At 44.4% G+C, this 57,671-nt stretch carries 46 protein-coding genes and 1 pseudogene (1 of these 47 running past the window's edge); 12 read left to right on the top strand and 35 right to left on the bottom strand.

The window, feature by feature from the left end; translation table 11 throughout:
• Together FTT63_RS07230 and FTT63_RS07225 are read left to right on the top strand one after the other, a co-directional pair.
• On the top strand, positions 1–1,323 hold the 3' portion of the coding sequence (locus FTT63_RS07230) for a Tn7-like element transposition protein TnsE (protein ID WP_180192135.1). 267 nt of this gene lie to the left of the window's left edge; 1,323 of the gene's 1,590 nt are visible here — the last part of the coding sequence; the start codon falls outside the window, past its left edge; it ends in the stop codon at positions 1,321–1,323.
• Between the two features lie 197 nt (positions 1,324–1,520).
• Positions 1,521–2,891, top strand: a complete 1,371-nt coding sequence (locus FTT63_RS07225; protein WP_180192134.1) for a phosphomannomutase CpsG — start codon at positions 1,521–1,523, stop codon at positions 2,889–2,891.
• 55 nt (positions 2,892–2,946) lie between these two features.
• Here the strand turns inward: FTT63_RS07225 and galE are convergent, their stop codons facing one another.
• The 21 genes and pseudogenes from galE to tviB form a co-directional block, all read right to left on the bottom strand.
• On the bottom strand, positions 2,947–3,963 hold the full coding sequence (galE, locus tag FTT63_RS07220) for a UDP-glucose 4-epimerase GalE (protein WP_180192133.1): 1,017 nt from the start codon (positions 3,961–3,963) through the stop codon (positions 2,947–2,949).
• Entirely contained in the window at positions 3,956–5,620 is a 1,665-nt protein-coding gene (gene pgi / locus FTT63_RS07215; RefSeq protein ID WP_180192132.1) for a glucose-6-phosphate isomerase, read from the bottom strand. The genes galE and pgi overlap by 8 nt, the downstream gene beginning before the upstream one ends.
• Complete coding sequence (locus FTT63_RS07210; protein ID WP_168400393.1) at positions 5,620–6,876, bottom strand: nucleotide sugar dehydrogenase; 1,257 nt, start codon at positions 6,874–6,876, stop codon at positions 5,620–5,622. The genes pgi and FTT63_RS07210 overlap by 1 nt, the downstream gene beginning before the upstream one ends.
• An 18-nt stretch (positions 6,877–6,894) precedes the next feature.
• Positions 6,895–7,770: a UTP--glucose-1-phosphate uridylyltransferase GalU gene (galU, locus tag FTT63_RS07205; protein ID WP_180192131.1), complete on the bottom strand. Its 876-nt coding sequence runs from the start codon at positions 7,768–7,770 to the stop codon at positions 6,895–6,897.
• Positions 7,771–7,794: 24 nt separating this feature from the next.
• The gene (locus FTT63_RS07200) at positions 7,795–9,669 is read right to left on the bottom strand and encodes a nucleoside-diphosphate sugar epimerase/dehydratase (RefSeq protein ID WP_180192130.1); all 1,875 of its coding nucleotides are present in this window, start codon (positions 9,667–9,669) and stop codon (positions 7,795–7,797) included.
• 140 nt (positions 9,670–9,809) lie between these two features.
• Positions 9,810–10,979 carry a DegT/DnrJ/EryC1/StrS aminotransferase family protein gene (locus FTT63_RS07195; RefSeq protein WP_180192129.1) on the bottom strand — a complete coding sequence of 390 codons (1,170 nt, stop codon included), beginning with the start codon at positions 10,977–10,979 and terminating at the stop codon, positions 9,810–9,812.
• A gap of 41 nt (positions 10,980–11,020) precedes the next feature.
• Positions 11,021–11,677 (bottom strand): NeuD/PglB/VioB family sugar acetyltransferase, encoded by a 657-nt coding sequence (locus FTT63_RS07190; RefSeq protein ID WP_180192128.1) that lies wholly within the window; start codon positions 11,675–11,677, stop codon positions 11,021–11,023.
• Positions 11,670–12,281, bottom strand: a complete 612-nt coding sequence (locus FTT63_RS07185; protein ID WP_180192127.1) for a sugar transferase — start codon at positions 12,279–12,281, stop codon at positions 11,670–11,672. The genes FTT63_RS07190 and FTT63_RS07185 overlap by 8 nt, the downstream gene beginning before the upstream one ends.
• Entirely contained in the window at positions 12,282–13,424 is a 1,143-nt protein-coding gene (locus tag FTT63_RS07180; RefSeq protein WP_180192126.1) for a glycosyltransferase family 4 protein, read from the bottom strand.
• Positions 13,424–14,551, bottom strand: coding sequence for a glycosyltransferase (locus tag FTT63_RS07175; RefSeq protein ID WP_180192125.1), 1,128 nt, complete (start codon positions 14,549–14,551; stop codon positions 13,424–13,426). Before FTT63_RS07175 ends, FTT63_RS07180 begins: the two co-directional genes overlap by 1 nt.
• A 23-nt stretch (positions 14,552–14,574) precedes the next feature.
• Entirely contained in the window at positions 14,575–16,470 is a 1,896-nt protein-coding gene (gene asnB, locus FTT63_RS07170) for an asparagine synthase (glutamine-hydrolyzing) (protein WP_180192124.1), read from the bottom strand.
• Between the two features lie 117 nt (positions 16,471–16,587).
• Positions 16,588–16,686: pseudogene (locus tag FTT63_RS07165) on the bottom strand (IS5/IS1182 family transposase); the annotation flags it as partial.
• A 296-nt stretch (positions 16,687–16,982) separates the two neighbouring features.
• On the bottom strand, positions 16,983–17,945 hold the full coding sequence (locus tag FTT63_RS07160; RefSeq protein ID WP_180192123.1) for a hypothetical protein: 963 nt from the start codon (positions 17,943–17,945) through the stop codon (positions 16,983–16,985).
• A 242-nt stretch (positions 17,946–18,187) separates the two neighbouring features.
• A complete protein-coding gene (locus FTT63_RS07155; protein ID WP_180192122.1) occupies positions 18,188–19,396 on the bottom strand; it encodes a glycosyltransferase in 1,209 nt (402 codons plus the stop codon).
• A gap of 171 nt (positions 19,397–19,567) precedes the next feature.
• Positions 19,568–20,629, bottom strand: coding sequence for a non-hydrolyzing UDP-N-acetylglucosamine 2-epimerase (gene wecB, locus FTT63_RS07150; protein WP_180192121.1), 1,062 nt, complete (start codon positions 20,627–20,629; stop codon positions 19,568–19,570).
• Positions 20,626–21,930: a lipopolysaccharide biosynthesis protein gene (locus FTT63_RS07145; protein WP_180192120.1), complete on the bottom strand. Its 1,305-nt coding sequence runs from the start codon at positions 21,928–21,930 to the stop codon at positions 20,626–20,628. Before FTT63_RS07145 ends, wecB begins: the two co-directional genes overlap by 4 nt.
• A gap of 3 nt (positions 21,931–21,933) precedes the next feature.
• Positions 21,934–23,019, bottom strand: a complete 1,086-nt coding sequence (locus FTT63_RS07140; protein ID WP_180192119.1) for a DegT/DnrJ/EryC1/StrS aminotransferase family protein — start codon at positions 23,017–23,019, stop codon at positions 21,934–21,936.
• On the bottom strand, positions 23,016–23,603 hold the full coding sequence (wbpD, locus tag FTT63_RS07135) for a UDP-2-acetamido-3-amino-2,3-dideoxy-D-glucuronate N-acetyltransferase (protein WP_180192118.1): 588 nt from the start codon (positions 23,601–23,603) through the stop codon (positions 23,016–23,018). The genes FTT63_RS07140 and wbpD overlap by 4 nt, the downstream gene beginning before the upstream one ends.
• Positions 23,604–23,618: 15 nt before the next feature.
• Positions 23,619–24,566: a Gfo/Idh/MocA family protein gene (locus FTT63_RS07130; protein WP_180192140.1), complete on the bottom strand. Its 948-nt coding sequence runs from the start codon at positions 24,564–24,566 to the stop codon at positions 23,619–23,621.
• A 12-nt stretch (positions 24,567–24,578) separates the two neighbouring features.
• Positions 24,579–25,598: an NAD-dependent epimerase/dehydratase family protein gene (locus FTT63_RS07125; protein WP_180192117.1), complete on the bottom strand. Its 1,020-nt coding sequence runs from the start codon at positions 25,596–25,598 to the stop codon at positions 24,579–24,581.
• A 21-nt stretch (positions 25,599–25,619) separates the two neighbouring features.
• Positions 25,620–26,897 carry a Vi polysaccharide biosynthesis UDP-N-acetylglucosamine C-6 dehydrogenase TviB gene (gene tviB / locus FTT63_RS07120; protein ID WP_180192116.1) on the bottom strand — a complete coding sequence of 426 codons (1,278 nt, stop codon included), beginning with the start codon at positions 26,895–26,897 and terminating at the stop codon, positions 25,620–25,622.
• A gap of 317 nt (positions 26,898–27,214) precedes the next feature.
• Here tviB and FTT63_RS07115 point away from each other — a divergent pair, with 317 nt between their 5' ends.
• The 4 genes from FTT63_RS07115 to FTT63_RS07100 all read left to right on the top strand — a co-directional run bounded on the left by FTT63_RS07115 (position 27,215) and on the right by FTT63_RS07100 (position 32,538).
• Positions 27,215–28,318 carry a polysaccharide biosynthesis/export family protein gene (locus tag FTT63_RS07115; protein WP_180192115.1) on the top strand — a complete coding sequence of 368 codons (1,104 nt, stop codon included), beginning with the start codon at positions 27,215–27,217 and terminating at the stop codon, positions 28,316–28,318.
• Positions 28,318–28,746 carry a low molecular weight protein-tyrosine-phosphatase gene (locus FTT63_RS07110; RefSeq protein WP_005181218.1) on the top strand — a complete coding sequence of 143 codons (429 nt, stop codon included), beginning with the start codon at positions 28,318–28,320 and terminating at the stop codon, positions 28,744–28,746. The genes FTT63_RS07115 and FTT63_RS07110 overlap by 1 nt, the downstream gene beginning before the upstream one ends.
• Positions 28,747–28,763: 17 nt before the next feature.
• Entirely contained in the window at positions 28,764–30,950 is a 2,187-nt protein-coding gene (locus tag FTT63_RS07105) for a polysaccharide biosynthesis tyrosine autokinase (RefSeq protein ID WP_180192114.1), read from the top strand.
• 145 nt (positions 30,951–31,095) lie between these two features.
• Positions 31,096–32,538 (top strand): capsule assembly Wzi family protein, encoded by a 1,443-nt coding sequence (locus FTT63_RS07100; RefSeq protein ID WP_180192113.1) that lies wholly within the window; start codon positions 31,096–31,098, stop codon positions 32,536–32,538.
• A gap of 98 nt (positions 32,539–32,636) precedes the next feature.
• On the opposite strand, the gene FTT63_RS07095 is transcribed toward FTT63_RS07100, so the two are convergent.
• Together FTT63_RS07095 and dapB are read right to left on the bottom strand one after the other, a co-directional pair.
• A complete protein-coding gene (locus FTT63_RS07095) occupies positions 32,637–33,281 on the bottom strand; it encodes an START domain-containing protein (RefSeq protein ID WP_016658891.1) in 645 nt (214 codons plus the stop codon).
• 56 nt (positions 33,282–33,337) lie between these two features.
• Complete coding sequence (gene dapB, locus FTT63_RS07090; RefSeq protein WP_016658892.1) at positions 33,338–34,159, bottom strand: 4-hydroxy-tetrahydrodipicolinate reductase; 822 nt, start codon at positions 34,157–34,159, stop codon at positions 33,338–33,340.
• A gap of 248 nt (positions 34,160–34,407) precedes the next feature.
• On the opposite strand from dapB, the gene FTT63_RS07085 reads away from it, so the two are divergent.
• Entirely contained in the window at positions 34,408–34,680 is a 273-nt protein-coding gene (locus tag FTT63_RS07085) for a hypothetical protein (protein ID WP_180192112.1), read from the top strand.
• An 85-nt stretch (positions 34,681–34,765) separates the two neighbouring features.
• Here the strand turns inward: FTT63_RS07085 and dnaJ are convergent, their stop codons facing one another.
• The 4 genes from dnaJ to FTT63_RS07065 all read right to left on the bottom strand — a co-directional run bounded on the left by dnaJ (position 34,766) and on the right by FTT63_RS07065 (position 40,740).
• Positions 34,766–35,875 (bottom strand): molecular chaperone DnaJ, encoded by a 1,110-nt coding sequence (gene dnaJ / locus FTT63_RS07080; RefSeq protein WP_075167668.1) that lies wholly within the window; start codon positions 35,873–35,875, stop codon positions 34,766–34,768.
• A 106-nt stretch (positions 35,876–35,981) separates the two neighbouring features.
• Positions 35,982–36,359: a hypothetical protein gene (locus tag FTT63_RS07075; RefSeq protein WP_180192111.1), complete on the bottom strand. Its 378-nt coding sequence runs from the start codon at positions 36,357–36,359 to the stop codon at positions 35,982–35,984.
• A gap of 131 nt (positions 36,360–36,490) precedes the next feature.
• Positions 36,491–39,637, bottom strand: a complete 3,147-nt coding sequence (locus FTT63_RS07070) for an efflux RND transporter permease subunit (RefSeq protein WP_180192110.1) — start codon at positions 39,635–39,637, stop codon at positions 36,491–36,493.
• Between the two features lie 2 nt (positions 39,638–39,639).
• Positions 39,640–40,740, bottom strand: a complete 1,101-nt coding sequence (locus tag FTT63_RS07065) for an efflux RND transporter periplasmic adaptor subunit (protein WP_180192109.1) — start codon at positions 40,738–40,740, stop codon at positions 39,640–39,642.
• Between the two features lie 153 nt (positions 40,741–40,893).
• Here FTT63_RS07065 and FTT63_RS07060 point away from each other — a divergent pair, with 153 nt between their 5' ends.
• The 3 genes from FTT63_RS07060 (at position 40,894) to FTT63_RS07050 (ending at position 45,939) form a co-directional block, all read left to right on the top strand.
• The gene (locus FTT63_RS07060; protein ID WP_180192108.1) at positions 40,894–41,505 is read left to right on the top strand and encodes a TetR/AcrR family transcriptional regulator; all 612 of its coding nucleotides are present in this window, start codon (positions 40,894–40,896) and stop codon (positions 41,503–41,505) included.
• Positions 41,506–41,644: 139 nt separating this feature from the next.
• Positions 41,645–44,329 carry a phosphoenolpyruvate carboxylase gene (gene ppc, locus FTT63_RS07055; protein WP_104490027.1) on the top strand — a complete coding sequence of 895 codons (2,685 nt, stop codon included), beginning with the start codon at positions 41,645–41,647 and terminating at the stop codon, positions 44,327–44,329.
• A gap of 299 nt (positions 44,330–44,628) precedes the next feature.
• Positions 44,629–45,939, top strand: coding sequence for a solute carrier family 23 protein (locus FTT63_RS07050; RefSeq protein WP_005181189.1), 1,311 nt, complete (start codon positions 44,629–44,631; stop codon positions 45,937–45,939).
• Between the two features lie 242 nt (positions 45,940–46,181).
• Here FTT63_RS07050 and FTT63_RS07045 read toward each other — a convergent pair whose 3' ends face one another.
• The 6 genes from FTT63_RS07045 to ilvD (FTT63_RS07020) all read right to left on the bottom strand — a co-directional run bounded on the left by FTT63_RS07045 (position 46,182) and on the right by ilvD (FTT63_RS07020) (position 52,650).
• Positions 46,182–46,358, bottom strand: coding sequence for a hypothetical protein (locus FTT63_RS07045; protein ID WP_005181183.1), 177 nt, complete (start codon positions 46,356–46,358; stop codon positions 46,182–46,184).
• A 410-nt stretch (positions 46,359–46,768) separates the two neighbouring features.
• The gene (locus FTT63_RS07040; protein WP_180192107.1) at positions 46,769–47,056 is read right to left on the bottom strand and encodes a chorismate mutase; all 288 of its coding nucleotides are present in this window, start codon (positions 47,054–47,056) and stop codon (positions 46,769–46,771) included.
• On the bottom strand, positions 47,037–48,359 hold the full coding sequence (locus FTT63_RS07035; protein ID WP_005181177.1) for a hypothetical protein: 1,323 nt from the start codon (positions 48,357–48,359) through the stop codon (positions 47,037–47,039). The genes FTT63_RS07040 and FTT63_RS07035 overlap by 20 nt, the downstream gene beginning before the upstream one ends.
• Positions 48,360–48,438: 79 nt before the next feature.
• A complete protein-coding gene (gene ilvD / locus FTT63_RS07030) occupies positions 48,439–50,124 on the bottom strand; it encodes a dihydroxy-acid dehydratase (protein WP_168405701.1) in 1,686 nt (561 codons plus the stop codon).
• A 293-nt stretch (positions 50,125–50,417) separates the two neighbouring features.
• A complete protein-coding gene (locus FTT63_RS07025) occupies positions 50,418–50,621 on the bottom strand; it encodes a hypothetical protein (RefSeq protein ID WP_067731511.1) in 204 nt (67 codons plus the stop codon).
• Positions 50,622–50,820: 199 nt separating this feature from the next.
• Positions 50,821–52,650 carry a dihydroxy-acid dehydratase gene (ilvD, locus tag FTT63_RS07020; protein ID WP_160232191.1) on the bottom strand — a complete coding sequence of 610 codons (1,830 nt, stop codon included), beginning with the start codon at positions 52,648–52,650 and terminating at the stop codon, positions 50,821–50,823.
• Between the two features lie 423 nt (positions 52,651–53,073).
• Here ilvD (FTT63_RS07020) and fmt point away from each other — a divergent pair, with 423 nt between their 5' ends.
• Together fmt and rsmB are read left to right on the top strand one after the other, a co-directional pair.
• A complete protein-coding gene (gene fmt / locus FTT63_RS07015; RefSeq protein ID WP_180192106.1) occupies positions 53,074–54,036 on the top strand; it encodes a methionyl-tRNA formyltransferase in 963 nt (320 codons plus the stop codon).
• Positions 54,033–55,337, top strand: a complete 1,305-nt coding sequence (gene rsmB / locus FTT63_RS07010; RefSeq protein WP_180192105.1) for a 16S rRNA (cytosine(967)-C(5))-methyltransferase RsmB — start codon at positions 54,033–54,035, stop codon at positions 55,335–55,337. Before fmt ends, rsmB begins: the two co-directional genes overlap by 4 nt.
• A gap of 78 nt (positions 55,338–55,415) precedes the next feature.
• Here rsmB and FTT63_RS07005 read toward each other — a convergent pair whose 3' ends face one another.
• Both FTT63_RS07005 and FTT63_RS07000 read right to left on the bottom strand, forming a co-directional pair.
• Entirely contained in the window at positions 55,416–55,526 is a 111-nt protein-coding gene (locus FTT63_RS07005; RefSeq protein WP_005181164.1) for a methionine/alanine import family NSS transporter small subunit, read from the bottom strand.
• Between the two features lies 1 nt (position 55,527).
• Positions 55,528–57,015, bottom strand: a complete 1,488-nt coding sequence (locus FTT63_RS07000; RefSeq protein WP_016658905.1) for a sodium-dependent transporter — start codon at positions 57,013–57,015, stop codon at positions 55,528–55,530.
• Positions 57,016–57,671: the final 656 nt, after the last annotated feature.

Below are 57,671 nucleotides of genomic sequence, written 5' to 3'. Positions count from 1 at the left end.
GGTGAGGATCAAAAAATACATGAAGGCCGGATATGTTTTGAATTTAATTACTACTCAACAGTTTTAAAGAAAAATATTACTATTCAAATACCTAAGCTTATCTTGGCCCGCGATTTATTTTTCTCTCATCCTTATTTAATTCGGGCGGCACTTTTTGCAGAAAATTATTCAACCGATGTTTTAGTGGATAGAAATGATGAAAAGGCTATTCATATTAATATAGCAAAAAACAAAAAAATTATGAACGCAGATGTCTCTGATCCTCATTTTTTGAAGAAGCTCGCTTTAATTTTATTACAGCCTGATTTAAATAAAGCCTTCATTAGTATTTACCAGAAAACAATTATTGATCAAAAAGGCGCTAAAAGTTTTAATTTTGACATGGAAGTGCCTGATCTTAAAAATATTGATCTAACAGTAGATGGAATTTATGATAAAGAAACAGGTATTTACAGAATTGAGCGCATTACATCTTTCAAAAATCTTGATACAGCTATCAACCGCCCTATTCAATTTCATTTCACTTCAAAAAAAATCATACAACAGGTCAAAAATGCTCAAGGGCAAGGTTCAAACAAACCAAAACCAGCGAGTCAACCTAAAGAGAAATTGAATAAAAATGCTGAGGCAGATATCGATAAACTACTGGCCAAGCTAAGAAACCTACCTGGAGAAATTTATACAATTGAAGAATTAAAAATTTCTTTAGAGACACCTCCTGCTAAAACTGTAGTACGTAAAAGACGAAAGCAAATGGATAAAGATCAAAATCAAGAAGAAGGATTTGCTGGTGGAGAAGGAGATATAGAGGGTACAGTGTCTGGATTTACAACAGAATCAGACATTCAACTAGAGCGAGTCACTTATAAAGACTTGATTAAACTATTGGAGCAAATTGAAGAAAAGGGATATAAAACCAAAGAAATCAAGAACTCACCTTTTAAAATATATAAACGTTTCAGAGGCCATAAGTTTGCAAACAATCAATTACGCTACTTTTATGTCTATAAAATTTTTAATATAGAAAATAACCATCAATTTTATTTGTGTGAAATTGATACTTCAGATGGTAAAAAAAATATCTCTACCTTATTACTCCCATATGAAAAAGAAACTCAACGATTAATTGAGATAGATTTGGAAATATTAAATAATTCAATACTGTCTCAATCACTCAGTTGGCCTAAAAAGTTTCTATCTGAAGTGAGAGGTATTACTGCAATAACTACAATTAATCATCCTTCCAAAAAGGAAGAAATAGAAGATGTAAATTATTACACTGACTGGGCGGAGCGGATCTTGGCAAAGGTAAAATCGATATAAATTTCATGAAGAGCTAACATATAAAATAGCATGCTGAAGTACCAAACTTTAAAAATTAGATGAAAGAGCACTCTATACACTTAAACATCTATTTTTAAAGAAGATATAAAAGTTAACCAGTAACTTGGCATATAGGAACTACTTTCCTTCTATAATCATACCTTCCTTACTTCGCAGGAATTATTTCGAGAATTTAGATGACACAACTTACTTGTTTTAAAGCCTATGATATCCGCGGCAAACTTGGTACAGAACTCAATGAAGAGATTGCTTATAAAATTGGCCGTGCCTATGGACAAATTTATCAACCTAAAACAGTGGTTGTGGGCTGCGACATCCGCCTCAGCAGTGAAGATTTAAAACAAGCCACCATCAAAGGTCTGAATGATGCAGGTGTAAATGTGCTTGATCTGGGTATGACTGGCACCGAAGAAGTCTATTTTGCCGCCTTCCATCTGGATGTCCAGGGCGGGATTGAAGTCACTGCCAGTCACAACCCGATGGACTATAACGGCATGAAACTGGTACGCGAAAATGCCCGTCCAATCAGTGCCGATACTGGCTTAAAAGAAATTCAGGCCTTAGTAGAAGCCGCTACATTTACCGAAGTTGCAGCCCAAGGAACCACACAGTCCTACAATATTCTGCCGGAATTTGTAGATCATCTGATGACCTATATTGATCCGGCCAAGATTCGCCCGATGAAGCTGGTGGTAAATGCCGGCAATGGTGCTGCAGGTCATGTGATTGATGCGATTGAAGATAAATTCAAGGCCCTGAATGTTCCGGTGGAGTTTGTCAAAATTCACCATGAAGCCGATGGCACCTTCCCGAATGGGATTCCGAACCCGATTCTGGTAGAAAACCGCGACAGCACCCGCGAGGCAGTACTGGCGCATGGCGCAGATCTGGGTATTGCCTGGGATGGCGACTTTGACCGCTGCTTCCTGTTTGATGAAAAAGGCCAGTTTATTGAAGGTTATTACATCGTGGGGCTGTTAGCCCAAGCCTTCTTGTTGAAACAGTCCGGTGAAAAAATTGTGCATGATCCGCGACTGGTCTGGAACACCTTTGATGTGGTGGAGCAGTATCAGGGCGAAGCAATCCAGTCCAAATCTGGACATGCTTTTATTAAAGATGTGATGCGTGAGCACAATGCGGTGTATGGCGGGGAGATGAGTGCCCACCACTATTTCCGTGACTTTGCCTATTGTGATAGCGGTATGATTCCATGGTTACTGGCGATTGCGGTGCTGTCTGAAACCGGCCAATCTTTATCAAGTCTGGTTGAAGAGATGATTGCCAAGTTCCCATGCTCAGGTGAAATTAATTTTAAAGTGGCCGATACCCAGGCCACCATTCAAAATATCTTTGAGCACTATGCCGATCAGAACCCGGCCATTGATCAGACCGATGGCGTAAGTCTGGATTTTGGTGCCTGGCGTTTTAATGTACGTGCCTCCAATACCGAACCGTTATTACGTTTGAATATTGAAAGCCGCCGTGACCAGCAACCTAAACCAATGCAGGATTATGTCGATGAATTGACCCGCTTAATTCAGGCTTAGAACAAAAAATGGAGCTCAAAGCTCCATTTTTTATTGTGCGAGGGTCTGGATCTACTTAACGATAGCCATTTGGATTCTGTTTTTGCCAGTTCCAGCTATCAGCCAGCATATCTTCTAGTGACAATTTAGCCTGCCAACCAAGCTCAGTTTGTGCGCGCTGGCAATCAGCATAGAAACTGGCCAGATCTCCATCACGTCGTGCTGCGAATTCAAAGGGAATTTGCACAGAATTAACAGCCTCAAAAGTTTCTTTAATCTTCAGCACTGAAATTGGTTGTCCGGTCCCAATGTTCCAGGCCCGGCAGCCAGACTCAGTCAGGCGATTCTCAACAGCTAAAACATGAGCCTGTGCCAGGTCGACGACATGAATAAAATCTCGCTCACATGTGCCATCCTGAGTTGGATAGTCATTGCCAAAAATAGAGAGTTTTTCACGACGACCGACAGCCACTTGGGTCACATAAGGCATCAGGTTATTTGGAATCCCTTGCGGGTCTTCGCCAATCTGGCCACTTTTATGCGCACCGACTGGATTAAAATAACGCAATAAGGCAATCGACCAGCGCTCATCAGCCATCGCCAGTTTTTCCAACATTTGTTCGATCACCAGTTTTGTATAGCCATAATTATTATTTGGCATACTTAATGGCATATCTTCCTGATAAGGCGATGGATTATATTCCCCATAAACTGTCGCAGACGAGCTAAAGACCAGTTTAAACACCCCTGCGCGTTGCATTGCCTGCGCCAGACTGATTGACCCGGCAATATTATGCTCAAAATAAGCCAGTGGAATTTGCTGACTTTCCCCCACCGCTTTGAGACCGGCAAAATGAATCACCGCATCAATCTTGTGCTGTTGGAACAGCTGATCCAGACCGGTACCATCCCGAATATCCCCTTCAATAAAATGAAGACTTTTCTGGGTCAGTGCTTGTACCCGTTGTAATGATTCTGCCGAACTGTTCGATAAGTTATCCAGCACCACTACCTGATGCCCGGCATTGAGCAGCTCCAGACAGGTATGCGAACCAATATAACCGGCGCCACCGGTGACCAGAATATTAGCCATCTGATTTTCCTAATAAAATGTGTAATAAACCCTGTGTCGAAGCATCCAGTGCCGATACATCCTGCTGCTGGCCATTTAAAATTGGCAACAGCTGATTGGCAATTTCCTTGCCCTTTTCTACGCCCCACTGATCAAAGGGGTTAATATTCCAGATTACCGACTGGACAAAGACCTTATGCTCATACAAGGCAATCAGCATCCCCAAGCTATACGGATTCAATTCCTGAATCAGGAAAGTTGAACTCGGCTGATTACCGGCATATTGCTTATACGGTGGCAGACTGGCCAGCTCGACCTGATCTAGCGCCTGATTACCAAAAGCCAGTAAGCGCGATTGCGCCAGACAGTTAGACAGCGCCAGATGGTGCTGTTCGACCAGAGCCTCTGCACTTTCGGCATAGGTAAACTGGTTGGCATTGTAGCGTTTGACCGGTGCAATAAAGTCACAGCTGACCGCCTGTGTGCCCTGATGTAGCAGCTGATAAAACGCATGCTGGGCATTCGGTCCGACTTCTCCCCAGACAATTGGACAGGTATCCAGTTCGACCGCGTCACCACTGCGCTGAATCGATTTACCATTCGATTCCATTTCCAGCTGCTGCAGATAAGAGGCAAAATATTTTAAGCGGCCATCATAGGGCAAAACTGCATGGGTCTGAATATCCAGGAAATTATTGTTCCAGATCCCGAGCAGACCCATCAACACCGGAATATTCTGTGCAAAGGGTGCGGTCTGGAAATGCTGATCCACCGCATAGGCACCCGCCAGAAAGGCTTTAAAGCCTTCCACCCCAATAATTAGCGCAATTGGCAAACCGATACAGGACCAGAGTGAATAACGGCCACCGACCCAATCCCACAGCAGGAACTGGTTTTCTGGCGCAATGCCCCATGCGGTCATTTTATCGGGCTTGGTCGATACCCCAACAAAATGATGCTGTAATACACGGGCCTGTTTGCCCAAGGCTTTTTCCAGCCATAAACGGACGGTTTGCGCATTGGACAAGGTATCAATGGTACCAAAAGACTTGGAGGAAATAATAAATAGCGTGGTTTCCGGACGCAGCTTATGCAGCAGATCCGAGAGCTGGCTGCCATCCATGGTCGAAACGAAATGCACGCTCAGTGGCTTGGCACTTGGATGTTTAAAATCGGACAGTGCCTGAGTCGCCATCAAAGGTCCCAAGTCCGAACCGCCGACACCAATATTGACCACATCCTGAATTACTTCACCGGTCGCACCGCGGCATTGTCCGGCATGAATTTTTTCCACCAGCTGATACATTCGCTGTAGCTGGGTTTGTACCTGCTGCGCCAGTTCCGGATGAGTACTGTCCTGTTCCGGCAAACGCAGCGCCCAATGCATGGCTGCACGCTGTTCGGTATAGTTAATCAGGTCAGTGGAAAACAGGGTGTTGATCCAGCCCGATAAGTCATGTGCCTCAGCAAAACGAATCAGCTGCGCCAGTACCTCGGCATCAATACGCTGCTTGCTATAATCAAAAACCAGCGATTTTAAACGCACAGAAAAGTGTTCAAAACGCTGCGCATCCTGTGCAAATAAATCGGTTAAATGGCGCTGTTCAAACTGATTTTTTAAAGTCTGTAACTGTAATAACAGTGAATCACGCGTATGTACCGCTGCTGAACTGCTCATTAGCGCCCTACTCCCATATAGGCAAAGCCTTGCGCTTTGACAAATTGCGGATCATAGATATTACGTCCATCTAAAATTAACGGATGCTGCATACTGTTGAGCAAAGTTTTATAGTCCGGACTCCAGTAATGTTTCCAGGCGGTTAACAGACACAGCGCATGGCTGCCTTTAACAGCTTCATACTGGTCCTGGCACAAAATCAGGTCATCGCGTTCGCCATACAATGCCTGAATTTCTGGCAAGGCCTGCGGATCGTGTAATTTAACCGTGAGCCCTTGCGCCCAGAGTGCCTTGAGCATGGCGTGAATCGGTGAATGGTGCACGCGTGAGGTATTTTCCTTAAACGCAGCGCCCCAGATGGCAATGGTTTTGCCTTTTAAATTGCCCTGATAATAGTTCCACAGTTTGCGAAACAGCAGTTCTTTTTGCTGCTCGTTAATTTCCCAGACCTGGGCCAAAAGCTGGCTCTTGACCCCGGTGGTTGACACGGTATTGGCTAAGGTTAAAACATCATGCGAGAAATTTTCTCCACCAAAACCGGCGCCCGGATACATATAGGAGGCACCAATTCGGCTATCAGCCGCCATGCCCTGACGCACATGCTCAATATCAATGCCGAGTTTTTCGGCCACCACAGCCAAGTCATTGATATAACTGATCCGGGTTGCCAGCATGCCGGAAATGCTCAGCTTGGTAAATTCCGCATCCAGCACCGGCATAAACAGATATTGCTGCTTGCGTGGAAATAGTGGACGTAAAAACTCTTGTACTTTGCTTTGCACCTGTGGATTCATACAGCCCACAGTCAGTTGTTCCGCCTGGGTGATACTGGCCAGCGCATTCCCTTCCTGACTCATATCCGGCAAATACACCCAGTCATCTTCAGGCAGTAGCTGTTTCAGACGTGCCGTACCCTGCAGACCGAGGGTCGAGGCATTGATCATCAGTTTCGGATGAATGATCGGACGCTGCTGGAGCTGCTGCAACAGTTCAATCAGTAGTGGCTCTTCAGCCGGATTCAGGCTAAACAGATAGACATCCATCTCCAGACCCAGCTCTTTCAGGCTACAGTAATGCAAGAAACCTTGGGCATGTTGCTGCTGCAGCAGGCGATTGACCGCCTCATCCTGAAAATCAGGCGCTTCCGGGCTATCTTGCTCAAAAATGTCACACCAGTAGACCTTGTGCCCACATTCTGCCAACAGCGCCGCCATCACCCCGGCATAAAGCGTTCGACCAAAAACTGCAACCTTCATGCTGACCTCTGCCCTGTATTAGTCTTTAAGTTCTTGAATCAACTGTTTAAATGCTGCACCTAAACTTGGATGGTCCACCCCGTAATGCAAGACCGCCTTTAAGTAACCCAGTTTGCTGCCACAATCAAAGGTCTGGCCTTTCATCCGGTAGGCTTCGACGGTTTCGAGCTGCTGTAATGCGGCAATGGCATCGGTCAGCTGGATTTCATTCCCGGCCCCTTTCGGTGTGGTGGCCAATAGCTGCATAATTTTGGCCGGCAATACATAACGCCCGATCACGGAAAGATTAGAAGGTGCGGTACCGACCGCCGGTTTCTCGACAATCCCCTGCATTGCAGCGCTCTGACCTTCTGCAGGGGCAGCGGCAACATCCACAATGCCATACTGATCAACCAGATGCTCCGGCACAGCCTCAACCATAATCTGCGCTGCTTGGGTGGCATTAAAACGTTCAATCATCAAGACCAGATCATTTTTTTCTGCTTGGTCTTTGACTAGCACATCTGGCAGTAACACGGCAAAAGCCTCATCACCGACAATATCTTTGGCACACAGCACCGCATGACCCAGGCCCAGTGGCTGTGGCTGACGTACACTAACCACGCTGACTTGTGGCGGTAAAATTTCGGTAATTTCTTTTAGCAAATCCCACTTTTGCTTCTGCTCTAATGTGGTTTCCAGTTCAAAATTGCGGTCAAAGTAGTTTTCAATTGACGCTTTGGAAGAATGCGTGACCAGAATAATCTGTTCAATACCGGCAGCAACCGCTTCACGCACCACATATTCAATCGCTGGACGATCGACCACCGTCACCATTTCTTTGGGAATAGATTTACTGGCTGGTAAAAAACGGGTACCCAAACCTGCAACAGGTAAAATCGCCTTCTTAATCATATACTTTAACCTGATCTCGATATTTTAATTTACTTTAACTTCTTTACCACGTTGATAGCCATCAACATAGTGCTCCAGCTGGCTTAATGCCCAATCAATATCCGATTGCACCGCGGTTAACTCATTGAAGCGTTCAAAGACCTGCAATAACTCATCCAGAGGATACATTTTTTCATAAGAACGCAAAATCCGGCTGTGTTGTGTCACTTCGGTATTATCGGCATCAATCAGTAATTCTTCGTAAAGTTTTTCGCCGGGACGTAAACCGGAGTACTGGATTTCAATATCGCCGTCCTGACTGTCGGCTTCACGCACTTTCAGGCCACTGAGCGCAATCATCTGACGGGCCAGATCCTGAATCCGTACCGGCTCGCCCATATCCAGCAGGAACACATCGCCACCATGACCCAAGGCACCAGCCTGAATCACCAGCTGTGAGGCTTCAGGAATGGTCATAAAGAAACGGGTCACATCCGGATGGGTCACGGTAATCGGGCCACCCTTGGCAATCTGCTGTTTAAATAGCGGCACCACAGAACCGGATGAACCGAGCACGTTACCAAAACGCACAATACTGATCTGGGTCTGGTCCTGCGCTTCTGCCATGGCCTGACAGTACAGCTCGGCCATACGTTTTGATGCACCCATGACATTGGTCGGACGTACCGCTTTGTCGGTCGAAATCAGCACAAAAGTTTCAACGCCATTTTTGACGGCTGCATTTAAACTAAAAGCGGTACCAATTGCATTATTTTTCAGACCAGCAATCGGGTTACATTCTACCAATGGTACATGCTTATACGCCGCCGCATGATAGACCGTCTGCACCGCATATTGTTCAATAATCCGTTCCAGTTTGGCCTGATCCAGAACCGTACCCAGAACTGGGATAATTTCAACATTGGATGCCAGACGCAGTTCTTTATCAATACTGTACAGGGCAAATTCGGTCAGCTCATAAATCACCAGTTTCTGCGGCTGGTTTTTAATAATCTGGCGGCATAGTTCGGAACCAATTGAACCACCGGCACCTGTGACCATTACCACTTTGTCTTTAATATTTTTTTCCAGCAGTTCTGCCACAGGCGGCACCGGATCACGGCCCAGCAAGTCAATAATATCGACTTCCTGAATATCGGAGACGCGAATTTCACCATCCACCAGTTTGGTCAGCCCCGGAATTTCAGTAATTTTTAAATGTGCCGGTTCCAGAAATTTGACAATCTCACTTTTACGGCTACGCCCCACAGAAGGCAGCGCAATCAGGATTTCATCAATCCGCAATTTGGCAAAACATTTAAGTGCTGTTTCCGGCAAATAGACATCAATACCGCCGATATTCTGTCCGCTTAAAGATGGATTATCATCAATAAAGAAAATGGGTAAATGTTCATTGGAACGGGTTAAAGTCGCAGCGACCTGCTGGCCGGCATTGCCTGCCCCATAAATCGCGATACGTTTTTTCGGTACGCCCGCCTGCACATAAGAACGGACAATAAAACGGATGATCCCACGGCTAAACCACACCCAGGCGAACATCATAAAGCCGAACATCAGCGGAATTGAGGTTGGAATAAAAGCATCTGTTAAATAGGCCAAGGCATAGAGTCCCACCACTGCCAGGAAAGTCGCCAGGCCCAGTTTGACCATAAACACTTCATTGTAGGTACGTACAATAAAGCGATACACCCCGAACACAAACAGCAGGATAACCGCAATTGCACTGACCCACAGTGAACCAAACGGAATATTCGGCACCACCTCTGCACCAAGGTCAAACTGACGAATGGCATAACACAGCCAGATTAGGACTGGAAATACACAGAAATCCAGAATGACCAGAAAAGCCAATTTGGCAGCACGGGGGGATTCGACGAGAGGTAGGATGACGGATTTCACTTGATGTGTCTTCTCAATAGGAATAGTACAGCTCAGTTCAATTATTAATATTGGAATGATTAAACTGTAAATTAAACTCAGTTTGTAAAATGCATCAGTTGATGCATTTTTTATATGACATTATTGTAGCGCATATTAAATTATATACGCTGAATCACCTGGGCAATCGCCTGTTCGGTTGTGCGAATATTATCTTCCGATAAGGTTGGATGCACCAGAAACATCAGGCTGCTTTCACCCAGCTGCTGGGCATTGGCTAGACGCTGGGCGGGTCGCCATGGCGTACCATCGAATGCATGCTCTAAATACACTTCTGAGCAGGAACCGCTAAAGCAAGGCACGCCCAGTGCATTGATTTCGGCCATCATCCGGTCACGTGACCAGCCTTCGGGCAACTGCGCTGTATTGACCTGTACATAGCACTTATAGTTGGCATGGACATAATCACTGTTCGGATAATGCACGCTAAAATACGGACTGTCCTGAAATACCTTCAAAATACGTTGGGCATATTCAGTGCGTTTTTGCGTCCATTCTGGCATCCGCTGTAACTGCAGTCGACCAATCACAGCTTGCATTTCCATCATGCGCCAGTTGGTGCCAAAAGAGTCATGTAACCAGCGAAACCCGGGTGGATGCTGTTTGTGATAAATGCTGTCGTAATTTTTACCATGGTCTTTATACGACCACATTTTTTTCCAGAGCTGTTCATCATTGGTGGTGACCATACCGCCTTCGCCACCGGTGGTCATAATTTTGTCCTGACAGAATGACCAGGCACCAATATGGCCAATTGATCCGGCAGGCTTGCCTTTGTACATGGCACCATGTGCCTGCGCACAATCTTCAATGACATGCAGGCCTTTGTCCTGCGCCAGTTGCATAATCGGGTCCATATCACACATCCAGCCCGCCAAATGCACGCAAATAATCGCTTTGGTATTTGGGGTCAGGACTACTTCTATGGTACGGGCAGAAATATTTTGTGAGTCGAGTTCTACATCGGCAAACACCGGATTGGCCCCAGCAGTCACAATCGAGCTGGCAGATGCCAAAAAGGTCCGCGAGGTGACAATCACGTCATCACCTGCACCAATATTCAGGGCTTTTAAGGCCACATCCAGTGCAACCGTACCATTGGCCAGTGCCACGGCATATTGAGTCCCTGCAAAGCGGGCAAACTCTTTTTCAAATTCACGACATTCCTGTCCGGTCCAGTAGTTCACTTTGTTCGAGAGCAATACTTGAGATACGGCATCTGCTTCCTGTTGGGTAAAGCTTGGCCATGGTTCAAAGGCAGTATTTAGCATGGTTTATCCTGGAATAATCTGATTCTTCAAATATTAAAAAACTACTTCTTTTCAAGTATACGCGCTGGGTTGCCAATAACAGTTACACCGGGTGGTACGCTTTTTGTGACAACAGCTCCCATACCCACCACAGCTCCTTTACCAATAACTAGCGGTTGGTCTGGAGTACCCTGTTTAATGACAGCACCACTTCCAATATAGGCATGGTCTTCAATATGAATATTGCCATTACACTTTACACCAGGGGCAAATGTGACATAGTCACCAATCACACAGTCATGCTCGACATAACTATATAAGTTGGCATGAAAACATTTACCAATTTTGATGTTTGAGGTAATACTGACAAATGGACTCAGCGCTGCGCCGGCAGCCAGCTCAATATTGTCCATTAACACCACATTATCTGCCTGAACCGTCCATAACGCGATTGAATCCTGGTCAAGTCTTAGGGCAATTTTTTCACGAACCTGACTATTGGCAATGGCAATGAGCACATATTTTTTGGCGGCAGTTATCTTTTTGAATGCTTCATAGTTCATGGCGCGGTGTGAATTAATTATGGCCTCTGCACTTAAGCCATCATCAATAAAGACAATTTCAGCCTCTATACCAGCGCGTTTTAATTGTGCTCTGGCAACCGGCATTAAACTACGACCACAGCCCGATGCGCCATAAACAGCATAGAGATCAGTCATGATGATGGTCTACTTTGCTACCCGTAAATTTGGTCATTGTGGCTTCACCCGCTTCATTAATGTCATCTTTGGCGAGCACTTTTTTTACCGTTTTTAGCATAATTTTAAAATCTAACCAGACCGATTGATTTTCTACATACCAGGTATCAAGTTTAAATTTTTCTTCCCAGCTTATGGCATTACGTCCATTCACTTGTGCATGACCAGTCATACCCGGACGGACCAGATGACGCTTGGCTTGTTCTTCGTTATAAAGGGGTAAATACTCCATCAGCAATGGACGCGGCCCGACAATGCTCATATCGCCTTTAATCACATTCCATAACTCTGGCATTTCATCCAGACTACTGGAACGCAGCATTTTGCCAAACGGGGTTAATCGCTCACTATCTGGTAATAGGTTACCTTGTGCATCTACTACGTCTTTCATACTGCGAAATTTAATCATTTCAAACGGTTTACCATGTAAACCGGGGCGTACCTGACGGAATAAAACAGGCGAGCCCAGATTTTTTTTCACTTTATGTGCCACATAAAAATACAACGGTGACAGTAAAATGAGAGCAATGGAAGCAATAATAATATCGAGGAGGCGTTTTAGCATTTATATTAAACCCATTTCTTGCATCATATGTCGGTTTACTTGATGTACATCATATTTATTTAAAGCAATTTCTCTGGATCGCTGCCCCATTTGCTCAATCAATTCAGGCTTATGAATAAATTCTTGCATCGCATCGACTAGACTCATCACAGATTTTACTTCAACTAAAAAGCCATTTTCACCCTGAACTACAGTTTCACGACAACCTGGGGCATCTGTGGTAATAATTGCTCTTCCCATTGCCATAGCTTCCAAAACTGTGCGCGGTGTTCCTTCTCTATACGAAGGTAAAACATAAACTGAACTTTCTGCAATAGCGGGGCGCACATCTGAAAGCTTACCCCAATATTTAAGTCTTGCATCAGCAATCCACGTATCTAGCTCTGATTGTTGAATGGCTGCAGGGTTTTCATCAATCCAACCCACCAAATGGAATTCAACTTTTGGATGCTGTTGTTTAATCAGCTTTGCTGCTTCCGCATACTCTCTTACGCCTTTGTCACCCAATAAGCGCGCAATAAGTAAAAATGAAAGCTTAGGCTTATTTTGTGTATTCACAGGAAAAGGTAATACACTAAAGTCTGTAACATTCACCCCGGAGCCATTGACCACCACTGTAGGCAAATTAGGTTGCAAAAGTTTTAAATCTTGAAAAAGGTTTAAGTCATCCGGATTTTGGAAAAATGCCTTATGACTGTGCGACAATGCCTGCTGGTATAAACCATGAACCAGTTTCTGGAAAACACTACGCTTAGTCTGAGTTTCTACATTTTGAAATGCATAGCCTAAACCTGTAATTAAGGCATACCGATTCGGTACTTTTGCGAGCCACGCGGCGAGTGTTCCATAGATCACTGGCTTGATCGTATAAGATAGAACATAATCAGGTTTGATTTTTTTTATGAGCGTATACATGCTTCCTAAGGTTTTTAAGTCTGCTACAGGATTGGTACCTGTACGCTGCATGGAAACTTCATGTACGAAATAACCTAAACTCTCTAACTTCTGCTGCTCATGTTTAAATAATCCTAAATCGGGCGCAATAATATGTATTTCAAAACCTTGTTGCTGAATTGCTTCTAGTAGCTTGCCACGAAAGTTGAGTACGGAGGGGAGAAAACTGGAAATCATTAAAAATTTCATTAGTGCTCCCCGAGGTAATAAGATTCAAAATTAAGTACGATTTTTTCCATATCATAAATATTAGTTATAATTTTTTTATTACGTAATTTTGATTTTTCTATATCAATCTTATTATTAATAATATCAACTATTATTTCTTCTATTTCTTTTTTATTTGTTCCTATAAACTTCTCTTCAATTAAGTAAGAGACATCACCAACATTAGTACTTACTGCTATTGTGCCAATAGCCATCGCTTCTCCTAAAACATTGGGAAAGCCTTCTGTTTTTGAGTGCAATAAAAAAATATCAAATACTTTTAAACACTTAGGTATATCGCTTCGCTGTCCAAGTAGTCTAAAACTATTCGCCAAATTATACTCCTGAAGCCATCCCATTAAAATTTGATTACTTTCATCATTATCACGACCAACTATCATAAATTTTAAATGAGGATTTTTTTTTATTAAATCAGCAGCAATTTCAACAAATAATTTTTGGTTTTTGACTTCATTAAAACGACCAACAGAACCAATCACTATATCAGTATCTGACAAACCCAATTCTTTTCTAAGTAGTCTACGGTCATCTTCTGTCGCCATCAGCTTAGCTAATTCAAAACCGTTTGGGATAACGACCATTTTAGCTGCATCATATCCAATTTTTTCATGTAAATCTTTCGCTGCATGTGCAGCACAGATAATTTTAGATGGAATCTGATAAGATAATTTAGCACATAAATTACGTAAAACTACTGTTAGTCGAGATGCCCCCTGACTTACATCGGTAGTTCTTATACCCCAAATAATATTTTTTACACCTACATGTTTCGCTGCTAAACCACCTATAAAGTCCGCATGGTACATCCAAGTTTGGACTACATCAGGTTTAAGCTGCATTAATAGTTTATTTAAAGAAAAGTAAACTTGTAGTATTGAAAAAACTGATTTCATATTTAGAGTATAAACAGGAATACCTGCTTTTTTTAAATCAGCTCCAATAACACCTAAGTCTGTAAGCGATACAACCTCATGTTTAAACTCGCCTTTAGCTTGACTGTTTAAAACTAGTCTTTTAAGCATGAGTTCTGCACCACCAACATTCAACCCAATGATAATATGTACAATTTTTGGTGGTTTATGAGTCATAATAACCTTCCATATACTATAAATTAGCTATTTTGCTCATCTAACCAAGCCTGAAACATCAAAATACTCCATAGGCGAGTTGCATGATCTTGCTTTCCAGATAAGTGCTCTTGCCATATTTTTCGAATAGGCTCTACATAAAAATAATCTTCCGCTTGCAAGCGCTGTTCGCTCAACAGGTTCTCGGCCCATTCTCTTAAAGGCCCACGTAACCATTGTGCAAGTGGAATAGAAAATCCTTTTTTAGGGCGCTCTATTAGTTCACGGGGTACATGTTTATACAAGACATCTCTCAGAATATTTTTACCGATACCATTTTTTATCTTGTAATCTAGTGGCAATTGCCAAGCAAACTCAACAACCCTGTGGTCTAGCATAGGTACTCGTGTTTCTAGACTATTTGCCATTGCTGCACGATCAACTTTTACCAATATATCATCCACCATATATTGATTCGTATCAATCGCCATCATCCACTGCTCAAAATGATCTGTTTTGACCCATCGATTTGGTGTATTAAATACGGTACCGACGGTCTGTGCACCTTTAACAACATTGTTTGGTGTTTTCCAATGTGTCACTAAGAATTGATAAAATTCCTCTCTATTTTGAGCGGGCAACACATAAAGTAATTTTTGTATTTTTTGAGAAGTTGGTATCTTGCCTAATATCTGTGTAGCTATTTTTCTTAATGGATACGGTAATTTACTCACAGAGTTCCAAACTTTTGCTGCCATTTGGTAAGTGTTATAGCCACCAAATAATTCATCTCCAGCATCACCACTCAATGCAACGGTTACATGCTGCTTCGCCATTTGCATTACTAGAAAAGTAGGAATTTGCGAGCTATCAGCAAAAGGTTCGCAGTAAACCTTGGGTAACTTTGCAATAACTGACAAAGCATCTTCTGCGGTTACATAGAGCTCTGTATGTTCAGTACCTAAATGTCTTGCAACTTCTTTAGCAAACTCTGCTTCATTATATCCTCGCTCATTAAACCCGATAGCAAAAGTTTTAATAGGCTTTGCACTTTGTGATTGCATTAACGCAACAACAGTACTGCTATCTACACCACCACTTAAAAATGCACCCAATGGTACATCCGCAAGCATTTGTTCTGAAATACTCTGTACTAATTTTTGTTCCAAAAGATTGGCTGCTTCCAGAGCGTCACCTTGAAAGGGTTGATCTAAACCATTTTGCATAACAGCTTTTAGATTCCAATATTTTTTTATCTCTACAGTATGACGTGTATCATTAGCTTGTATTTGGACATAACTTCCCGCAGGAAGTTTTTCTATATTCTTATAAATTGAGTAAGGTGCTGGAATATAATTGTATTGCAAAAGAAGAGCTAGAGCATCGCGATTGATTTCAGAAACAAAGTCAGGATGTGCCTTAAGTGCTTTTAATTCGGAACCAAACAAGAGTGTTTGACCACACCACCCCCAATACAGTGGTTTCTCACCAAGTCGATCACGAGCAAGTATTAATTTTTTTTCCCATTTATCCCATAACACAATAGAAAACATTCCAACTATTAGTTGTAATGTTTTCTCTACCCCCCAAGTAGTAAAACATGCCAATAAAGTTTCTGTATCCGAATGTCCTCGCCATTGAAAAACATGTTTCTCTTGTTCTAGTTTAGACCGCAACTGTAAATGATTATAAATCTCACCATTAAAAACAACAACATACCTTTTTGAATGCGAAAACATAGGTTGATGCCCCATCTCACTTAATTCTAAAATAGCAAGACGACGATGAGCAAATGCCACTTTTTCACACTGATCAAACCAAAATCCCTCCGCATCAGGTCCTCTGTGTATAATTGCATCTGTCATCTTTTTTAAACTCTCTTGAGTTTGATCACCTGAATTAAATATTGAGCCTTGGAAAAAACCAGTAAATCCACACATAAAAACCAACTTATTAGAATAGAAGAGCAATACACAGATATAAATTATCAGTACAACCGTGTATAGACTAATACGTAAAGATCTAAAATAGCAATATTAGATCTCTTGCGAAAGTCGTTATTGCAAGTTTATTCGGTTTACCAGTGCAGTGATTAAGTTGATGCGTAAACCGAATCTTTTCCGTCTATTTCGATAGCGTTCACTCAATATTCGGCTTTGTTGCACTTCGTCTGAGAATCTAAGAAATATAAAATTGCAGAATATTCTTCCTCTAGCAGTCTGTGCTAAGGCTCCATTTTCTGACTCCGATGAATAGATGCATTATCAACAATGAATACTAAGGGTACAATATAAGTTTCTTTTACTCATTTTGACACCCTGGTTAAATAAGCAAAAAACCAACGACCTATTACAGACTTTTGTAAACAGCTCGTTATGAATTCTTCCCTAGATAACACCCCCATGACATTTACACGTTTTGATCTCCAACTTGGAACTGAGCAAAAAATGATTTATGAAAGAGGTCTAATGTTAATTTTATAAACAAACAAACCATAAACCATTATCCCCCATAAGAACGGCATATATACATGGGGTGTTGCCAGCATGGAAAAAAGATAGGAAATTAAAAAACATAAAGAAATTTTACTTATCTTTATTTTTAAAATAAAATAAAATAAAATAAACATAAAGTAAAAATAACCTATAGCTCCCATCTCCATAAATAAAACAATATGTGCATTATGCGCTGTTACAAATCCCCCATGATTAGCACCAATAATAATAGGAGACTGCCCTAGACCAATCCCAAAAAATATATTTTTTACTGAAGTTAAAATAAATTCGATAGCTTCTCCAGCCAAGTTACCTCTCAACTCCCCACTTCCTAAAGAATTAACATCTCCTCCACCAGAAATGGTTTCTAATAGCTTGAACGTCCTATTTACACCAGATAATTCATTATCAAATTGAATACTACCTAAAACAAAATAAACCCAAAAACCTAAAAATAAAAAAGAAAATATTATTTTTGCAAAACCAATTAATGATTTTGACATTGATATTAATGCTAAAATTAATATTATTAGGCTTAGTATCCAATAACTATTAGATCCAGCATAAATCAAATTAAAAATAAACAATACTAAAAAATAGAAAATATAAAGTAAAAATTGCACTCTAACTTTAATAAGAGAAATTGTATAAATAACAGGAAAAATTGATAGACAAATAAAGGCACCTAAAAAATTAGGATTTCCAAAGTAACTTGACAATCTATTAAATACAATAACCTTATCCGGATTAAAAAAATAAAAAAATAAAGAATAAAATAAGGGGAAAGAAACAGACAATAAAAATAAATGTTTAAGATAAATATTATTTTTAAGATCTGAAGTTTTTAAGTAAAAAGTAAAAAAACCCAAAATATATAAAAACTGACAATATCTATAGACTCCGGCTACAAATCTATCCAATAGGTAGTCTATATTATAGGAAAAAATTGAATTAATTAAACCTAAAAAGGCCACTATAATAAATATTAGATTTATAACTAATAGTCTTACGAAATCTTCTCGCTTAATTAAACTAGCCGAAAAAAAGACAAAAATAACAAAATAAAGATCAAATAAATAAAAAGAAGACTCACCCAATCTTAAGAAATATGATATGATAAATAAAGGAAAAAAAATAAGTAGGTTATTGACACTCAAATTCATTACGATAACTCTTCAATTAAATTTAATAGAAGTTTATTTTGATAATTACGTGTTAATTCTTTAGGTATTCTGTACAAAGGAAAATTTAGTTCTATATTTTTTTTAATATATTGCAAGATTTTTGATGGATTGCGTGTGGCGATACCTACTTGATGTGTATTAATTAATATAGCTAGTTCACTATCTTCATCACATAAAGCAATAATTGCTCTACCAGTTTCAAGATACTCATAAAATTTTCCAGTTAATACAGATTTTTCAAAATCCGTATTCCCTAAAGCTATAACTAAGAAATGTGAATGATATTGAATCTCTTTAATAGTAGTTTTAACTTTTTTCTCATGGAAAAATAAATTTAATTCTTTATATTTTTGCTTATAATTAAATACCACTTCCTTTTCAGAACCATAGAAATTCACTTTACTTATTTTTGTTAATTCATCATCCAATAAAATAGCTTCAAACAATGCAGAGGGATCTCTGAAACCACCATATAGAATTCCCGTATATGAGAATATTAATTCTGTTGTTGAAAGTTTAACTTTATTATTCACATCAGAAATATCTGATCCATTTCTTATCACAGCAATATTTTTCTCTGGCAGAGTTATCTCTAATTCTTTCTTCATTTTTTCACCTATAACTATATTATAGGATGCATGATTTAAAATATTTTTTTCATATAAACCATCTAATTTTCTTAAAAAAGTCAGTCTTTTCCTGTATGGACTTTGCGCCCATAAATCTCGATGATCCGCAATCCAATTAATTTGATATTTTTTACTAATTTGACAAGCGATCGTGTGCATAGAAAAAGGCAATGCACTTGATATTATAAGAGATGGTTTTCCCTCTTTTTTTATAACATCATCAACTAATTCTAATATTTTTCTTTTATTTAAGATAAATTGATCTGGAAAAAAAATTCTCCTAAAGGCAAATTTTATGCCTCTGACTAATAAATTATCAATTCCCCCTCTTAAATTCGGAAGTAAAATTGAAGATAATTTATTATCATCATATCGAATAACTTTTAAATTCTTAGATTCTTCAACATATATTACTTTATCTTCTTTTGGAAAAGAAGCACATACGACTATCACTTGATAACCATTATCAGCAAGAAACTTTGCTTGCTCATAAGGACGTAAAGCACCAATAATATTAATTGGGGGAAACCAATAGCATATTAATAAAATTGTCTTCATAACATTGATTCCTCAACTAACATCCTTAATTACCTCAAAAATATTGTTAACTAATAGACCTCTTGTGTTAGTCAAAATTTAATCAGTGATAATCATTGATTTTTAAATAAACATCAAAGTCTAGAATAGACAAAATGATACTTTCGCAAGAGGCCTAATACTAGTTCTAAGTTATTTAATAAAATTTAATATATCTAATATTTTGTCAGCAGCATCTCCTTCACCATATATATCTGTATTTTTTATTTCTTTTTTATGAATATTACTAAGACTGTCGGCAATTAGCATAGATTTAGATCCAACAAGCTTATTAAATCCTTTTTGAACCAACTCAACCCATTCTGTTTCTTCACGTAATGTTACACAATATTTCCCATGGAAATAAGCTTCTTTTTGCACACCACCAGAATCTGTTACAATCAAATCACAATGTATTTCTAGCCATACCATTTCTAAATATCCAGTAGGATCAACCATTCTTATATTTGAAGGAATAACCAAACCATATTTTTTAATTTTTCCAATAGTACGTGGATGTAAAGGCAAAATAATATCTCTTTGAGATAATTCCAATCCTTTTAAAATATTAGATAACTTTACAGGATCATCTGTATTTTCTGCACGATGAATTGTACATAATATAAATTGATTTAGTTTCAAATCATCAAACCATTTCGGTTTTTGCATTTTTTCTTTATAGTAAAGTGATACATCATACATAATATCACCTACTACAAAAATCTTATCGCTACTAATTCCCTCTTTTAGCAAATTTTTTTTCGCACCCATACTTGGCACAAAAAGATAATCACTTAGTTGATCTGTTAAAATACGATTAATCTCTTCGGGCATTTTTTTATTAAAAGATCTTAAACCTGCTTCTACATGAGCAACCGGTATATGTAATTTTGCTGCAGCTAATGCACCAGCTAGTGTAGAATTAGTATCTCCATAGACTAATACAAGATCAGGCTTTTCATTTAAAATAATATTTTCAATTTGTTCCAGTTGTTGACCAGTCATTGCACCATGCATTTTACCTCCAGTTTGTAATAAATATTTAGGCTTTGGTATATTCATTTCTTCAAAAAAAATATCCGACATATTTTGATCATAATGCTGTCCTGTATGTATGATAATTTCTTCAATATTATCGATCTGATCAAGAGCTCGCGAAAAAGCTGCTGCTTTGATAAATTGGGGTCTAGCGCCTAGTACAGTTAAAATTTTCATACATCCACTCTTTTAAACTCTTTATCAGAGCCTTTAACAATCAAAAAAACTATAAATAAATATATACTGTAAAAAATAAATCCAGATAAAGCATAATATTCGAACATACAGCTAACCATGAATATACTAAAAATGTATAGTCCACCAACTCGAATAATTAGGCCAAAAATTTGTAATATTAATGCAACTTTTTGATATCCAGTAATATGTAGTGACATAGAAATAGGTGATACCAAAAACTGCATAATGAACCAAGGGAGCATCCATAGCATCATTTCTCCAGTACGTTGCCATACTTCACCAAATATAAGTGGCACTATAGTAGGTGCTAAGAAACAGATGATGGAAAGTGGTATAGTCCCAACTTTTATTAATTGAAGTATACATTCATAAGTATACTGAGTTAATTCTCCTCTACTATACTTTTCTGGTGCTTGGGCCAAGTAAACCTGAGATACCGCAGCTCCAATAAACCTTATTGGTATTGCCATTATTTGCATTGCAAGCATTAAAAAACCTGCTTCTGCATCTAATGAAATAGTAGCAATTATAACAATAGGCAACTGTATGGCTGCTGAGTTTGCTAAAGCCTCTAAAGCTGAATATTTTGGAAACTGCTTATTCTTCTTAAATACCTGTTTCAATTGGTGAAATGTAGTAGTTCTAATTACCCTACTTGCTTCACGCACAAAATTTACTATTAATCCCCAAATTGCTGATGATACCTTAACAATTTGCCCAATAATCAAACCTAATGCTGAAAAGCCTAGTAAGCCCATTACTAATTGCACAGATACACCACTAATCGATTGCACCATGCGGCTTTTTGCAATTATCGGGAATTGCTTTTTTCTAGTTGCCCAATACTGAAATATGCTATACAAACCTGAAAAAAATACACCTAAAGGGACCAACCAAATCAAACTGGTAAAAGTTGGCTGCTTTAAAATTAGAATAATTTCTGAATGAAATACCCAGATGATCAAACCTATTAGCAAACTAATTATAAAATTACTCAAAACAGCGAGCAAAACTAAATGAATTGCTTCACTATCACTTTTTGGTATAGGAATAGCTATTTCAAAACGTAGACAACTTGCTGCAGATAAAGTAAGCAATAAAGATGTATAGATAGCTAATAGACTAAACTCTTCAGGTGTATATAACCGTGTCAAAATTGGTAATGCAAGTATTGCTATACCCTGAGCAAAAGCAGTACCACCAACTAAAATAGATACAGCTTTTAAAAAGCCCCCTTGCGCATTTAACTTCGCATTAACTCTATCAAGAAGGCTTTTCACTACTTATTTACTCAAAAGTGCCATAACAATCTTTTCTTGAGCTTCAACAGCCAAGTAAGGATGCATAGGTAAACTCATTACTCGTTCTGCCACAGCATCGCCTATTGGTAACACTGCATTTGCATCTGCTACAGCAGGCTGTTTATTTAACGGAATTGGGTAATGTACAACGGTTGGAATACCTTGCGCTTTTAATTTTTCCTGAACTTCGTTACGGTTATCTACCTGAATGGTATATTGCGCCCAAGCACTTGTATTATGCACTTCAATAAACGGAGTTGTAAAAATACCTGCTTCATTGAAAAGTTTGGTGTAGGTTTCTGCAACACACTGACGTGCCTGCATTTCATCATCTAGAATTGCCAGTTTTGGTAGCAAAATAGCAGCTTGCAACGTATCTAAACGACTGTTTACCCCAACACGAATGTGATGGTAACGACGGTCTTGCCCATGACGTGCAATCTGACGAATCACTTTCGCCAACTCTTCATCGTTGGTAAAAATAGCACCACCATCACCATAGCAACCTAAAGGCTTACTTGGGAAAAAGCTAGTACATGCCACGGTACTTAAATTACAGCTTTTACGCCCTTTATAAGTCGCACCAAAACTTTGTGCAGCATCTTCAATCACGGGAAGATTATATTTCGCAGCAATTGCATTAATTGCATCAAAATCCGCACATTGCCCATATAGACTTACGGGAACAATCGCTTTAGTGCGTGGTGTAATGGCTGCTTCTAATTTTTCTACATCTAAATTGTAGGTTTTTGGGTTCACATCTACATATACAGGTGTCGCACCCAACACTGCCACAGTTTCTGCTGTTGCAATATAAGTAAAACCCGGGGTAATCACTTCATCGCCTGGTCCTATACCAAATGCCATTTGAGCAATTTGTAAAGCATCTGTACCATTGGCACAAGTAATACAATATTTAGCGCCCACATAAGCTGCCAGCTTTTCTTCTAATTCTGCAATTTCTGGGCCTAAAATATACTGACCATGGGCCAACACTCGCTGAATACCCGCATCAATTTCAGCCTTAATACGTGACTGCTGCGCTTTTAAATCAATAAATTCAATCATGCTGCAACCTGCTCTTTTGTTACAACCTTACCATTCAGTCGGTAAATCGCTCCTGTATGCTCACATGCAACTTGTGCTTCACCCTCTAGTGGCAAGTCTAATTGTTCACCAAACTCACTCATCCAGCCAATTTGCTTTGCAGGCACACCTACCATCAGTGCATAGGCTGGTACATCTTTATTGACCACTGCACCAGCACCCACAAATGCATATTCACCAATGGTAACACCACAAACAATGGTACAGTTTGCACCCAAAGTCGCACCTTTTTTTACAAATGTATTACGGTATTCATCTTTACGTTCAATCAGCGAGCGTGGATTATATACATTGGTAAACACCATGCTCGGCCCACAAAACACCCCTTCTTCAAGGGTAACATTGTCATACACCGAAACATTATTTTGTACTTTGCAATAATCGCCTATCACGACCTTATTGCCCACAAAAACATTCTGACCTAACGATACGCCTTGTCCAATTTTGGCACCGCCACAAACATGCACAAAATGCCAAACGCGTGAGTTCTCACCAATTTTAGCCCCTTCATCGACAATCGCAGTTTCATGCTTGAAATAACTCATGAGCAACTCCCCTTATTATTTATTGTTTAAAAATGGATGGTAGTCGCCTGTTAAGCCAATTGGAGCAGCATCACGAATAAATGAAACTGTAGATATTGCGGTACGATTTTCTTCTAATCCAAAACCTCGTCCTGCTAAAATTTCTTCATAACTTCTATTATGTAAGTCTGTAAAGCCACCTGAAAACTCAATTTCTTCTCCATCTACGGTAATTGAACGAAAAGTCCTTTGTCCTTTTACCTGAACCGCTACTGGTACATCTTCCACATCTACAGATAAAAACCAGCGCACTCGTGCATTTTCATATTCTAAATATCCTGCAGCTTTTGTATCCGAAACATGATGCACAATATTGTTTTGTAGTTCGCCAAATACGAAATGCAACATATCAAAAAAATGCACGCCAATATTTGTCGCAATACCACCGGATTTTTTAATATCGCCTTTCCAAGACTGTAAATACCATTTACCACGTGAAGTAATATATGTTAAATCAACTTCATATTTTTTATCTTTAGCCTCAGATTGAACTTTTTCCTTCAAAGCAATAATTGCAGGATGAACCCGTAGCTGTAAAATTGTATTTACTTTGCGACCTGTATCTTTTTCTATATCTAATAACCCATCAATATTCCAAGGATTTAGAACCAATGGCTTTTCACAAATTGCATCTGCGCCACTACGTAAAGCAAAACGCATATGAGAATCATGTAAATAATTAGGTGAACAAATAGACATATACTCAATACGATTTGCAGCCGATTGACGATGCAACTTATCTATATGACGATCAAACCTCTCAAACTCAGTAAAAAAATGAGCCGTAGGAAAATGGCTATCAATCACACCAACTGAATCATTTGGGTCATATGCCGCAATCAGATGATTACCAGTTGCTTTAATAGCCTGCATGTGACGTGGCGCGATATAACCTGCGGCGCCAATAAGTGCAAATTTTTTCATTTTCATCATCTCTCAATTATTTACATACCAAGTCGTCGCCACATCAATTCCATCTTTAATAGAAAAACCTGCCTGATAACTCAATAAATGTTTAATTTTTTCAATACTTGCCTGTGAGTGGCGCACATCTCCAGCTCGAAAATCTCTATAGATTGAAGCTTTGGTATAGGTCACCCCATTTTCATGTAATGCATCTTTAATGGCATTAAACAAATCATTGAGTGTGGTACGGTCACCTACAGCCACATTATAAACTTGGTTTTTCGCTTCTTCATTTTGTGTGGTAGCAGCTAAAATATTGGCTTGTACCGTATTTTCAATAAAACAAAAATCACGGCTAGTTTCCCCATCACCATTAATAAAAACATCATCGCCCGCAATCATCGCTGCAGTCCATTTCGGAATTACGGCAGCATAAGCACCGTTCGGGTCTTGACGTTTTCCAAACACATTAAAATAACGTAAACCAATGGCTTTAAAACCATAAGTTCGTGCAAACACATCGGCATACAGTTCATTTACATATTTAGTCACCGCATAAGGCGAAAGTGGGTTACCAATATTTTCTTCCACTTTTGGCAATGCAGGGTGATCACCATAGGTAGAACTACTGGCAGCATAAGTAAAGCTAGATACATTTGCATCACGGGCTGCCACCAATATATTCAAAAAGCCGGTAATATTGGCTGCATTGGTGGTAATCGGGTCAGCAATAGAACGCGGTACAGAGCCTAAAGCCGCTTGGTGCAATACATAGTCCACACCCGCACAAGCTTTTTGACAGTCTTCCAAGTCACGAATATCACCTTCAATAAAACTAAATTTTGCCCACTGCTCAGCAGATACCAAGCTTTGGACTTCATCTAAATTACGTTGGTGACCTGTAGCAAAGTTATCTAGCCCCACCACAGTCTGATCTAACTTTAACAAGGTTTCTAAAAGGTTAGAGCCAATAAAGCCTGCTACCCCTGTTACTAACCAAGTTTTAGGATTTTGTTTTAATTGCTCACATACAGTCTGATATTGGCTCATTCTTATACGGGTCCCTAAAAATTATAAACGAATGTCAGATTCAGATTGTTCTAATACATATTTTAAGTCATATAAAATATGTTCCGGCTTGGCTAAAGCACGAATATCTGTAGCTCCCATTACTTTAAACTGTTCATGCGCAACTGCTAAAATGACGGCATCATATTGGCCTTGTTCTAGGCTTGCAATTGGGGTAATACCGTATTCATGTTGTGCTTCTTGTGTATCGACCCAAGGGTCATAAACATCTGCCTGAATATTATATTCTTGTAGCTCATTCACAATATCAATAATCTTAGTATTACGAATATCCGGGCAATTTTCTTTAAAACTTAAGCCTAAAACCAGAACCTTGGCACCTTCGACCTGAATTTTTTTCTTAATCATCGCCTTGACCAGCTGGGTCACTACATAAGCCCCCATACCATCATTTAAACGGCGACCTGCCAGAATGATTTCAGGATGGTAACCGATAGACTGCGCTTTATGGGTTAAATAGTACGGATCGACACCAATACAATGCCCACCTACCAGTCCTGGACGGAATGGCAAGAAATTCCATTTGGTACCGGCAGCCTGTAAAACTGCTTCCGTATCAATTCCCATTTTATTAAAGATCACGGCCAGTTCATTAATCAGGGCAATGTTGACATCACGCTGGGTGTTTTCAATGACTTTTGCTGCTTCAGCAACTTTAATACTGGTTGCTTTATGGGTGCCGGCTTCAATAATTAGGTTATAGACCTGATCGACAAAGTCTGCAACTTCTGGGGTAGATCCTGAAGTAATTTTTAAAATATTGGTGACACGATGCAACTTGTCCCCCGGATTAATTCGTTCCGGGCTATAACCGGCAAAGAAGTCCTGATTAAATTTTAAACCCGAAACCTTTTCTAATACCGGAATACAGTCTTCTTCAGTTGCGCCTGGGTATACAGTAGACTCATACACCACCACATCACCTTTTTTTAACACCTGACCAATACTGGTCGAAGCCTTAATAAGCGGGGTTAAATCGGGTTGTTTATAGTCATCAATTGGCGTAGGAACCGTCACAATAAAAAAGTTGCAGCTTTTTAAATCATCTAAATTGGCTGAATAGGAAAGCTGAGCCGCCTGTTGTAGCTCTTCTGGTGACACTTCTAGAGTATGGTCTTGACCACTTTGTAATTCTTCAATCCGTTTTTTGTGAATATCAAATCCAATTACCGGAACCTTTTTTCCAAATTCCACGGCAAGTGGCAAACCAACATAGCCTAAACCAATTACGGCAATTTTCAGGTCAGAGAGCTTTAGCATTTTAACGCCTTATTTATCTACGTATATTTATGAAGAGTAAATCTTTCGGCGGGAATGTTAGCAGAAAATCATGAATGTTCTGTTATGATTTTTAGCCAAAAAATCTAAAATGCTTCCTTTTGTGTCAGTTTTTTGCAAATCATCTTTGTTTAATTTTACTGCGCCTCACAATTTAGATACTTTTTGCCTCATTTTTCTGGCTATGCTTGCGTATACTTTCGCAATCTACTTACAATTTGTTATATACCCTTAAAATAACTACGGTAAACTATTTTTTATTTTTTATGATTTTAGAAAAATCGAGAACGGGAATACGTGTGAGACAATTTAAATCTATAATTCTACTGTCTTTTCTGGTGACAGCAAGCGGGTGTGCGGTCACCTCCGGCTTACAGACCTACGACTTACCTTCTGAGGGTGTCTATCAAACAGACTTGGGGACTTCAGTGAATGTGGTCCGACTTACTCAAGATACTGTACTCGGTTTGCAACCGGCAGTCCAAAATATTCAGCAAGATTATGCCCACCTGTTTACCCAGTCACATCGCAACTATAACCTTAGTCCAGGCGATATCCTGTCGATCTATTTATGGGCCTACCCAGAAATTACCCCTCCCACCAATACAATCAGTAGTGAAAAAGCGGTGGAATCAAATGGTTATCAAATTGACCAAAGTGGCTATATCCAGTTCCCGATTATTGGCCGTTATAAAGCTGCCGGCAAATCTTTAAGTCAGGTGAATCGTGAGCTGCGCAGTCAGTTATCCCGTTATTTAAAAACGCCTGATGTAGTAGCTCGGGTTCTGTCTTATCAGGGCCAGCGTTACTCGGTACAGGGCAATGTAATGAAAGGCGGCCAGTTCTATTTAAGTGACCAGCCGACCAGTGTCTATACCGCTTTAGGTCTGGCGGGTGGTGTCAATGCCCAGCAAGGCAATAATGCCTCGATTACCTTGGTACGTCAGGGGCAAACCTATCATTTAAACAGTATTGAGCTGGAACAAGCCGGTTTCTCTTTACATAACCTGCTGATTCAACCCAATGACACCCTCTATGTAAACAGCCGCGAAAACCAGAAAATCTATGTCATGGGTGAGTCGGGTAAAAACCAGTCCTTACCCATGCGTGATCAGGGCATGAGCCTGAGCGATGTGCTCGGTGAAAGTCTGGGATTAAATCCATTGTCGGCCAGCCGCAGCAAAGTTTATGTGGTACGTAGTCAACCAAGTGGTGCGCAAACCGAAGTCTATCATCTGGACTTAACCAGTATTGCCGACTTTGGTTTGGCCAATCAGTTTAAAATGCGTAGTAATGATATTGTCTATGTCGATGCATCTGGCCTTGCGCGCTGGCAACGTGTGGTGAACCAGATTATTCCATTCTCAAATGCTTTATATAATTTAGACCGTTTGGGGAACTAATGAAAATTAACAATATTCTGGTGGTCTGTATTGGCAATATTTGCCGTAGCCCGATGGCGGAATACTTTTTAAAACAGGAATTTCCGCATTTGCAAATTGAGTCTGCCGGTATTTCCGGACTAGTTGGTCATGCAGCCGATGACAAAGCCAGCCTATGCATGCAGCGTTTAGGGATTGATATGAGCCCGCATGTGGCCCGCAAGCTGAATGCCGAGCTGGTCAAGAAAGCCGACCTGATTTTAGTGATGAGTCAGAATCAGCAAAAACATGTGGAACAGACCTGGCCCTTTGCCAAAGGTAAAACCTTTAGGCTCGGGCACTGGCAAAGTAAAAATGTGGCCGATCCTTACCAGCATGATCAGGCAGTATTTGATGACACCTGCCAGCTGATTCAGGCCTGCATTGCAGACTGGAAAAAATATATTTAACTTTCGAACAAAAGACTATGAGCCAAAATACCAATACAGAAGATACCATTGACCTGAAGGAATTGTTTTTCTCCTTAATTGCCCAGTGGAAACTGATTGCTCTCTGTGTCATTTTAAGTTTGGTCTGTGCCTTACTTTATTTAAGAACCACCCCGGACACCTATCAGGTTGATGCACTGGTTCAGGTCGAAGAAAATAAAGGGGCATCTGCCGCCTTATTGGGCGATTTATCCAATATGATTGAGCAAAAATCGCCAGCTCAAGCAGAAATAGAAATCTTACAATCACGCTTAGTCCTAGGCACTGTAATTGACCGCCTGAATTTAAATATTCGCATTCATGGTACAGAAGACAGTTTCTGGAGCCGCTTACTGAATAAGCACGAGTATGACAGTGAATATTCGGGCAAATCCGTGCTGTTTAAAGACAACCAGAAAAGCTTTGATGTACGCAGTTTTGATATTCCAGATTACTACCGCGATAAAAGTCTGCTGCTTAGTTTTGCAGAAGGTCAATACCGTTTAACTGATTCAGCCACAGAACAGGTGGTCTTTTCTGCCCCACTGAACCAGACCAGCCAGTTACAGTCTGAATATGGCCTATGGAAAGTTGGTATTTATAGTCAGGACAGCTTTGATAGTACTTATCTGATCCAAAAGCAAAGCCTGCCTGCAGCCGTTCGTAGCTTGCTCGCGGACTATTCGGTGGCCGAAAAAGGTAAACTGACCGGTGTGCTGGGCCTCAACTACCAGGGTACTGACAAACAACATATTACCCAGGTGCTCAATGGCATTTTAGCGGCCTATAGTCAACAGAATATTGAACGTCGCTCGGCTGAAACCGCACAAACCTTAAAGTTCCTGGAAGATCAGCTGCCTGAACTCAAACAGCAACTCGATGTCGCTGAACGTGAATTTAACCGTTTCCGCCAGCAGTACAATACGGTCGATGTCACCAAGGAATCAGAGCTGTATCTGACCCAAAGCGTGACCCTGGAAACCCAAAAAGCCGAACTGGAACAAAAAGTGGCTGAAGCCTCAGCTAAATATACGGCTGAACACCCAATTATGCAGCAAATGAATGCGCAATTATCGGCCATTAATAAAAAGATTAATGAGCTAGATGGAACTTTAAGACGCTTACCAGAATTACAACGTCAGTACCTGCAACTGTTCCGCGAAGTGGAAGTGAAACAGCAGCTGTATACCGGCCTGCTTAATTCTTATCAGCAGTTACGTATTGCCAAAGCCGGTGAAATTGGCAATGTGCGTATTGTCGATACCGCAGTGGAACCGATTGAACCAATTAAGCCAAAGAAATTACAGATTCTCATTTTATCAATTTTCCTGGGTGGTTTCCTTGGCACACTGCTGGCCTTATTACGTAATATGCTGCGTAGTGGTGTTAAAGATTCTACCCAAATTGAAAATGAGCTGGACTTGCCGGTGTATGCCACTGTGCCGCGTTCGCCTGTACAGGAAAGCCGGATTAAACTGCTGAAGAAGAAAAAGAATATTCCAATTCTGGCGGTCAAGCATAGTGATGATATTGCCATTGAAAGCCTACGCAGTATGCGTACTGCCATTCATTTTGCCTTAAGCAGCGCCAAGAACAATATTATTATGGTTTCTGGTCCTGCACCGGAAGTCGGTAAATCCTTTATTTCAACCAACCTGGCCACCATTCTGGCGCAAAGCCAGAAACGGGTACTGATTATTGATGCGGACTTGCGCCGCGGTTATTTGCATAAATACTTTAATCAGCAAGCCCAACTTGGTCTGGCAGACTACTTAAATGGTCAAACCGAGTTAAGCCAGGTCATTAAAGCTACGGAAGTATCCGGTCTAGATGTAATTGCCCGTGGCAAGAGTCCGGCCAACCCGTCTGAACTGCTCAGCACCACACAATTTGCGACGATGCTGAGTCAACTGTCAGAACAGTATGATCATATTCTGATTGATACTCCACCAATTCTGGCGGTCACAGACGGGATTATTATTTCCCAGCATGCCGGGGTAAATCTGGTGATTGCACGCTATGCCAAGACACAAATGAAAGAGCTTGAATTGACCATCAACCGTTTTGAACAGGCGGGCGTCAAAGTCAATGGTATTATCCTGAATGATATTCAGCGCTCTAGTGCAGGCTATGGTTATGGCTATAACTATTCCTATGCCTATAAAGCCAATAAGGATAATGACTAATTTTGCAGTGACCGATTGCTTTAAAAATCTCGCTACGGCGGGATTTTTAATCTTCCCGGATTACAACTCTACTCAACAGTTTGCATTGAAAAAATAAACTCGTCCGCCTATGGTGTGGAGAGCAAAAAACTCCTGAGAATCAAAAATGCGTCTATCAAAAATATTGCTTGCGACCCTTGCCCTCAGCTCATCCCTGACCTTTGCCCAAGGGATTGTGCTGAATGACCAGAACCTGCGTACCGACCTGAATTGGCTGAACCAGCAAGGGGTGATTCAGATTAGCACCTCCACCTGGCCCATGAGTGGCGATGAAATTCAGCGTGCCCTGTCTCAGGCGAAAATCAGCACCCCTGTCCAGCAAAAAGTAGTGGATGCAGTCCTCACTCATTTAAATGCCGATAATCAGCTTCTGAAAGCTGCGCTGTTTGCAGAAACTGATCACAAGTATCTGCCTCAAGCCTTTGGCGATCAGGCAAAATCACAATATCAGGCCGGTCTGGAACTGAATGCTGGCGGTAACCAATGGGATGCCCGATTACGGGTCAATGCTGAAAAAGACCCACAGATTGATCATGATCAGGATGTGAATGTTGAAGGCTCTTATATTGCCGGGAAACTCTGGAATCAATGGCTGATTGCCGGCCAGATTCCGACCTATTGGGGACCAGGTCATGAGGGGAGTCTGATTCGTGGCGATGCCAGCCGCCCAGTCTATGGTATTACTGCGCAGCGGGCAGAACAGACTGCTTTTAGCAGCAAATGGCTGTCCTGGATTGGGCCATGGCAATATCAGGCCTTTGCCGGTCAGCTGGACAATTATGATGCAGTCCCGGATGCCAAACTGATTGGGCTGCGTGTTACTGCTCAGCCGCTCCCCTACCTGGAACTGGGGGCTTCACGCGCCATTCAGTGGGGGGGTGAAGGACGTCCGGAAAGCTTGAGCTCACTCTGGGATGCGTTTGTTGGCAACAAAGACAATGGTGGCACGGGTGAACCCGATCCATCGAACCAGATTGCCGGTTTTGATGCCCGTTTAAGCTTACAACCTTTAGTGCAAATGCCGCTGGGTATCTATGCCCAGTATGTCGGTGAAGATGAAGCCGGCGGCCTGCCCGCGAAAAAAATGTATCTGGCCGGGGTGGATTATTCATCTAGCTACCAGAATATGCCCTACCAGCTGTATAGCGAATGGGCCGACACCCGTACCAATGGCAAGGCACAAGGAATCTCCTATAATCACACCAATTATACGGATGGCTTCTATCAGCATGGTTATCCATTGGCCCATGCAATGGGTGGCGATGGCCAGATGATCTCAGTAGGCGGCGATATCCGTTTTGATCCTTTAAACCGTCTGCATGGCCGGGTGCTGTTTGCCAAACTGAATGGGTCGGGTCGGACCACCAATGCGGCTTTCCCTGAGCAAGATGAGCTAAAAGCTTTAGATATCACCTGGACACATTACCTACGTCCGGATATTCCACTTAAACTGAATGGCTGGCTGGGGGATTCAGACCTGCATGGTCAAGATGGTGGTGCCTCAATCGGGATTGAATTCCCGCTGGAAAAAGGACTGTTTAGCTACTAAGGCAGTTAAATGTCGTTTTAAAGACTCAGATCAGCACTATTTCAATACGCTTTCTGAGTCTGCCGATACCTGACCCGTCTAGCACCAGACGGGTTTGTTTATCTTAAAATCGCCGGTAAGGGTCGCTCGCGGCCCGGCAAACTCAGCTCAAGTTTCATTTTTTGCAGCATCTGATAAGGCTGCTGCTGCACAAACATATTCACAAAACTGGTTGGAATCGAACCGGCTGGATCGGCATAGCCATAGGTAGACACCTTAACCCGGTTGGCCCCCAGTTTTTGAAAGGTCCAGTCGCCTTCATAATGAGTTAAACGCACATAGCTCGGGTTTAAGGGATAGCCCTGACTGACCGCCTTGTTCTGAATATGAATCACGCCTTGGGCATCTTTAAACATTCTGCCTTTGACCACCAGATCGCGGTCTTTTAACGGAAAAGGAAAGTCCAGCACCATATACAGCAGGAACTCGCCTTTCTGGTCATCACGCGACAGTACCTTAACGCTGCCCATATACGGCACCCAACTGATAGCATGTTCCACATCCAGAATCAGGCCGGCAGCTTTTTCAATCGAGACCGGAAAAGTGGTTTCTGCCTTGTACAGGAACACCGGGTTTTGCGGATGCTGATAGGTCCAGACCTTAATATTATTTTTATGAATATTGAGTTTGGCATTCTGCAAATTCTGGGCGGGTACACTCGCCGCCATGGCGAGCGCACCGGCCAATACAATCCATTTTTTCATTCCATTGTTCATCTTATTTTAGTTTTAGTGTTGTTATAACGGATTTTACAGCGGTTTTAAACTTGAATATCGTTAAAACCCAAGACATCTTTCATGTCATATTTACGCGCATCACGACCGACCACCCAGGCAGCAGCACGCACGGCACCAGCAGCAAAGTTCATTCGGTTGGTGGCTTTGTGGGTAATTTCGACGCGCTCGCCTTCACCAATAAACATGGCGGTGTGTTCACCGACAATATCGCCGCCACGAATGGTCTGGAAGCCAATGCTTTGACGCTCACGCGGACCAGTATGTCCTTCACGATGATAGACCGCATCTTTTTTCAGGTCACGGCCCAGGGTTTCTGCAATCGCTTCACCCATCATGAGTGCAGTACCAGATGGTGCATCAACTTTATGACGATGGTGTGCTTCAATCACTTCAATATCTACCGTATCGCCAAACACTTTAGAAGCAAGTTCTAAAAGCTTAATTGAAACATTGACGCCGACAGAATAATTCGCCGCATACACCACCGGAGTTTGTGTTGCCGATTCATCCAGATAGGCTTTTTGTTCATCATTCATGCCGGTGGTGCCAATCACAATCGCCACGCCTGCTTCACGACAGATTTTCAGATGGTTCACCGTGGCTGCCGGTGCAGTAAAGTCGATGACCACGTCACACTGCTTCACCACCTCTTCCAGACTGCCAACCACCTTCACACCCAGGCTGCCAATGCCCGCAAGCTCGCCTGCATCTGCACCGATTAAGCTACTTTCCGGACGTTCCACCGCAGCTGCAAGTTGATAACCGGCCTGCTCAACGGCTTGAATAAGGATGCGTCCCATACGGCCACCGGCACCTAGTACACCAATGCGTGGAGTTGCTGACATAACATATTCCTGATGTTGATTCGAAATTGTCCTTACTATATCAAAACTCCCTGCCCAGACTAAGCCGGCAGTCTAAAAAAGCCAAAAAAAACTAAGATGACTCAACCGTAACCCGAACACCCAGTAATTTAAAAATAGAAATTGAAAAGAAAGTTCTGATTTCTGGCGTTTTTTCACAAAAGTGCAAAATTGCTGCAGCAGACTAGCCGTCACGAATGAATAGAATAGAGATTATAAGGAGATCAAGCATGCATTCGAAACAACTGGGGATGGCAGTGTGTATGGGGCTACTGATGAGCTCGGCTTGGGCAGAACCACCATTACAACCGGGTGATACCTTAGAAAGCCTGTCTCAGGTCCGCATTACCACCACTTTACAGCCAACAGTATCGGCAGAAGAAGCAGCACAAGTGGCGTTAATTGATGCAATTGAAGAACAGCAAAGCGAGCAGACCACCGAAATGGCTGTATCTCAGGACGATGCGCTGGTGGCAGAAATTGACCCGGTGGAAGGGGTTTAATTTTTATTCGCCATAAAAAAGGGAGATGATGTTCATCTCCCTTTGTGTTTGAGCACGCTGTTTCAACTGGCTTAGTTAAACTGAATTAGTCAAACAGACGGTCAAAGAATGATTTTTTCTTTGGTGACGAATTGTTGTTATCGCCATCCAGTGTCGCTTGCAATTCTTTCAGTAATTCACGCTGACGCGAAGTCAGGTTCACTGGCGTTTCCACCACAATACGACACAGCAGATCACCGACCATACTGGTACGTACCGGTTTCACGCCTTTACCGCGCAGGCGGAACAGTTTACCGGTTTGGGTACCTTCCGGAATTTTCAGACTCACCCGGCCATCCAGCGTCGGAATTTCAATTTCTTTACCCAGTGCAGCATCGGCAATCGAAACCGGCACATCCATATACAGATCGGCACCATCACGCTGGAAGATTTCATGCTCGCGCACCACCACTTCTACGTACAGGTCGCCGGCCTGGCCATCACGAATCGCTTCACCTTTACCGGTTAAACGTACCCGGTCGCCATTGTCGACACCGGCTGGAATGGTAACTTCCAAGGTTTGCTGACGGTCAGATACCCCTGAACCATGACATTTATTACATGGGTTCTTGATGATTTTGCCCTGGCCACGACAGGTGCTACAGGTCTGCTGCACCGAGAAGAAACCTTGCTGCATACGTACCTGACCGGCACCATGACAGGTTTTACAGGTTTCGACATCATTCGGATTCTGCGAGCCTTTACCATCACAGGCATCACACGGTGCAGGTGCGGTAAAGCTGATGTTTTTTTTCACCCCTTTAACCGCTTCTTCCAAGGTCAGTTCCATCACATAGCGCAGGTCCGAACCACGGCGCGCACGTTGCTGACGGCCACCGCCCCCAAAGGCACCCCCAAAAATATCGCCGAACTGGCTAAAGATATCTTCAGCACTAAAGCCGCCGCCGAAGCCACCACCGCCCATGCCACCTTCAAAGGCCTGATGGCCCATACGGTCGTACATGCTGCGTTTTTCGCTGTCCGACAGTACTTCATAAGCTTCTGAAGCTTCTTTAAATTTTTCTTCAGCTTCCGGGTTATCTGGGTTACGGTCCGGATGATATTTCATCGCCAACTTACGGTAGGCTTTTTTAATTTCATCATCACTAGCGGTTTTAGCAACACCCAAAACCTCATAATAATCACGTTTAGCCATGTCTGGCGATGCTCCTCACGGAATTTTATTTAAGACTCAACTGAGGTCTGAAATTGGGGTTTATCCTAGATTTACAAGGGCAGGCAGCGAAAAAAATTTAGGCTGCTTAAAATACCGCCTTGTTTTTCATGAATTTACTTAAGCCTTTGATCCAGGCATTGAGTAAATATAAGAAGGCAATGGCGCTAAACACCACACCGGCAATGGTGGTCGCAGTGACCCAGGTGGCGTCATTCCAGGCATAGAAAAATAGAGGAATAAACCACAGGGCAGCAAATACCGCCAAAATGGAATAAATCATGACATTGCGCATGACCCAGAGTGCCTGGGCCTGTAACCAGACTTCGGTCTGATCGACCATCACCACTTTACGGGCCAGCCAGTAGGCAAAAATGGCGCTAATTAAGGTAAACAGGGTGAAAAACATGAAGACGTAAGAAAGAGCAATCGAACGACGTAACTTGGCTAAGCTATCTTGCTGCATGTGTGCTTCAACCCCATTTACTGCATGTTTGGTTTTATAATATGCAGTAAATTTACCTATTGAAAATTGTAAAAATGAAGGTGCTACTATATTGAAATTTTCAAGCTTTCGCACCTTATATTGACACAAAATCAGGCCATATTCTGATTTTTTTTCACTTTAAACCACTGCGCATACAGGGCCGGCAAAAAGAATAAAGTGAGCAGGGTCGCAATAATCAATCCGCCCATGATCGCCACCGCCATCGGGCCAAAGAAAATACTGCGCGACAGCGGAATCATGGCCAGCACGGCGGCCAGTGCCGTCAGCACAATTGGACGGCAGCGGCGCACCGTGGCATTGATAATTGCATCCCATGGCGCTTCACCGGCCTGAATATCCTGCTCGATCTGGTCAATCAGAATCAGCGAGTTACGCATGATCATCCCGGACAGTGCGATGGTGCCGAGCATGGCCACAAAACCAAAAGGTTTATTGAACAGTAGCAGAAACAGCACCACCCCAATAATGCCAAGCGGCGCGGTTAAAAACACGATACAGGCCCGTGACATGCTTTTTAGCTGCAGCATTAACAGGGTAAACACCACCGCCAAAAACAGCGGCATACCGGCATTGACCGAGCTTTGTCCACGCGCCGATTCTTCTACCGTCCCGCCGACTTCTAACAGATAGCCATTTGGCAACTGGCTGCGAATCTGCTGTAAGGGTTCGCTTAACTCCCCCACCACCGTGGCCGGTTGTAAACCACTGCTGATGTCAGCCCGTACGGTAATGGTCGGTAAACGGTTACGGTGCCAGATCAGGCCTTCTTCAAAACGGTATTCAATCTGGGCAATCTGGGCCAGCGGTACACTGCTGCCCTGTGCGGTTGGCACTGCCAGGCTGCTGAGTGAACCGACATCGACCCGCTCGGCTGCATCACCGCGCAGGCGGATTTCAATCAGCTCACGTTTTTCTCGGTACTGGTCAATTGTGCTGCCGAGAATGGAACTGTTGAGGAAATTAGCCAGATCAACACTGCTGACGCCCATTTGTCGTGCCCGGTCCTGATCAATCTGCAAATGAATCACCTTGCTTGGCTCACCCCAATCCAGATGCACATTGGTGGTGTTCGGATTGTCATCCACCTGAGCTGCGATCTGCTGTGCCCATTGCCGCACCTGAGCCAGATCTTCACCGGAAACCCTGAACTGGAGTGGATAGCCAACCGGCGGACCATTTTCCAGCAGCGATACGCGGGTACGCGCTTCCGGTAATAATTTACGAATCTGCTCATCCAGCGAACGGCGAATTTCATCCCGGTCTTCTAGCGATGAGGCCAGCACCACAAACTGGGCAAAACTGGTTTGCGGTAACTGCTGATCCAGCGGTAAATAAAAACGCGGCGAGCCGGTGCCCACATAGGCCACATAGTTATCAATCCCCTCCTGCTTGGCCAGGAACTGCTCGACCTTTTGTACTGCGGCTTCGGTGGCTGTTAACGAAGCGCCTTCTTCGAGTTTCAGATCGACCAGAATTTCGGCCCGGTTCGATGGCGGGAAAAACTGCTGCGGCACCAGCTTGAACATCAAAATCGACAGCACAAAAATGCCTACCGTAGCGGCAATCACGGTTTTGCGATAGGTCACACAAGTATCGACCCAGCGGCGAAAGCCCTGATAAAAACGGGTCTGATATGGATCATGCTGCTCACCGACATGATGCACCACAGGCGCTGGAGCGGGCTGCTTGCGTAAGCGTGCCCAAAGGCGCTGATACCAGCTGGCCTGTTGTGGCTGCTGATTAAAATCGGGCAGCAGTTTATCACCCAGATACGGCACAAACAGCACCGCGGCAAACCAGGACACCACCAAGGCAATGGTCACCACCTGGAAGATGGAACGGGTATATTCGCCGGTACTGGACGCGGCCGTGGCAATCGGTAAAAAGCCGGCCGCGGTAATCAGGGTGCCGGTCAGCATTGGAAAAGCGGTGGTTTTCCAGGTAAAGCCGGCCGCCTGAAGCCGGCTATAGCCCTGCTCCATTTTAATGGCCATCATCTCTACCGCAATAATGGCATCATCCACCAGCAGGCCCAGCGCCAGAATCAGGGCACCGAGGGAAATCTTGTGCAAGCCGACATCAAACAGGTTCATGCCGGCAAAGGTCATTGCCAGCACCAGCGGAATCGAAAAAGCCACCACCAGACCGGTACGAAACCCGAGCGAGAAAAAGCTGACCAGCAGCACAATAATCACCGCCTCGGCCAGTACCTTCATAAATTCATTGACACTGTGCTTGACCGCCACCGGCTGATCCGAAACTTTTTGCAGCTGCATACCCAGCGGTAAGGTCTGCTGTAGCCGCTGGAATTCAGTGGCCAGATTCTCCCCCAGCGCCAGAATGTCACCGCCTTTACGCATGGACACGGCAATGCCAATCCCGTTTTCGCCCATAAAACGCATCCGTGGCTGGGCCGGATCGCTAAAACCACGGTAAATCTCCGCGACATCACCCAGCTGAATGGTGGTGCCATTGACCAGTAGCGGCATCTGCTGCAAGGCTTCAACACTGTTCAGCTGGCCGCTAACCCGGACCTGAATCCGGTCGGTTTCGGTTTCAAAAAAGCCGGCACTGGCCATGCTGTTCTGCTGCTGCAACGCCTGCTGGATGGCGGTAACCGGGATACCGAGCTGGGCCGCTTTGGTATTAGACAGTTCAATCCAGATTTTCTGGTCTTGCAGGCCAATCAGTTCGACCTTGCTGACATCCTTGACCCGCTGCAATTGCAGCTGCAGGCGGTCGGCATATTCTTTTAAGGTGGCATAGTCAAAATCTTCGCCGGTCAGCACATAAATATTGCCGAAGGTATCGCCAAATTCATCGTTAAAAAACGGCCCCTGCACGCCTTGGGGCAATTCATGCCGGATATCATTGATTTTCTTGCGTACCGTATACCAGATATCCGGAATTTGCCCGGAACGCAGCGAATCTTTGGCAATAAAGGTCACCATTGATTCCCCCGGACGCGAATAGGCCAGAATCCGCTCGTACTGCCCGGTGGTCATCAGCTCTTTTTCAATCCGGTCGGTGACCTGCAAGGAGACTTCCTTGGCGGTGGCACCCGGCCAATAGGTCTGCACCACCATTACCTTAAAGGTAAACGGCGGGTCTTCACTCTGCGACAATTTGGAATAGGAATACATGCCGATAATGCCGAGCAGCAGCATGAAATACAGAATCAGGCCCTTGTTTTTTAAGGCCCATTCCGACAAGTTAAAGTTTAGCGGTGCGCTCATGCTTAACCCCCTGCCTGAATCTTGACGGCACGGTTTTCCCGGTCAATCGGATGAATTTTTTGCTGGTCGCGTAGCAGATGCACCCCACCCACCACCACATAGTCCGTTGGCTTTAGACCACTCAGCACCGGTACGCTGTCACGGCCATAGGCGCCCAGCTGCACATCTACTTTACGTAGCTGATGATTGGCGCCTACCACCAGGACATAGGCCTGCTGGCCATTGGCCGAGATGCTGGACAGTGGCACGGTCAACTGCTGCTGTGCATTGCCATTTAAAAACACCCGCGCACTTTGTCCCAGCTGGATGGCCGGATTGGCAGCACGTAGCGCCACCTTGACACTAAAAGTACGTGACTGATCGGCCGCCGGTGAAATCTCCCGCACATAGGCTTCAAAGCGCTGATCCGGCTGTGACCATAAGGTGACTGTGGCCGGCTGACCGACTTTAATCTGGCTCATGGCCTGCTCCGGCACGCCAATCACCACTTCACGTTCACCGGAAATTGCCAGCTGATACGCCGCCTGACCGGCTGCCACCACCTGCCCCACTTCAATATTGCGTGCGGTAATCACCCCGTTTTTATTGGCCACCAGCTGGTTATATACGGTCTGGTTCTGCGCCACCGCATAATTGGACTGCGCCTGTTTCAGTGCTGCCACCGCAGATTTGTACTGATTGTCGATGGCATCGTATTGCGAGCGACTAACCGCATTCACTGGCAACAGCTGCTGAAAACGTTGTAATTCATCTTGAGCAATTTTGGCGGCCGACTGGGCACTGTCGAGCTGGGCGCGCGCTGCATTCAGCTGTAACTGGGCATCTTTAACATCTAAACGTGCCAGCACCTGCCCGACCTTGACCTGATCGCCAACATCGACATAGCGTTCCACCACCTGACCGCCCACCCGAAAGGCCAACGCGGTCTGCTGACGCGCCTGCACCTCACCGGCATAGCTTTTTTGTGCCTGATGACTGGAGGTGGGCTGGGCCACCATCACATAGGGAATATTCTGTTCAGTGCTGGCGCTGTCCTTGCTGCAACCGACCAGGGTGCTACACACCAGGATCAGGCTGAGAACTACCGTGTTAATCGTGCTCATGCGGTTGACTCTTATTTGTCAGATGTTTTTCAGGCAAAATAGCAATATATTAAAAATGATCAATTTTTAATTAATATACCGATGAGTACATTAATTGCAAGAAACAGCAAAATACAATGACTGTTTTTATTTTATTTAGGATATTTTCAGCAAATGAACGTCGGACGTCCCAAAGATCTCGAAAAACGCCAGCGCATTCTGGAATCGGCTAAATCCTTGTTTTTAAAGCAGGGCTATCATGGTTCGAGCATGAATGAAATTGCCCGCGATGCCGGCGTGACCAAACTGACGGTCTATAATCATTTTCAGGACAAGGCCACCTTGTTTACCTGTGCCATTGAAGATACCTGTGAAGCCCTGATTATGGCGCGTCCGCCGCAGCTCAGTGCCGACAGCAATTTCCAGCAGGCGCTGGCGCAGCTGTGTGCGCTGTCCCTGGAAATTGTCTATTTACCGGAAGCCATCAAGCTGGAATATCTGCTGCTCGATTTGGCCTCACAGCAAAGTCCGCTGTTACAGCAGTTTTATCAGGCCTCGCATCAAAAGCTGAACCAAGTCTGGCAGCACTTTTTCCAGCAGGCCATTGATTTAGGTTTTATCCAGCAGATGCCGCTAGAACAGTTAATCCAGTTGATGTTGTCGTTGTTGCTCGGTCAGCGCCATCATGAAATTCTGCTCAGCATCCGCCCGATTCCGGCCGCCGAGGAACAGCAGCAGCTAATCCAATCTAGTATCCAGCTGTTCCTGCAAGCCATCTCCGAGTAGCCGGCTGCCTAAAGCTTGAACAAAACTGGCTTTTTTGCAGCGCTTCTGGATAAAAATTATCCGACTTTCGCCTGGTGCTGGCTTGGATTATCATGAATTCCGGGTATAGTCAAAACAGGAACTCTGGAGAGGGAAAAAAATGATTCAACAAATTGCTGCTCCATTACGCGAAGATGTGCGTCTGCTGGGAAATTTACTGGGCGATACTCTGAAACAGCACGCCGGACAAGATTTGTTTAATCAGGTCGAACAGATTCGTGCGCTGGCCAAAGGCGCCCGTGATGGCCAGATTGAAGCAGAAAAACAACTCGAACAACTGCTGTCCAGTCTGGAAGATGAAGAAATTCTGCCGCTGACCCGTGCCTTTACCCACTTTTTAAATTTTGCCAATATTGCCGAGCAGTATCATGTGGTGCGTAGCCGCCGCCAGAGCGAATTTGATGACAGCGCGCCCTCCCCGAATCCACTCGACCATCTGTTTCAGAAGTTCCAGCAGCACGATATTTCTGCCGAGACCTTGTTCCAGCAAATTTGTGAACTGAATATTGAACTGGTCTTAACCGCGCATCCGACCGAAGTCAGCCGCCGCACCCTCATTCAGAAATATGATGGCATCAATGCCTGCCTGTCGGCTTTTGACCAGCAGAAACTGACGCCGCGTGAACGTCAAGCCGTACTGGAAGAGCTGAAACAGCTGATCAGCTCGGCCTGGCAGACCGATGAAATCCGTCAGCATCGCCCGACACCGATTGATGAAGCCAAATGGGGCTTTACCACCATTGAACAGACGCTGTGGAATGCAGTGCCTAAATTTATCCGGGAACTGGACAGTATGGTGCAGGCCCAGTGTGGCCAGCAGCTCCCGCTGGAAATTGCCCCGCTGCGCTTTGCCTCCTGGATGGGCGGTGACCGCGATGGTAACCCGAATGTGACCCATCAGGTGACCCAGGAAGTGCTGTGGCTCTCGCGCTGGAAAGCCGCCGATTTGTACCTGCGCGATATTGAAGATTTGCGCTGGGAACTGTCGATCCAGCAATGTAGTCCGGAGCTGCTGGCCGCCATTGGTACGCCGCATCCTGAACCGTATCGTGAATATTTACGCGAAACCCGCCAGCGTTTAACCGCTACCCGTGACTGGCTGGCGCAAAAGCTGCAAGGACTGGACGCCGATGACAGCCAGGTGATTAAAAGTAAACAGGAACTGCTGACCCCGTTATTGCTATGTCACCGCTCGTTAATGGCCTGCAACATGCCGGAAATTGCCAATGGCAAGCTGCTGGATTTCATCCGCCGGGTCAACTGTTTCGGGATTGAACTGCTCAAACTGGATATCCGTCAGGAATCTGGCCGGCATCGTCAGGCTATTTCAGCAATTACCGAATATCTCGGGCTGGGCAATTTTGAAACCTGGACCGAACAGGCGCGGCAGAATTTCCTGCTGCAGGAACTGCAAAGCAAACGTCCGCTATTACCCAAATACCTACAGGAACCAAAACAGAGCCTGATTGAACATCCGGATGTGCAGGAAGTGTTTGCCACCATGCGGACTCTGGCCGAACAGCCATCGGAATCGCTCGGTGCCTATATTATTTCCATGGCCGAATATCCAAGTGATGTGCTGGCGGTGTTATTGCTGCAAAAAGAAGCCGGTATTCAAACGCCGCTACGCGTGGTGCCGCTGTTTGAAACCCTGAAAGATCTGGACGGCGCAGCCGACACCATGCACACCCTGTTTGGCATGCACTGGTACAAACAGCATATTCAGGGCAAACATGAGGTGATGATTGGCTATTCCGACTCGGCCAAAGATGCTGGCTTTATGTCGGCCAACTGGGCCCAGTATCGTGCCCAGGAAGAACTGACCGCTGTGGCACAGCAGCACGGGGTTCAGCTGACCCTGTTCCACGGCCGTGGCGGTTCTATCAGCCGTGGCGGGGCACCGACCCAGCAGGCCCTGTTCTCGCAACCACCAGGTTCCATTTCCGGCGCGATTCGCGTCACCGAACAGGGCGAAATGATCCGCTTCAAGTTTGGTCTGGAAGAAATTGCCTTACAGAATCTGGAAATCTATACCGCTGCGACACTGGAGGCGACCTTGCTGCCACCGCCGGTTCCTAAACAGGAATGGCGCCAGTTAATGCACAGCATGACTGACCTGTCGGTGCAGGTCTATCGCCAGACCGTGCGGGAAAATCCGCATTTTGTGAAATATCTGCGTACCGTGACCCCGGAACTGGAGCTGCAAATGCTGCCGCTTGGTTCACGTCCGGCCAAGCGTAAAGTCAGCGGCGGCATTGAATCGCTACGTGCCATTCCCTGGGTGTTTGCCTGGACCCAGATCCGTCTGATGCTACCGGCCTGGCTGGGTACTGGTGCTGCTATTAACCAGGTCATTGCCCAGGACCAGCAGGCACTGCTGGAAGAAATGCTGCGCGAATGGCCCTATTTCCAGACCCTGGTGGATATGCTGGAGATGGTTCTGTCCAAGGCCGATGGGCATATTGCACTCTACTATGAGGCACATCTGACCGAAGATGAAGAACTGAAAGCCCTAGGGGCCGAGCTGCGTCAACGCCTGAAAGATGCAGTCCAGACCTTGCTGACACTGAAAGGTGAGTCACAGCTCCTCAGCAGCAATGATGTGCTGGATCAGTCGATGAAAGTACGTAAACCGTATTTACTGCCACTGCATCTGCTGCAGGCTGAACTGATGAAACGTCGTCGCCAGTATCTCAACAGCCAGCAGGCCGAGCATAGTCCGGTAGATCATGCCTTAATGGTCACCATTGCCGGTATTGCTGCCGGATTACGCAACACCGGCTAAGTCAAATTGGCAAAAACATACAGCACATGTTCTGCATGTGCTGTATTTTTAAGCAGTCATAAAGCTGTCATTTCTTTTTTTATGAATAAAATAATTATTATTTATACATTCCCTCCAGCCAAAGTCGATGAATTAATCTACTGATTTCATACTGTTTTTATATTGAAAAATTTTTACCCTGCGGTAAAAAATAAAGCAAAGTCATAGAATTAATTTGAACAAAAATTTTGTATCTCCGATTAAATCTTTTAAAAAACAGGAGTATGATTGGCACAATTTGTCTTTAGAGTGCTCAAAATATGTCCAATTGGTTTCCCAAATGGCGCCCGTATCAAGGCAGTATCGATGCACGTCCTGTAGGTACCAATGAGTATCTTCCACCTGCTCAAACTGTGGTTCTGGGGGTTCAGCACGCGTTTGCCATGTTTGGTGCGACGGTACTTGCGCCTTTCCTGATGGGCTTTGACCCGAACCTGGCCATTCTGATGTCCGGGATCTGTACCATCCTGTTCTTTATTATGACCGGTGGTCGCGTTCCAAGTTATTTAGGTTCCAGCTTTGCCTTTATTGGGGTGGTGATTGCTGCGACCGGTTATGCTGCATCCGGCACGGGTGGACCCAACCCGAATATTGCGGTGGCAGCCGGCGGGATTATTGCCTGCGGTATTTTATATGCCCTGCTCGGCTTTCTGGTCATGGCCACCGGGACGCGCTGGATTGAAAAATTAATGCCGCCTGTGGTCACTGGTGCAGTGGTGATGATCATTGGTCTGAACCTGGCGCCGGTCACGGTCAAAGGCGTGGCCGGTAATCCATTTAATATGTGGATGGCGCTGGTGACTGTCCTATGTATGGGTTCGATTGCGGTATTTACCAAAGGACTGTTACAGCGCCTGTTGCTCCTGGTTGGTCTGCTGCTGGCCTATCTGGTTTACTTTATTGTCAGTAATGTCATGGGTTATGGCACACCAATTAACTTTGCCCCAATCCAGCAGGCGGCATGGTTTGGCCTGCCAACCTTCCATGGTCCGGAATTTGAAGTTAATGCCATGCTGATCATTGCCCCGGTGGCGCTGATTCTGGTGGCAGAAAACCTGGGCCATATTAAAGCCGTGAGTGCCATGACCGGTGAAAACCTGGACCCGCACATTGGTAAAGCCTTTGTTGCCGATGGTGTAGCCACCACTTTAGCCGGTGGTGTCGGTGCGCCAGGCATGACCACCTATGGTGAAAATATTGGCGTGATGGCAGTGACGCGTGTCTACTCGACCATTATTTTTGCGGTTGCCGGTGTGTTTGCCATTTTCCTCGGTTTATCGCCTAAGTTTGGTGCCATTATTCATACCATTCCAAGCGCGATTTTAACCGGTGCCTCAATTGTGGTGTTTGGTCTGATTACCATTGCTGGAGCGAAAATCTGGATTGAAAACAAAGTCGACTTCTCGAAAAACAAAAACCTGATGGTGGCGGCAGTGACCATTATTTTAGGTACCGGTGACTTTGCCCTGCAATTCGGCAGCTTTAACCTGGGTGGTATTGGGACAGCGACCTTTGCTGCGCTGTTACTGAACCTGTTCTTTAGCCTGGGCGAAAAATCAGAAAAAGTATAACTGCCCTGACTAATATACAAAAAAACCGAAGCCGGTATGATCAGTACCGGCTTCGGTTTTTTATCTGAAACCTAAACGCTAGCAGTCAGGTTTCAAGGCAAAATTAAATTATTTTTGCTTTTTCAGGGCTTTTTGCAGCTGTTTCAATTTGCCCTGATGTTTTGAAATCTTTTTCAAACGTGCTTTGATTTTTTGCTTTAACGATTTAACTTGCTTCGCCATGGTATTACTCCCTAGTAAGGCTATTCGCGCTTGTGCTGTTTCACAAAGCTACGAATAAATTTTCTTAATTCACGAGCAGCACTAGTATCCAGTTCTTCACACAGATGAATAAATTCATCGCGTTCAGCACTATTAATACGAATTAAAAGTTGTCCATCTTTTTTGCCTGTCTTTATTTTTTTGATTTGCTCGCTCATTGCTTCACTCCAAAATAAAGACGCTTTAACAAAAAGATGTATATACAATATATATACATTTTCAATTAAGTCAAATCTATCGTGTTAAAATATGTAATAAAATCAATATATTTAGTTTACCAAGAAACTATAGACGCGCGCAAAGCCTGCCGGGCTCTAGCTTTGCGCAAAATACCGCCATCGGTTTATTTTTAAATTAAAGTTAGATGATTCGCTTGTTTTTCAACCAACCTTGATCTTGAAGCGAAATAACCTCCCAGATTCATCTCACCTGCCGAGTGCTGATGTCTACGGTTCTGGCTAAAGATTAAAGACGAACAAAAATAATCCGCGCCGCCGGAATCAGGAAGATTATCCCGGCCTGCTGTGATGAAAACAGAGTGCCAGCGCGTTTTTAATTGTTATCGGTTTTAAGGTCTAAACTGTTTCAGTTCACGCTGAATAAAGTGCTGGAACATGGTCTGGTACAGCTGTTCAATTAGCTGAGCATCGAGCCCCAAGCTGGTGGCCTGGCTACGCAAACGCTCCAGAATCTGGGCCTGGCGTTCCGGGCTCTGCATATCGGTTTCTGATTTTTTAAAACGGGTGGTCTGATCAACATAATATTGACGCGCTGCAATCAGCTCCACCAAAGCACTATCAATCACATCAATCTGTGCGCGAGCCTGTTCCAGCGACTCAACTTTCTCTTTTTTCATGTTGTAAGATGTCATTTTCAGCTTCGTTTTCACTTTTGTACTTTTCTTCTAACACATTACTGAAAATACTTTCAATCATCCAGACGCGATAAAGGCTATTAAACACATAACTTTGCCCGTCAATCCGCAGCTCCAGCACCGGTAAATTCGGCTGGGACTTCATTTCACAGAGCATGTCATTGTCTTTTAGATACTGTTCAATATCGGCGCTGCTCAGTTCAACAATGTTCAGCTCACGGCGTAACTGCTCGAAATGGGCTTTAAAAGACAGGTCTTTTCCCTGGGTCCACACCGCCTGCAAAATTCGGTGAATGGCCTGCATACGCTGTTCTTCCGGCACGCTATAAAACAGTCGCGCCATCTGATAGGTGGCATCCTGGGTCGGCCGGCAAAACGGGGTAAACGCTACTTCGGTGCGTTTGGATAAACGGGTGGCCAGACTCCAGTCAAACAGGTCACGGCCCTGATAACTGAGCGGATAGACATTCAAATGAATATTATAATAATTGGCCAGCTCTTCCTGAATATAGGCCAGCAGCAGCCAGGAAATCGGATCTTCCAGCGCAATATATAAATCCAGCTCCGGGTCCATACGCTGAATTTCATTTAAGGCTTCGGCATCATTAATTAAATGCTCACGCCATTCAATATGATTAATCAGGAAAATCGGATTACCGGTCAGCAGCTTCTGCTGTTTTAGGCGCCGGGTCAGGCGCAACAAATCATCTACCGCATGATACTGGCGGCCACCAAACTCGAAATAGCTGGCAAGGATGGCATCCTGATTAAAAATCCGTTCCGGAAAATGCTGTTCCTGATGATGGCGACTGGCCATGGCATACAGGGTGCGCAATTTGCCATACTGTTTTTGCCAGAGCATATGGAATACATCTTCCAGCAAATACAGAAAATCCTGACCACGCAAAGGCGTATGCCGCAAGATGGTTTCAGCTTGCGCCAAGGCTTCCGGGGTCGGCTGTTCCGGGGTGTCATGAAAACTGAAACGATGCTGCTTGGACAGGATCTGTGCATCATTCAGGCAATAGTTCTGCCATTCCAGCGCCGACATCTGGTTCGGCGGCTCTGCACTGCCACTGGAAATAATTACCTTTAACGGCTTTAAGGCATCGGAGAGAATTTCTTCAAGCTGTGGCAGTTCCTGCACTGCCAGATAGCTATACACATCATCTAAACGCAGATGAATACTGAGGCCCTGCTCAATCGGTAACACCGCTTGACGAGACGGTTTTTGATAAAACCAACTCGATCGGATTGGATCAAACCAACGGCGTAACAGTGACATGAGCTGAGCCTCTAAAGGATTAAACGGCGGAATAAAAGATACTACACCGGTTTATAACAATTTGATCTTAAATGATCAATTACACATCCAAATTTAAATCGGTCACGGCGCCGGTCTCTGCCCCTGAGGTCAGTCGGGCAAATTTGGCCAGTGCACCATGCGTATAATTTGGTTTTGGCTTGACCCAGGCCGCCTGACGCGCGGCAATGTCCTGTTCAGACACATGCCAGGTCATTTCACGGGTTTCGGCATTGATGGAGATTTTATCGCCATTTTTCACCAAACCAATTGGCCCACCTTCATAGGCTTCCGGGGTCACATGGCCAATCACAAAGCCATGACTGCCGCCAGAGAAACGGCCATCGGTAATCAGGGCCACAGCATCGCCCAGGCCTTTACCAATAATCGCTGAGGTCGGTTTTAGCATTTCAGGCATGCCCGGTCCGCCTTTTGGTCCAACACCGCGAATTACCACCACTTCGCCCGGCTGCACCTGACCGTCAAGAATACCGCGCATGGCACCAATTTCACCTTCAAACACCCGTGCCGGGCCTTCAAAATACAGCCCTTCTTTACCGGTAATTTTTGCCACCGCACCGGTTGGCGACAGGTTGCCTTTTAAAATCACCAGATGCGAATCTTTTTTCACCGGTGCATCAAATGGCAGGATAATCTGCTGGCCTTCCGGATAGTCTTCAACATCCGCCAGGTTTTCGGCCAGTGTTTTACCGGTCACGGTCAGGCAGGAACCATCGAGCATGCCGGCATCCAGCATCCGTTTCATCAGCGGCTGAATCCCGCCAATCGCAATCAGTTCAGACATCAGGTATTGACCGGATGGACGTACATCGGCCACCACCGGAATATCCTGACCAATGCGGACAAAATCATCCAGGCTCAGCTCGACCCCGGCCGTATGCGCCATCGCCAGTAAATGCAGCACGCCATTGGTGGAACCACCCAGGGCAATCAGCACTTTAATGGCATTTTCAAACGCGGCTTTGGTCATAATGTCGCGCGGTTTAATGTCCAGACGCAGCAGGTTCATTACCGCTTCACCAGCACGCTGACAGTCAATTTTCTTGTCTTCAGACACCGCTTCCTGCGCCGATGAACCCGGTAAACTCATGCCCAAGGCTTCAATCGCCGAGGCCATCGAGTTGGCGGTGTACATGCCGCCACAGGAACCCGGTCCCGGCAAGGCCACTTCTTCAATCTGTTTGACCTGAATTTCATTAATTTCGCCCTTGGCATGCTGCCCGACCGCCTCAAATACCGAAATCATGTCGGTATGGCCGGCGCCCGGCTTGATAGTGCCACCATAAACAAACAGCCCCGGACGGTTGAGGCGCGCCAGCCCCATAATACAGCCCGGCATATTTTTATCGCAGCCGCCAATGGCAATCACCCCATCATAGGCCTGACAGCCGACCACGGCTTCAATCGAATCGGCAATAATTTCGCGGGTCAGCAGCGAATATTTCATGCCCTCGGTGCCGTTTGAAATCCCGTCAGAAATGGTGATGGTATTAAAAATAATCCCCTTACCGCCAGCAGCATTGACCCCGGCTTCGGCTTCACGCGCCAGCCCATCAATATGCATATTACACGGCGTGACATTGGCCCAGGTTGAGGCAATCCCGATAAAAGGACGCGTAAAATCCTCATCCTGAAAGCCGGTGGCGCGCATCATGGAACGTGCCGGTGCATTTTCAATGCCTTCATAAACAGGCGCGGAATGTTCTCGGATATTGTCTTTACTCATTTTATTCGTCCTGAGTGTAATTTTTGAGAAGCCTAAATATTGGCTAGGTTTTATCCGATTGTATAGAAAGCAATCTCGACATAAAAGTAAGACTCTGTGTATCTGACTCAGTTATTTTTTATTTTCTTAGATGAGTATTTGAAGTACGAAGTTGCCATACATAATAAAAGACCCGGTCTTTTCAAGCCGGGCCTTTTACTGAGACTGTAAATCAGTCATGGGATGATTTCTGATTAGATTCATCTTTACACTATTTAAAATCAATTACTTATAAATTTTTAGTGTAGGCGTACTTAATTCACCTGATGCAGACCAAGTTCTTCATTGGAAGCCAACACCACAGATGCCAGAATCGGAGCCGCCAAAATCACAGGAACAGCTAAGATCCAAAAGACGACGGTATAATGTGGATCAAAGAAAAATTGAATGCTCAGTGCAGCTAAAATCATAATGAGCGCTAAAATTGCCACAAAGCGGCTAATAAATTTCATGGACATGCGTGTAATCACTTTTGCATTGATACTGTCGCTTTAGTATACACATACTTTTTTTAAGACTTTATCGGTTTTAAGTATCTAAAGCCCTCTCTCCATTGATTTTATTGAAAGTTTAGGTGTTTTACTTAAGTTTAAATCGCTAAGGAATAAAAAAGCACTCCCATCTGGAGTGCTTTTTCGCGCTATAAAAATTTACAGCTTAGATTTCACGTACCGCACCTTTTGCAGCACTTGTAGTGTGCATCGCATAAGCTTTCAATGCTTTAGAAATCTTACGTGGACGTTCTTCCACTGGGTGCCAGCCTTTTTCATCCTGTGCTGTACGACGAGCGGCCATGGTCGCATCATCTACTGCCAGGTGAATGGTACGGTTTGGAATATCGATTTCGATACGATCGCCATCTTCAACCAGACCAATCGCACCGCCTTCAGCCGCTTCTGGAGAAACGTGACCAATCGACAGACCTGATGAACCGCCAGAGAAGCGGCCGTCAGTTAACAGTGCACATTCCTTACCTAAACCTTTCGATTTCAGGTAGCTGGTTGGGTACAGCATTTCCTGCATACCAGGGCCACCACGTGGGCCTTCGTAACGAATCACAACCACATCACCTGCTGTGATTTTGCCACCCAGAATCGCGTCTACCGCAGAATCCTGGCTTTCAAATACACGTGCAGTCCCATTGAATTTCAGGATTGATTCATCTACACCGGCCGTTTTTACGATACAACCATCTAGCGCGATGTTGCCATAAAGTACAGCCAGACCACCGTCTTTAGAGAATGCATGTTCTGCATTACGGATCACACCATTTTCACGGTCGCCATCCAAACGTGAGTAGTAACGGTCTTGTGAGAATGCAGTCTGGGTTGGTACGCCACCTGGTGCTGATTTAAAGAATTGATATACGTCTTCATCTTCAGTACGGATGATGTCCCATTTATCTAAAGCATCTTTTAATGTTGCTTCGTGAACCGTACCGACAGAGGTATCTAACAGGCCTGCACGATCTAGTTCACCGAGGATCGACATGATCCCGCCGGCACGGTGCACGTCTTCCATATGTACATCATTCTTCGCAGGAGCGACCTTACAAAGCACTGGTACTTTACGAGATAGACGATCGATGTCATCCATGGTGAAGTCCACACCCGCTTCGTTTGCAGCAGCTAATAAGTGTAGAACGGTATTGGTTGAACCACCCATTGCGATGTCCAAAGTCATGGCATTTTCATACGAAGCTTTAGTCACCATTGAACGTGGTAATACGCTGTAATCGTCTTGTTCATAATGGCGTTTTGCCAGTTCAACAATGAGAGAACCTGCACGTTCGAACAGTTTTTTACGGTTCGCATGAGTTGCCAAAGTTGAACCGTTACCTGGAAGCGATAGACCCAATGCTTCAGTCAAGCAGTTCATTGAGTTCGCAGTGAACATGCCTGAACATGAACCACAGGTTGGACATGCAGAACGTTCGTATTCAGCCACTTCTTCATCAGTATAGTTATCATCTGCAGCGACGATCATGGCATCGATCAAGTCGATGGCTTTATCATTACCACGGATTTTCACTTTACCGGCTTCCATCGGACCGCCAGACACGAATACCACTGGAATGTTCAGGCGCATTGCTGCCATTAACATCCCCGGAGTGATCTTGTCACAGTTCGAGATACACACCATCGCATCGGCACAGTGTGCGCTGACCATATATTCTACCGAGTCAGCAATTAGGTCACGTGAAGGCAGTGAATACAGCATACCGTCATGACCCATGGCGATGCCGTCATCTACAGCAATGGTATTGAATTCTTTTGCTACACCGCCTGCCTGTTCAATCTGACGTGCCACGAGCTGACCTAGGTCTTTTAAATGCACGTGACCCGGTACAAACTGGGTAAAAGAGTTGACCACCGCAATAATCGGCTTGCCAAAATCTTCATCTTTCATCCCGGTCGCACGCCATAAGCCACGTGCGCCCGCCATATTTCTTCCGTGTGTCGATGTTTTTGAACGATAGTCAGGCATGTGTATTTCCAACGAGTTGTGCTTGAGAGGGTGAATCCCCATCTCTGGCTAAAATGTACTGATCTTCAGGTTATCAGTTGAAATTTCGTCACATCATACTACAGCTCAATCTGTCAGCGTGCTGGGTGATCGGGTCTTTTGAACCTTTTATTCTGCGATCTTTCAACTGATGAAAACTGGGGAGACTCGCCTATGGAGCCGATATGATTTGATCATAAAGCATTAGCTCCGGCATTTTCATGAATAATTTTTACCTTTTATATAAACAAAATTTATTGATATTAATTTTTTAAATAAAATTTTGTTTGCAAAGAACAACACCCAGCCGAACTCATGAAGATGCAATCTCTATTTACATGACAATTTAGGCTTAAAAAGGCTTTTCGCATATAATGTGGGGCAAGTTTATATGGAATCTCATGTGTGAAAATTATCTTTGCGGGAACACCAGAATTTGCAGCTGTAGCGCTCGATGCCTTATTAAAAACCGAGCATGAAATTGTGGCGGTCTATACTCAACCTGACCGCAAAGCAGGCCGCGGACAAAAACTTACGGCCTCTGCCGTAAAACAACTGGCGCTGGCGCATGATCTTCCGGTGTATCAACCGTTACATTTTAAATCATCCACAGAAGAAGGTCTGGCTGCGCAGGCAGAACTGAAAGCCCTAAATGCCGATGTAATGGTGGTGGCGGCTTATGGCCTGATTTTGCCACAAGTGGTGCTGGATACACCCAAATATGGCTGTCTGAATATTCATGGTTCGCTGCTGCCACGCTGGCGAGGGGCGGCGCCAATTCAACGCGCCATTGCCACCGGCGATGCTGAAACCGGCGTGACCATTATGAAGATGGCGGCCGGGCTGGATACCGGCGATATGATGTATAAAACCCTGTGCCCGATTACAGCCGAAGATACTTCTGCCAGCCTACATGACAAACTGGCCATTCAGGGTGCAGAGGCGATTGTGGCGGTACTGGCTTCGGAGCAGACTTTACAACAGTATCTGGAACAGCGCGAAGTGCAGGATGAAGCTTTAACGGTATATGCCCACAAGCTGTCTAAAGCCGAAGCGAAAATTGACTGGTCTCAGGATGCTGTGACAATTGACCGCAATATTCGCGCCTTTAACCCGTGGCCGGTGGCGTTTATTCCGCTGGATGAGCAAAGTAATTTACGGGTCTGGGGATCTGTGCTGTCAAATGAAGCGGTCAATGGCCAGTCGGCGGGGACCATTCTGGCGCTGGATAAACAGGGCATACATGTAGCCTGTGGCGATGGCAAAGCCATCTGTCTGACCAGCCTGCAATGGCCGGGTGGTAAAGCGCTGAATCCGGTCCAGATTGCACAAACCCAGAAATTAAGTATTGGGCAGGTGCTGGCATGAATCAACATCCATCCGGTCAGTCACATCTGAACTTACGCGCCCAAGTCATTCGTACTTTATTGGCCGTCCAGCAGGGCCAATCTCTGGCCAGTATTTTACCGCTGCATCTGACCAAGGTCGCCGAGCGTGACCGGGCGCTGTATCACGAACTGGTCTTGGGCACCTTACGTCAATGGTATGGCCTGAAAAGCATTACCCTGCCTTTGCTGGTCAAACCGCTGAACAATGAAACCGTCGAAACCTGTCTCTATGTCGGGCTGTATCAGATTTTATGTACCCGTATTGCCGACCATGCAGCCATTTCAGAAACCGTGACTGCCACCAAGCAGCTGGGCTTTCAGGCACTCAGTGGTGTGGTCAATGCCATCCTGCGACGTGTTTCACGTGAAACATCGGTCTTTGAGCAGGCCCTGCAAACGGCGCATGGTTTACCTAGCTGGCTGTTTAAACGTCTGAAAAAAGACTGGCCGGAACAGCTGGAGCAGCTGACCCAGGACCTGAAACAGACAGCGCCACTGACCTTAAGGGTCAATCAGCGCAAGATCAGCCGTGAAGCCTATCTGAATAAACTGTTGGGTGCCGGTATTCAGGCTCGTCCAGGTGAACGTTCCGATGTGGCAATTATTCTGGAGCAGGCGGTGCAGATTCCGGAGCTGCCGGGCTTTGATGCCGGCTGGTTCTCGGTACAGGATGAACATGCCCAGCTTTGTGCGCAGTTACTGCCAGATTTAAATGGCAAAGTGGTGATTGATGCCTGTGCAGCCCCGGGCGGAAAAACCGCACATATTCTGGAAAAATTTAGTCCGTCCACTTTGGTGGCACTGGATCAGGACCCGAAACGGCTGTTACGGGTCACGGAAAATCTGGAGCGCCTGCAACTGACCGATACGCAGCAGGTTGAAATTCTGGCGGCAGATGCTACGCGCTGGACCGCAACCGAACCGGTCGATTGTATTGTGCTGGATGCGCCCTGCTCTGCCATTGGAGTAATGCGTCGTCATCCGGATATTCGCCTGTTACGTCAATCGGCTGACATTCAGCAAACTGTCGAGCTGCAGCAGCAGATTCTGGAACAGATGTGGTCCCAGTTAAAAGTCGGCGGAACCTTGCTATATATCACCTGTTCCATTTTAAAAGCAGAAAATGAGCAGCAGATGCAGCAGTTCTTTGCCCAGCATGCCGATGCCAAAGAAATTAAAATTGTCACAGACTATGGTGTCGAACAGCAGTATGGCCGCCAGCTGTTACCGGAAGCCGGACGCGGCGATGGCTTCTATTATTGCCGGATCGAAAAAATCTAGACGACAAAAAAAGGAACCCTCAGGTGGTTCCTTTTTTATTCTACAGCGGCTTAGTCTGCACAAGCATGTACCACAGACTTAATCCTCTGGTTCATCTGGATGTTTGCTCAGATGAATCATGGCCAGGATTAAACCGCCCCAGAGCAGGACAGTCGAGATGATCATCATGATAATTGCTTCAGTATTCATCTTAGTTCTCCTCTTCCGGGACTTTGTCTTTCAGACAGCTCAGTACAATGGCACCCACAATAAACAGGGCCAGCGTACCGCCACCCACCAACCATAAGATTTCAGCCGGATAACCGCCATAACCTTCTGCAACAATCGACTTGATGGTTAGGCCTAAAGCCACCAGTAATGATAATGGAGTAATCACGGTTAACAGGAAGTTCCAGCCGGCACCCAGTTTAATACTAGAGTACTGGTTGATATGCGCCTGTAACTGCGACAATAACGGACGACGGAACCACGACACCAGAATAATCGACAGTAAACCACCGCCAACAATACCAATATTATTGGCAAAGTAGTCAATGATGTCGACAAAGGTAATCGCACTATGGGTCGAGAAAATCAGGGTCGAAACAATGGCAGAACCACCGGCAATAATGCTGACCGATTTTTTACGTGACCAGCCTAACTTGTCCTGGAAAGCTGAAATCGGTACTTCCAGAATACTGACCATGGAAGTAATCCCGGCAACGGTCAACGAGGCAAAGAACAGGAAGCCAAATAAGTCGCCGCCTGCGCCCATGCTGGAAATAATTTTCGGGAAGGCAATAAAAGCCAGACCAATACCGCCAGATACCACTTCTTCCACGGTTGAGCCTGAGCTGAACGCCATAAAGCCCAAAGCCGCAAATACCCCGATACCGGCCAGAATTTCAAAAGATGAGTTGGCCAGCGCAACCACCGCACCGGAACCAGTCATATTGGTTTTACGCTTTAAATACGAGGCATAGGTCAGCATGATCCCGAAGCCCACAGACAGCGAGAAGAAGATATGACCAAATGCGGCCAGCCAGACTTTATAGTTGCCCATCGCTTCCCAGTTCGGGGTAAAGAAGGCATTTAAACCTGCGGTTGCACCCGGTAAACGGATCGCCTGAATCACCAGAATCGTGAACAGTACCACCAGTAACGGCATAAAGATTTTATTGGCCAGTTCCACACCACGACGTACACCACCGTAGAGAATGAACATCACCACCGCCCAGACAATCACCAGACCGAAGAATAAGGTCGGTACAAAGCCCAAGGCCAGCCCTTCGCCATTTTGCAAATAGGAATTAAAGAAGAAAGCCTGGGTGTCTGCCCCCCATTTCTGGCCAATTGCGTAGTACATATAACTACCGGCCCAGGACAGAACGCTGGCATAGTAAATCCCGATGACCAAGGTCACCATCACCTGCCACCAGCCCAAGGACTCACTGTTCATGAGCTTTTTATACGCCAGTGGCGGCGCTTTACGGAACTTATGCCCGACCGCGTAATCTAAATATAATAACGGCAAACCGGCAGCAAAAATTGCCACCAGATACGGCACCAGGAAGGCACCACCACCATTTTCGTAAGCCACATAGGGAAAACGCCAAATATTCCCCAAGCCTACAGCTGAACCAATCGCTGCAATAATAAAGCCTGATCGCGCGGACCAGTTTTCACGATTTCCTGACATAAAACACCTAAACCTAGATGCTTTTTTCACTGCTTTTTATGTGGTTTTCTCGCAAGCAAAAAAGCACCATGCAATATTAATCTTGAGTGTTTGATTTAGCCTTGACCTTTTGGGTACTGGTTTCTAAATGACAAACAGGGAGTGAATGACGAAAACTTGCTTAAAGTGCATCGTGAAGACTCCCTTTTATATGGTTCAACAATACTCACTTTTAAAAAATTATTCTGTAATTTCTGCTCCAAATCTTGGGTTTTTATAATCTATCCTGATTCAACCGCTCAATTAATCAGCTTATTTATTGTACAATTTTGGTTATGAATTACCAAACTTTTTGGAATATATTATGAAGTAAAACTGAAAACTCAATTGCCATCCTTTAAACGGTCATTTATACCCGATGATATAAAATGCCTATCGCCGCCCCTCAATGCTTTCTTCAGATGCTGTATTTAAATAGATTGCCGTGATCTATAGATGAGAATGCATCAAGTTCAAGCTTGCCGTTATTTAAAACCTACTCAAACCTACTCAATGTGGGTTTGATGTTTAATTCCTACTTCACCATCAAGAACCTAAAGCATTTGCTTTAGGGATTACCTCAATTCCATAGGCTGTCACGGTGTAACTCACCGCCTTAATCACCACTTATGCAGTGA

Origin of the sequence: Acinetobacter sp. C15 (genome assembly GCF_013420645.1) — a bacterium.
GTDB classification, from domain to species: Bacteria; Pseudomonadota; Gammaproteobacteria; order Pseudomonadales; family Moraxellaceae; genus Acinetobacter; species Acinetobacter indicus.
Note: the sequence above shows the minus strand (reverse complement) of the source record. Positions and strands in the feature narration are given on the sequence as shown.

Excerpts from the sequence above, each read along its gene's own strand:
- FTT63_RS07075 (WP_180192111.1), bottom strand. The coding sequence starts at position 36,359 with ATGCAGCAAGATAGCTTAGCCAAGTTACGTCGTTCGATTGCTCTTTCT.
- galE (WP_180192133.1), bottom strand. The coding sequence starts at position 3,963 with ATGGCTAATATTCTGGTCACCGGTGGCGCCGGTTATATTGGTTCGCAT.
- ilvD (WP_168405701.1), bottom strand. The coding sequence starts at position 50,124 with ATGAGTAAAGACAATATCCGAGAACATTCCGCGCCTGTTTATGAAGGC.
- pgi (WP_180192132.1), bottom strand. The coding sequence starts at position 5,620 with ATGAGCAGTTCAGCAGCGGTACATACGCGTGATTCACTGTTATTACAG.
- FTT63_RS07155 (WP_180192122.1), bottom strand. The coding sequence starts at position 19,396 with ATGAAGACAATTTTATTAATATGCTATTGGTTTCCCCCAATTAATATT.
- FTT63_RS07100 (WP_180192113.1), top strand. The coding sequence starts at position 31,096 with ATGCGTCTATCAAAAATATTGCTTGCGACCCTTGCCCTCAGCTCATCC.
- FTT63_RS07125 (WP_180192117.1), bottom strand. The coding sequence starts at position 25,598 with ATGAGCCAATATCAGACTGTATGTGAGCAATTAAAACAAAATCCTAAA.
- FTT63_RS07065 (WP_180192109.1), bottom strand. The coding sequence starts at position 40,740 with ATGAGCACGATTAACACGGTAGTTCTCAGCCTGATCCTGGTGTGTAGC.
- ilvD (WP_160232191.1), bottom strand. The coding sequence starts at position 52,650 with ATGCCTGACTATCGTTCAAAAACATCGACACACGGAAGAAATATGGCG.
- FTT63_RS07195 (WP_180192129.1), bottom strand. The coding sequence starts at position 10,979 with ATGCTAAATACTGCCTTTGAACCATGGCCAAGCTTTACCCAACAGGAA.
- FTT63_RS07095 (WP_016658891.1), bottom strand. The coding sequence starts at position 33,281 with ATGAAAAAATGGATTGTATTGGCCGGTGCGCTCGCCATGGCGGCGAGT.
- FTT63_RS07130 (WP_180192140.1), bottom strand. The coding sequence starts at position 24,566 with ATGAAAAAATTTGCACTTATTGGCGCCGCAGGTTATATCGCGCCACGT.
- FTT63_RS07185 (WP_180192127.1), bottom strand. The coding sequence starts at position 12,281 with ATGCTAAAACGCCTCCTCGATATTATTATTGCTTCCATTGCTCTCATT.
- wecB (WP_180192121.1), bottom strand. The coding sequence starts at position 20,629 with ATGAAAATTTTAACTGTACTAGGCGCTAGACCCCAATTTATCAAAGCA.
- galU (WP_180192131.1), bottom strand. The coding sequence starts at position 7,770 with ATGATTAAGAAGGCGATTTTACCTGTTGCAGGTTTGGGTACCCGTTTT.
- FTT63_RS07060 (WP_180192108.1), top strand. The coding sequence starts at position 40,894 with ATGAACGTCGGACGTCCCAAAGATCTCGAAAAACGCCAGCGCATTCTG.
- FTT63_RS07085 (WP_180192112.1), top strand. The coding sequence starts at position 34,408 with ATGCATTCGAAACAACTGGGGATGGCAGTGTGTATGGGGCTACTGATG.
- FTT63_RS07000 (WP_016658905.1), bottom strand. The coding sequence starts at position 57,015 with ATGTCAGGAAATCGTGAAAACTGGTCCGCGCGATCAGGCTTTATTATT.
- FTT63_RS07040 (WP_180192107.1), bottom strand. The coding sequence starts at position 47,056 with ATGAAAAAAGAGAAAGTTGAGTCGCTGGAACAGGCTCGCGCACAGATT.
- FTT63_RS07140 (WP_180192119.1), bottom strand. The coding sequence starts at position 23,019 with ATGATTGAATTTATTGATTTAAAAGCGCAGCAGTCACGTATTAAGGCT.
- FTT63_RS07045 (WP_005181183.1), bottom strand. The coding sequence starts at position 46,358 with ATGAGCGAGCAAATCAAAAAAATAAAGACAGGCAAAAAAGATGGACAA.
- FTT63_RS07025 (WP_067731511.1), bottom strand. The coding sequence starts at position 50,621 with ATGTCCATGAAATTTATTAGCCGCTTTGTGGCAATTTTAGCGCTCATT.
- FTT63_RS07035 (WP_005181177.1), bottom strand. The coding sequence starts at position 48,359 with ATGTCACTGTTACGCCGTTGGTTTGATCCAATCCGATCGAGTTGGTTT.
- FTT63_RS07110 (WP_005181218.1), top strand. The coding sequence starts at position 28,318 with ATGAAAATTAACAATATTCTGGTGGTCTGTATTGGCAATATTTGCCGT.
- tviB (WP_180192116.1), bottom strand. The coding sequence starts at position 26,897 with ATGCTAAAGCTCTCTGACCTGAAAATTGCCGTAATTGGTTTAGGCTAT.
- rsmB (WP_180192105.1), top strand. The coding sequence starts at position 54,033 with ATGAATCAACATCCATCCGGTCAGTCACATCTGAACTTACGCGCCCAA.
- FTT63_RS07050 (WP_005181189.1), top strand. The coding sequence starts at position 44,629 with ATGTCCAATTGGTTTCCCAAATGGCGCCCGTATCAAGGCAGTATCGAT.
- FTT63_RS07005 (WP_005181164.1), bottom strand. The coding sequence starts at position 55,526 with ATGAATACTGAAGCAATTATCATGATGATCATCTCGACTGTCCTGCTC.
- dnaJ (WP_075167668.1), bottom strand. The coding sequence starts at position 35,875 with ATGGCTAAACGTGATTATTATGAGGTTTTGGGTGTTGCTAAAACCGCT.
- ppc (WP_104490027.1), top strand. The coding sequence starts at position 41,645 with ATGATTCAACAAATTGCTGCTCCATTACGCGAAGATGTGCGTCTGCTG.
- wbpD (WP_180192118.1), bottom strand. The coding sequence starts at position 23,603 with ATGAGTTATTTCAAGCATGAAACTGCGATTGTCGATGAAGGGGCTAAA.
- FTT63_RS07210 (WP_168400393.1), bottom strand. The coding sequence starts at position 6,876 with ATGAAGGTTGCAGTTTTTGGTCGAACGCTTTATGCCGGGGTGATGGCG.
- FTT63_RS07175 (WP_180192125.1), bottom strand. The coding sequence starts at position 14,551 with ATGACTCATAAACCACCAAAAATTGTACATATTATCATTGGGTTGAAT.
- FTT63_RS07105 (WP_180192114.1), top strand. The coding sequence starts at position 28,764 with ATGAGCCAAAATACCAATACAGAAGATACCATTGACCTGAAGGAATTG.
- dapB (WP_016658892.1), bottom strand. The coding sequence starts at position 34,159 with ATGTCAGCAACTCCACGCATTGGTGTACTAGGTGCCGGTGGCCGTATG.
- asnB (WP_180192124.1), bottom strand. The coding sequence starts at position 16,470 with ATGTGTGGATTTACTGGTTTTTTCCAAGGCTCAATATTTAATTCAGGT.
- FTT63_RS07225 (WP_180192134.1), top strand. The coding sequence starts at position 1,521 with ATGACACAACTTACTTGTTTTAAAGCCTATGATATCCGCGGCAAACTT.
- FTT63_RS07190 (WP_180192128.1), bottom strand. The coding sequence starts at position 11,677 with ATGACTGATCTCTATGCTGTTTATGGCGCATCGGGCTGTGGTCGTAGT.
- FTT63_RS07070 (WP_180192110.1), bottom strand. The coding sequence starts at position 39,637 with ATGAGCGCACCGCTAAACTTTAACTTGTCGGAATGGGCCTTAAAAAAC.
- FTT63_RS07180 (WP_180192126.1), bottom strand. The coding sequence starts at position 13,424 with ATGAAATTTTTAATGATTTCCAGTTTTCTCCCCTCCGTACTCAACTTT.